The organism is Ideonella lacteola (assembly GCF_038066555.1).
GTDB classification, from domain to species: Bacteria; Pseudomonadota; Gammaproteobacteria; order Burkholderiales; family Burkholderiaceae_C; genus Ideonella; species Ideonella lacteola.
Map to the genome: position 1 here is coordinate 1 of NZ_JBBUTG010000018.1, position 57,671 is coordinate 57,671.

The window sequence follows — 57,671 nt, forward strand, 5'->3', positions numbered from 1 at the left end:
CAACTCCTGGTTTGCTACGTTCACTACCTTGGCCGTGCCATTTGTGGCTATGGCTTCCCCGCTGTTGGCCGTGCGCAGGTGCAACTTGAACTGCCCGGCATCCAGGTTATTTGGCAACACCGCTACCCGGTAGGTGCCGCTCGCAGGCAGCTTGGCAAGCGACACCACTTTGCCTGGCCGGTCACTCTCGCATTGCGTCACATCCGTCGCAATCAAGCGCGTGCCGTCAGGGTTGTACACATACAGGTACGTGCAGTTGTTCGTGCCGCTGTTGCCATCGCCAAGCGTGTTATTCGTCCACAGCAGCTGCAGGCTCTGGCCCGCCGTGCCGTTGAATGTGTAGCGCGCGTTCTGGCCAAGGCCGAGCGTCACCGGCGTGGGCTGCGCAGCGTCAACGTCGAGCGTGCCCCGCACACTCGAAACCACGCCGATGTTGACCGTACCTGTCTCCGTGCCGGTCGGCCGCAACACCATGGTGTAAGTGCCACCAGCCGTAGGTATGACGTTGGCGAAGTCATCGACATCGTCCCCGCTCGCCGCGAAGCTCTCGACCTTGGTTCCGTCTGGCCGGTAAACCTCAACAGTCACCGCACCGACGAACGTGCCGCCGCGGGCGACGAAGCTCAGGTACTGCGCTGGCGGCACATCAAAGATCACCAGAGCCTTCTTGCCCGGCGCGACAATCGAGATCGGCAGCATCGGGCCGTCGACCGTCAGCCGCACCTTCGTCTCGAAGTCCGCCGCGGTGTAGGTACCAGGCAGCGCATAGAAGTCGTTCGTGCTGATGGCTTGGCCATACTTGGTCGTGACGGCGATCTTGCCGGACGCGACACCCCCCGGCACCGGGGTCTTGAGCAGCGTCGGCGACGGACTGTCCGCGTCCACCACGGTGCTCGAATAGGCCTGGCCCAGCATGATCTTGTTGTCGGTAGCCCCAGCCTGGAAGTTCGTGCCTGTGAGACTGACCACATCACCTGTCTTGCCCGTGTCCGGCGTGAAGCTGGTGATCGTCGGTGCCGGCATGCTCAGACCCACGACGAAGTCGGTCGCGCTCGTGACGCTGCCGTTGGCATTGCTGACAGTGATCTTGCCGGTGCTCGCGCCGCTGGGCACCTTCACCGTCAACACATTAGCCGTGGCCGACTTGACCGCGGCCACCTTGCCGTTGAACTTGACTGTGTTGTCGGTCAGCTTCGTCTTGAAGCCTGAGCCGTACAGCGTGACCGTTGCGCCCACGGGCCCTGAGTTCGGCGTGAATTCAGCCAGACCGAGGGTGTCGACGCTGTTGCGTTGGACGGAAATGACATTCCCGGCGGGGTCATAGCGGTACTGCACGCTTGCACCGTCAGGTGCCACCGCGAGCACGAGGCGACCCAACTCGTCATAGGCATAGCTTACCTGCGCAGCGGCATAGAACGGGGCCGCCAACAAGCCTGCCATGATGAGAAGCCGCCACGTCCGCAGGATGGCGCGAATCCAACCCGACGTCTCACACAGCACCAGTTCTCGGCGCTTCACCATTTGTCCAGTCGCCATGCGCCCCTCCCCGTTGAGGACTTCTGATCAGAGATCGGGGAGAGAACAACTTTACGCGCCAAGACGCTGGCGAGCCCCCCCTTGTTGGCCAATACCTTCTACGGACCGTTGGCTCTATTCAGAATGCTATTGGCTACGAACGGCGATCGACAAACGCAGTTACTCTTCGTTTCTAACCCGTTTCTTGCGTGCAATCTAACGCGCAGGATCAGGCAGCTGATTTACTCCAACGCGCCATCAAATCAGCCCACTTGGTGCGCACCGCCTTCAGGTGACGCTCCTTCACGTGGCCGTAGCCGCGGATGTCTTCAGGCAGCTTGGCGATTTCGACCGCCAGGGCCAGCTTGTCTGCTGACAGGCCGGCGAGCAGTTCGTCGATCGCGGCGCGGTATTCGCCGATCAGCGCGCGTTCGGTGCGACGCTCTTCGGTGTAGCCGAACACATCCAGCGCGGTGCCGCGCAAGCCCTTCATCTTGGCCATCAAGCTGAACGCGGTGCGCATCCAGCCACCATAGGCCTTCTTCACCAACTCGCCCTTGTCGTTGCGGGCCGCGAGCAGTGGCGGCGCCAGGTGGTGAACGAGCTTGAAGTCGCCCTCGAACTGGCTGTTCAACTTGGCGATGAAGGCGGGGTCGGTGTGCAGGCGCGCCACCTCATACTCGTCTTTGTAGGCCATGAGCTTGAACAGGTACTTGGCCACGGCCTCGGTGAGGCGCGTTCCCTGGCCGAGCTTGCCTTCTGCCGCACGGACCTTCTCGACAAACGCCTTGTACTCGGCGGCATAGGCGGCGTGCTGGTAGCCCGTCAGGAACTCGACGCGCTTGCTGACCATCTCATCGAGCGACGGGCGCTTGACGAACTGGATCACCGCGGCGGCCTTGAACAGCGCCTTCACGGACGCGAGGTCATGGGCACAACGACGACCCCATTCGAAGGCGTCCTTGTTCTTCTCGATCTGCACGCCGTTGAGCTCCATCGCGCGCATCAGCGACTCACGGGTCAGCGGAATGCGCCCGTGCTGCCAGGCGAAGCCGAGCATCAGCGGGTTCGTGTAGATCGAGTCGCCCAGCAGTTGCGTGGCGGCCTCTTCAGCATCGAAGCTCGCGAAGTGATCCTTGCCCACTGCGGCAGCAATGGCCTGCTCGCACTGGCCGGAAGGGAAGGTCCATTCTGTGTCGGTGACGAAGCTGGCCGTCGGCGTGGCGTGGTTGTTCAGCGCGACGAAGGTACGCTCCGGGTGCATCGCGCTCAGCGTGGTCTTGCTGGCCGCCACGATGGCATCGCAACCGATGATCAAGTCGGCCTTCGCGGTATCGACCTTGGTGGTGTGAATGGCATCGTTGCTCTGCGCAATCTGCACATGAGACCAGGTGGCGCCGCCCTTCTGGGCCAGGCCCGCCGCATCCTGCGTGACGATGCCCTTGCCTTCGATGTGCGAGGCCATGCCGAGCAGTTGGCCGATGGTGATGACGCCCGTGCCGCCCACACCCGCCACCACGATGCCCCAGGCCGATTCACAGCTGGGCAGCACCGGGTCCGGGATGGCCGGCAGGTTGGCCAGGCTCGGGCCACTGCCCTTCTTGGGCTTCTTCAAGGTACCGCCTTCGACGGTCACGAAGCTCGGGCAGAAGCCCTTCACGCAGGAGAAATCCTTGTTGCAGGAGTTCTGGTTGATCTGGCGCTTGCGGCCGAACTCGGTCTCCAGCGGTTCCACCGAGACGCAGTTGCTCTGCACCGAGCAATCGCCGCAGCCTTCGCACACCAGCTCGTTGATGACGACGCGCTTCTCGACATCTGCCATCGTGCCGCGCTTGCGGCGGCGACGCTTCTCGGTGGCGCAGGTCTGGTCGTAGATGATGGCCGTGGTGCCCTTGATCTCGCGGAACTCGCGCTGGATCGAGTCCAGCTCGTCGCGATGGTGCACCGTCACGCCCGGCGCCAGCACCACACCTTCGTACTTGGCCGGCTCATCGGTGACGATCTTGAGCTTGGCCACGCCTTCGCTGACGAGGCTGTTCATGATCTGGATGACCGAATGCCCCTCGGGCCGCTCGCCCACGCGCTGGCCACCGGTCATCGCGACGGCGTCGTTGTAGAGCACCTTGTAGGTGATGTTCACACCCGAAGCGATCGATTGGCGGATGGCCAGGATGCCGCTGTGAAAGTAAGTGCCATCGCCCAGGTTCGAGAAGATGTGCTGCTCATTCGTGAAGGGCGCCTGGCCCACCCAGGGCACGCCTTCACCGCCCATCTGCGTGAACGTGGCCGTGCTGCGATTGGGCATCCAGCTGACCATGTAGTGGCAGCCGATGCCGGCCACGGCGCGCGAGCCTTCGGGCACGCGGGTGCTGGTGTTGTGCGGGCAGCCCGAGCAGAACCAGGGGGTGCGGTCGCCGGTCTTCACCTCCAGCGTCGACAAGGCCTGCTCTTTGGCCGTGATGACGGCGATGCGCTGGTCCATGCGGGCGGCGATGTCCGCCGGCACGCCCAGCTTCTTCAGCCGCTTGGCGATCGCCTTGGCGATGATGGCGGGCGTCAGGTCGGCCTTCGCGCGCAGCAACCAGTTTTCGCTCGGATTCGGCATCGACCATTCGCCGCCGGAGAGATCACCCTCCTGCTCCTGGAACTTGCCGATCACGTTGGGGCGCACATCCGAGCGCCAGCCGTACAGCTGCTCCTTGATCTGGTATTCGATGACCTGGCGCTTCTCCTCGACAACAAGGATTTCCTGCAGGCCGGTGGCGAAATCACGGGTGATCGTCGCCTCCAGCGGCCACACCACGTTGACCTTGTGCAGCCGCAGGCCGATCGCGCGGCAGGTGTCGTCGTCCAGACCCAGGTCGCTCAAGGCCTGGCGGGTATCGTTGAAGGCCTTGCCGCTGGCAATGATGCCGAAGCGATCACGCTGACCTTCGATGACGTTGTGGTTGAGCTTGTTGGCACGGATGTACGCCAGCGCGGCATACCACTTGTAATCCATCATCCGCGCTTCCTGCTCCAGCGGCGGATCCGGCCAACGGATGTGCAGGCCGCCCGGCGGCATCTGGAAATCCTCTGGGAGGAGGATATTCACGCGATCGGGGTCGACGCTGACACTCGACGCCGACTCGACCACCTCCTGGATGGTCTTCATGCCGCTCCACAGGCCCGAGAAGCGGCTCATCGCGAAGGCGTGCAGGCCCATGTCGAGGATGTCCTGCACGCTGCTGGGGAAGAAGGTCGGAAAGCCGCAGGCCTTGAAGACGTGGTCGCTCTGGTGCGGCGCGGTCGAGCTCTTCGAGACGTGGTCATCGCCGGCGATCGCGATCACGCCGCCATGCTTCGACGTGCCGGCCATGTTGGCGTGCTTGAACACGTCGATGCAGCGATCAACACCCGGGCCCTTGCCGTACCAGATGCCGAAGACGCCGTCGTACTTGGCCTTCTCTTTGAACAAGTCCAGCTGCTGGGTGCCCCAGACCGCCGTGGCGCCGAGTTCTTCGTTGACGCCCGGCTGGAAGACCACGTGGTTGGCCGCCAGGTGCTTCTTGGCGCTCCACAGCGCCTGGTCATACCCGCCCAGCGGCGAGCCGCGGTAGCCGCTGACGAAGCCGGCGGTGTTCAGGCCAGCGCGCGCATCGCGCGTTCGCTGCAACATCGGCAGGCGAACCAGCGCCTGCACCCCACTCATGAAGGCCCGCCCCGTTGGCAGCGCGTACTTGTCGTCGAGCGTGACCGATTCCAGGGCCTTGCGAATCGATTCGGGCAGCGGGGCGTTCATGGCGAGCTGGGCTCCTATGTGGGCGGCGGTGGCTGGCGTGGAGGTGCGCAAGGGCGCCAGGGGCTCGTGACCCGACGCGCCCTCGGCCAAAGAGGGGTGAGTGCGCAAAGTGTAGGAGCAAGAACGCGAGAAGTGCTTTCTTTCGATTGCCCGGTACGCCTCTCTTCAGCAAGAATCTTGCTCCATAGAGCCATCCGCCGAATCAACCTTGCCAAAGCCTGCCAAATCAGGGAAAACCAGTAGTAGCGAGGGTCACGCCGCCCCCGCCATCACCGCCGCATCCGGCGTCACGCTGGACCGCTACGACGTCGCCATCCTCGACGCCTTGCAGCGCGATGCTCGCCAGTCGAACGCCGATCTGGCTGCCGCCATCGGCCTGTCGGCCGCGCCCACGTGGCGACGGGTTCGGCGGCTGGAAGAACTGGGCGTCATCACCGGGTACCGGGCCGAGATCGATCGCCGCAAGATCGGCCTCGGCGTGCTCGCATTCGTGCGGATCGACACCGACCGCGACAACGCGGCATCGACCCAGGCCCTGGAGGCCGCGATCAAGAAGCTACCCGAGGTGATCTCCTGCCACTACATCTCGGGGGCAGGCACCTTCGAGCTTCAGGTGCTGGTCACCGACCTCGACGCCTACTCGCGCTGGACGATGGACACGCTGTTCAAGCTGCCGAACGTGAAGGACCTGCACACCAGCTTTTCGCTGGGGGAGGTGAAGGCCGGGGCGGCGCTGCCGTTGGGGCACCTGCGCGCGCCCTGACAACGAACCCGTACGCATGCCATCATGCTGCCCGTCATTTTTCATTCATCCAGGCATTCGACCGCCCGCCGAATCGATCCCGACAACCGCCTTCCCGGCGGTGTTCGCAGAGACGATGGCGTGTGACGATGGCCGCAGCTAGAGGGAGCCCATTCATGCTGGTCAGCACACTCGAAACCGCACCCGGGCATCGCATCGTGGCCCACCTGGGCATCGCCCAGGGCAGCACCGTGCGGGCCAAGCACGTCGGTCGGGATTTCATGGCAGGTCTCAAGAACATCGTGGGCGGGGAGCTGAAGGGCTACACCGAGCTGATGCAGGAGGCGCGTGAAGAAGCCGTCAACCGCCTGACGCAAGAGGCCCGCAGCATGGGCGCCAATGCGGTGTTGAATCTGCGCTTCGTCACCACCTCCATCACCACCGGCGCGGCAGAGATCCTGGCGTACGGTTCGGCGGTGAAGGTCGAGCCGGTCTGACGCCATGGCCTGGCTGGAATTCTTCATCAATCAAGGCCTGCCGTTGACCTTGGTCGCCGTCGGCTACTTCGTCGGCCGCGGCCTGGAAATGCGGCACTACGCATCGATCAAAGCGCGCGAGCGCGAGCTGCAGTCCATCGTGGCGCTGAACACCCGCTACGCGCCCGAAGGCGTGCAGGTGGCCGGCATGAAGGTGGTCAGCGGCAGTGTGGTGGTGTCGTCCGACTACTTCAAGACTTTTGTCGCGGGCTTTCGCAACCTGGTCGGCGGCCGCTTTCGGGGCTATGAATCACTGCTGGAACGCGCGCGTCGTGAAGCCCTGTTGCGCATGAAACAGCAGGCACAGGATCAGGGCTGCCGCCTGATCATCGGCGTGCGTTTTCTGACCACCACGGTGGCCGGGTCACAGACGCCGTCGGTCGAGGTGATGGCCTACGGCACCGCCATCCGCCAGGCATGAACGAGATTCCGCCCGCCGGCCCGCGGCTCGAAAACCGCCTGCCAGACGAGGGCATCAACAGCAGCACCGAGCACCCGCTCAAGGAGTTCGCCTGGCTCGTCGGCGCCAGCTTGGCGACCCTGCTGGTGGTCGTGCTGTTGGTCGGTTGGGCCGCCCGCTGGCTGGCCCCGCACATCCCCTTCGCCACCGAGGTCGCGCTGGCGAAGCGTCTGGTCGACCGTGAACAGAAGCCTGCCGACGCCGCCCGGTCAGCGGCCCTGCAAGCGGTGGCCCAGAAGGTGGCCGCGCAGATGGGCCTGCCCGAAGGCATGGAGCTCGTCGTGCAGTACGAAGAATCCAAGGTGGTCAATGCGTTCGCCACCATTGGGGGGCGCATCCGGGTGCACAGCGCCTTGCTGACCAAGCTTCGCAGCGAAGACGAACTGGCAGCGCTGTTGGCCCACGAGATTGCCCATGTCAAGCACCGCCATGTGGCGGCCAGCATGGGCCGCGGCATGGCCCTGGGCCTGCTGCTCGGCGTGGTTTCCACCGATGCCGGCGCGGCGGCTGCGCAATCGGCCCTCGGCCAAGCCACCGGCCTCGCGTTGATGGGCTATTCGCGAGAGCAAGAGCGCGAGGCTGACGAAGCGGCACTGAAGGCGGTGCATGCGCTGTATGGCCACGTGGGCGGTGCCATGGATCTGTTTGCGCACCTCGGCGAGGTCAACCCGGATGAACCACCCACGGCCCTCAGCACCCATCCGATGTCTGCCGAGCGCTTGAAGGCCATGCAGCAACTGGCGGCTGAAGCAGGCTGGCCCGTCACAGGTGAGCGCACCCCGTGGCCCACCGCTTTGAGCTGCGGCGCTTCCCAGCCCGCCAATCCCGGCGGCACTGCCCCGCCCTGTCAGGCCTCTTGACCATGGATCTCACGCCCGCCCGCCGAGAAATCGTCACCGACCGGCTGCTGCTGCAAGCAGGCGAGTTGCAGCTGTCCGAAGCCCTGGCCGACTTCTACCAGCGCAACCGCAGTCACTTCGCCCGATGGGATCCACCCACGGCCGAGAGCTTCTACACCGCGTCCGCGCAAGCCGAACGCCAGCGCTTGGGCCTCAAGGCCTTTTCCGAAGGCACCGCGTTTCGCTATTGGTTGTCCCCGCGGGACGACCCACAGCGCGTCATCGGCTCGGTGCATTTCAGCCAGATCGCTCGTGGCGCCTTCCACAGTTGCGTGCTGGGATACGCACTGGATCAGCAGTGCCAGGGCCGAGGCCTGATGCATGAAGCCCTGTCAGCGGCCATCGAAGAGATGTTTGCGCCGCTGGTCAACCTGCACCGCATCCAGGCGGCCTATCGCCCCGAGAACCTGCGAAGCGGTGCCGTGCTGTCACGCCTGGGCTTTCGGATCGAGGGCCTGGCGAAGGACTATCTCTTCATCGACGGCGCCTGGCGCGACCACCAACTGACAGCGCTGACCAACCCCTGCTTCACCGAGCCGCTCGACTGGTGAATCTCGGCATCCTGTCGTGCACGCGATGGGGCACGCACGCACCATGGACGGGAATGCACCGCGGCAAGACCCAGCCTGGACACGCCGGCAGCAACAGGAAAAACCCCAGTATCGGGCACGGGGTTTGCGAGGAGATCCGGGACAGAATGCCGCACCTTGCATAGCTTGCCCTCCCGGCATCCTATTGATCAATCCCCAATGCACGGCACAACCGTCCTAGGAGATGCTCGCATGAGCCGCCCCCGCTCGACCCTCTCGATCCACCGCCTGGCCACCGTGGCCCTGTTGACGTCGCTCGGCATGGCCGGCGCCCAGGCCAAGACCCTGGTCTATTGCTCTGAAGGCTCACCCGAGAACTTCACACCGGCGCTGAACACCACCGGCACCAGCTTCGACGCGGCACGCCCGATCTACGACCGCCTCGTGCACTTCGTGCGCGGCAGCACCCAGACCGAGCCCGGCCTGGCCGAGAGCTGGACGATCTCTGACGACGGCAAGGTCTACACCTTCAAGCTGCGCAAGGGCGTGAAGTTCCACAGCGTGGCCGGCTTCACGCCGACGCGCGAGTTCAACGCCGATGACGTGATCTGGTCGTTCGAGCGCCAGTGGAAGCCGGATCACCCCTACGCCAAGGTGTCGGGCGGCAAGTACGACTACTTCGCCGACATGGGCTTCAAGGACGACCTGGTGTCGATCGAGAAGATCGATCCGATGACGGTCAAGATGACCTTCAAGAAGCCCAACGTCACCATGCTGCCGAACCTGGCGATGGACTTCGCCGCCATCGGCTCGGCCGAATACGCCGATGCGCTGGCCAAGGCCAACAAGAAGGAACAGTTCGACCAGGTGCCCGTGGGCACGGGCCCGTTCAGCTTCGTCACCTACCAGAAGGACGCGGTCATTCGCTACAAGGCCCACAAGGCCTACTGGGGTGCTGAGAAGGCGATGGTCGACGATCTGGTCTATGCCATCACGCCGGATGCGACGGCCCGCTACTCCAAGCTGAAGGCTGGCGAGTGCCACCTGTCGGGCTACCCGCGCCCGGCTGACCTGCCCGAGATGCAGAAGGACCCAGCGCTCAAGGTCACCAGCCTGCCCGGCCTGAACATCGCCTACTGGTCGTTCAACACCCAGAAGCCCCCGTTCGACAAGAAGGAAGTTCGCCAGGCCTTCACGATGGCGATCGACAAGGCGGCCATCCTGAAAGAGGTGTACCTGGGTGCCGGCACCCCGGCCAAGAACCTGATGCCGCCGACACTGTGGGGCTACAACGACAAGGTGCAGGACTGGCCGCACGACCCGGCCAAGGCGAAGGAACTGCTGGCCAAGGCGGGCGTGAAGACGCCGATGGAGGTGGACCTCTGGTACATGCCCGTCCAACGCCCGTACAACCCGAATGCCAAGCGCATGGCCGAGATGATGCAGGCCGACCTGGCCAAGGTTGGCGTCAACGCGAAGCTCGTGACCTATGAATGGGGCGAGTACCGCAAGCGCCTGCAGCAAGGCGAGCACATGACCGGCATGCTGGGTTGGAACGGCGACAACGGCGATCCCGACAATTTCTTCTTCTTGCATGGTTGCGATGCCGCACGTCCGGGTGGACAGAACCTGTCGAAGTGGTGCAATAAGGCCTTCGATGAGCGCCTGGAGAAGGCACGCACCTTGACCGACAACAAGGCCCGCGCCAAGCTGTATGAGGAAATGCAGGCCATCGAGCACGAGGAAGCGCCCGACTTCAAGATCGCGCACTCGGTGGTCTACGAGGTCATGCGCAAGGAAGTGACGGGCTACAAGCAAAGCCCGTTCAATACGCATGAGTTCAAAGGTGTCGAACTGAAGTGAGGAAGAGAGCTACGCCATGACGATGTTTGCCCATACCCGTGTTGCTCTTGGCCTGCTGGTGCTGGTCGGCATGGCCGCCCTGACCGGTTGCCATCCTGGCGTACCGGACACGGTGAAGATCGGCGTGGCGCAGCCGTTGTCCGGCCCCCTGAAGGACCTGGGGCAGGACATGGTCAACGGCGCCCAGATGGCCATTGACGACATCAACAACACCGAAGGTGGCTTGAAGATCGACGGCAAGGTCGTCAAGCTGGAAATGGTGACCGCCGACGACAAGGCCGATGCCAAGGCCGGGGAAGCGGCGGCGCACTCGCTGGTCGAAGCGGGCGTGGTGGCGGTGATCGGCCACCTCAACTCGGGTGTCAGCATCGCTGCAGCCCCGATCTACGCCGAGAAGATGATTCCGCAGCTGGCGATCTCGACCAAGCCCGAGTACACCAAGCTGGGCCTGCCGACGACGCTGCGCCTGGTGGCCAGCGACGCCCTGCAATCCAAGGCCATGGGCTCGATCGCGGGCAGCCTGCCGGGTGACCATGTCTACGCGGTGGTCGACGACAACACGCCCTACGGCAAGAGCCTCGCCGAAAACGCCGCAGCTCAGTTGAAGGGCAAGACGATCGGCGTGCGCACCTCGCTGGACGACAAGACGACCGACTTCAAGGCCTTGATCCCACAGTTGGCGGAAAAGAAGGTCGACGTCTTCGTCACCACCCTGGCCGATTTCCAGATCATCGCGTTGGCCGACCAGTTGGTCGCCGCGGGCCTGAAGAACATGCAGATCGTGGGCAGCGACACGATCAAGACTGAAGGCATGCTGAAGGTCAATCCGCAGATCGGCACGATCTACGCCACCTCGCCGATCATCGGTGCCGGCGAATTCACCGGCGGCAAACCTTTCCTGGAGAAGTTCCGCTCACGTTTCAAGCACGACCCTGTCTACGCCGCGCACTACGCCTACGACGCGGTGCACGTGCTGGCCGCTGCACTGAAGAAGGCCAAATCCGCCGACGGCAAGAAGCTGGTGCCGGCGCTGAAGACGGTCGACGCCCTGGCCCCGGTGACCAGCAGCATGCGCTTCGCCGAAGACGGCGAACAGCGTTACGGCTCGGTCAGTGTCTACCAGCTCAACCACGGCTCCTGGTTCCTGCTGACACGCAGCGACGTCTGGTGACGCATTCAGGCGGCGCCCAGACGCCGCCCGGCCCGACCAGGGGCTGAATCAGAAGGAAGAGCGGCCCTCTTGACGGAGGGCCGCAGCAATTCATGCTCAAGTTTCTGTGGCGCCGACTGGCGCTGACCGTCCCGACGTTCTTTGCCCTGATGTTCGTCACCTTCGTGGCCATTCGGCTGGTGCCGGGAGACCCGGTGGAGGTGCGCGTTGGCGAGCGAGGCATCAGCCCTGAGCGGCTTGCGCACTTTCGCCATGAGCTGGGGCTCGATCAACCGGTGTGGAAGCAGTTTCTCGACTACGTCTGGCAATTGCTGCACGGGGACTTCGGCACCTCGCTGGCCACCAACCAGAAGGTGCTCAGCGAATTCGCTGCGCTGTTCCCTGCCACGCTGGAACTGTCGCTCTTCGCGATGCTGTTCGCGGCTCTGATCGGCCTGCCGGCCGGCACGATCGCGGCCGCCAAGCGTGGCAGCCTGTACGACCAGGCCATGATGGGCCTGTCGGTCACCGGCTACTCGATGCCCATCTTCTGGTGGGGCCTGCTGCTGATCATGTTCGTGGGCGAGCGCTGGGGCTTGACGCCAGTCTCGGGCCGCATCGACCTGATCAAGTACTACTTCGAGCCCGTCACAGGCTTCATGGTGATCGATGCCTGGCTGTCCGGCCAGGAGGGCGCCGTGCTGGATGCCTTGCACCACCTCGTGTTGCCGGGCATCGTGCTGGGCACCATCCCGCTGGCCGTGATCGCCCGCATGACGCGATCGGCGATGCTCGAAGTGCTCAGCGAAGACTATGTTCGCACCGCGCGGGCCAAAGGCCTGCCGATTTGGCGTGTGATCGGGGTGCATGCGCTGCGCAACGCGCTGATTCCCGTCGTCACGGTGATCGGCCTGCAGGTCGGCGCCCTGATGGCCGGCGCGGTACTCACCGAAACCATCTTCTCCTGGCCCGGCATCGGCAAGTGGCTGATCGAATCGATCGCGCGGCGAGACTACCCCGCCTTGCAAGGGGGAGTGATGCTGGTGTCCACCGTCGTGATCGGCGTGAACCTGTTGGTCGACCTGACCTACGGGCTGATCAACCCTCGCATTCGACACGCCTGAGCGCCATGTCCGAGCGTCAACCTGCCATGGCCACATCCTCCGTCCCGAACACCCCTGCCCCCAGCGCCCCAGCCACCGCATCCTCGGGTGCACCGCCTTCGCCCTGGCGCGCCTTCTGGCAGGCCTTCAGCGAAAACAAAGGCGCGGTGGCCGGCCTCATCGTGGTAGCCATCGTCGTCGTTCTGGCCCTGCTGGCCGACTGGATCGCCCCCTACTCGCCCAACGAGCAGTTCCGCGACGCCGTGCGCGCCGCCCCGGCCTGGGCAGAGGGTGGTTCATCACGCTTCCTGCTCGGCACTGACAGCCTGGGCCGCGACATGCTGTCGCGCCTGATCCACGGCGCCCGGGTGTCGCTGTTCATCGGCCTGTCGGTGATGGGGGTGTCCTTCGTGATCGGCGTGCTGCTGGGGATCGCGTGCGCGTCGTTGGGCAATGCGGTGGACGTGGCCATCACCCGGGTGATGGATCTGATCATGGCCGTGCCCAGCCTGGTGCTGGCCATCCTGGTGGTCGCGGTGCTGGGCCCCAGCCTCGCCAACACGATCATCGCCGTCACCATCGTCTACCTTCCTCGCTACGTGCGGCTGCTGCGGGCCTCGGCGCTGGCCGAGCTGAAAAAGGACTACGTCACCGCGGCGCGTGTGTCCGGGGTGAAGGGCTGGCGGCTGATGTTCGTGACCGTGCTGCCCAACTGCCTGGCACCGCTCATCGTGCAAGCTGCGCTGGGCGTGTCGGACGCCATCCTCGAAGCCGCGGCACTCGGGTTCCTGGGCCTGGGAGCCCAACCGCCCACCGCCGAATGGGGCACGATGCTGGCGGATGCCCGAGAGTTCATCCGCTCCGACCCGTGGCTCGTCACCCTGCCCGGCCTGGCCATCCTGATCACGGTGGTGTCGATCAATCTCGCGGGCGATGGCCTGCGCGACGCGCTCGACCCGAAGATGAGGAAAACCTAGTGCAGTGTTTGGTGCTGGGCGGAACTGAAGAAAACCGATGGATTGGGTCGTCTGGCGAGGCGCAAACCACAGCGATGCCCGGTGGCATCGCGAGGATTTGCAACGACGCCAGGCGGCCAAAGGCACGGTTTTATGTTCCGCATAGCGTCGAACACTGCACTAGCCCCACGCCGGAATTGTTGACCCCCGCGGGCCCTCTGGGCTCGTGCAGCGGGCCGGCGAAGCCGGTTCCGCGCACGCCACTTGAATGGCGGCAGTTCCTGCGGAGCGCCGCCGAAGGCAGGTAGACCTGATGAATCCGAGTTCGAACAAACCGCTGTTGGATATCAAAGGCCTGACGGTCAGCTTCGCGACGCGGGGCGGTGCATTCCGCGCGGTCGATGGGGTCGACCTTCAGGTCGCGCCGAACGAGGTGCTGGCCATCGTCGGCGAATCCGGCTCTGGCAAGTCGGTGGCGATGCTGGCCATCATGGGACTGCTGCCCTGGACGGCGACGGTGAAGGCCGATCGGATGATGTTCGACGGGCAGGACCTGCTGGCGATGACGCCCAGGCAGCGCCGCGCGCTGGTGGGCCGCGATGTGGCGATGGTGTTCCAAGAGCCCATGAGCTCGCTGAACCCCTGCTTCACCGTGGGCTACCAGATCGGCGAAGCGCTGGCAGAACACACCGATCTCGACCGCGACGCCCGCAAGAAGCGGGTGATCGAATTGCTCGACCAGGTCGGCATCCCCGATCCTGCCCGGCGCGCGCGTGCCTTTCCGCACCAGCTCTCTGGCGGCATGAGCCAACGCGTGATGATCGCGATGGCACTCGCCTGCAAGCCCCGGTTGCTGATTGCCGACGAGCCCACCACCGCACTGGATGTGACCATCCAGGCACAGATCCTCGATCTGCTGCAGGCCCTGCGGCGAGACACCGGCATGGCACTCGTGCTCATCACCCACGATCTCGGCGTGGTCGCCGAGGGCGCGGATCGGGTGCTGGTGCAGTACGCCGGCCGACCGGTGGAGACGCAGCGCGCCGACACGCTGTTCGTCTCGCCCCACCATCCCTACACCGCGGCACTGTTGGCCGCCCTGCCCGAGCGCGCCCGCCAGGGGGAGCGGCTGACGGCCATCGACGGCATGGTGCCCGGCCAGTTCGACCGTCCCACGGGCTGCCTCTTCGCGCCACGATGTCCGTTCGCGCAGCCCGAGTGCCACGCCCGAGCGCCCTTGCCCGCCAGCGATGCGCTCGGCCGTGCCCTGTGCATCACACCCCTGGTCGATGGCCGCCCCACGCCCGTGGCGATGGAGGCTCAAGCCGCATGAACACGAACACCACCATCTCCGCCGTTCTCGAAGCCCGCGATCTGCGCCGCAACTACGCCGTCTCGCGCGGCTGGATGAAGGGCACAGCCACCGTGCAGGCGCTGGCAGGCGTCAGCTTCTCGGTACAGGCCGGGCGCACCTTGGCCGTCGTCGGCGAATCGGGCTGCGGCAAATCCACCCTGGCTCGCCTGCTGACCATGATCGAGTCCCCGACCGCCGGGCAACTGCTCATCGATGGCAAAGACGTGGCTCATGCCGACGCGGCCCTGCGCCAGTCATTGCGCAAGCAGATCCAGATCGTCTTCCAGAACCCCTACGGCTCGTTGAACCCACGTCAGACGGTGGGCAACGCGCTCATGGAACCCCTGCTGGTCAATGGCTTGGGTGACGCGAAAGAACGCGAGGCTCAGGCGCGCGCCATGCTGCGCCAGGTGGGGCTGCGCGAAGAGCACTTCGGCCGCTACCCCCACATGTTTTCCGGCGGTCAACGCCAGCGCATCGCAATCGCCCGCGCCCTGATGCTCAAGCCCCGCGTGCTGGTGCTCGACGAACCGGTCTCGGCACTCGACGTGTCCATACGCGCCCAGGTGCTGAACCTGCTGGACGACCTGCAGCAGGCGCTGGGCGTGGCCTACATTTTCATCTCGCACGATCTCGGTGTGGTGCGGCACGTGGCCGACGACGTGATGGTGATGTACCTGGGCCGCTGTGTGGAACAAGGCGCACGCGACGCGGTCTTCGACAACCCGCAGCACCCCTACACCAAGGCCCTGCTCTCGGCCACACCCACGGTCGACCCCGCAATGCGCCGCGAACGCATCATCCTGAAGGGCGAGCTCCCCTCGCCGATCGACCGCCCCAGCGGCTGCCCCTTCCGCACGCGATGCCCGCTGGCTTTCGATCGGTGCACGAAGGAAGAGCCAGGGCTGCAGGGCCAGGATGGGCAGAGGGTGGCGTGCTGGGCGGTGACTGCACCACCTCTCAGCATCGCCGCCTGACGAGGCGCCTTGCGGCGCCGCCACCAATCTCGTCAATCCCCCAACCCTGCAGCTGGGATCGCAGAACACCCCCTATCATCAATCGCTCGACTTATGAGCTCCCAGGAGGGGATTGATGAAACAAACACGCCAATCCATGGCGGCGATTGCCCTGTTCGGCCTGACAGTCGCCACTGTTGCTGCCGAGCAACCCGAACAATGGCGCGGCCAAGGGCCCTATTTAAATGAAGCCGGCCAGCCTATCCGAGACGAAAGCGGCCGGCGCATCACCTACAAAAAGGGCCAATGGCTCCAACCGCAGGTTCGTCGTGCCGATTCCCACCAACTCACAACACATTCGCTCGCTGGTAGCCTGGTGCCGAGTTGGAGCTATGTTGCGTTCGGCTCCGACATCGGCGGCCAAGGCCTGGTGTCGGCGCTGATTCAGGGCAAGAAAGAGATACTGGCCACCGCCTCGACCAGCACCTTCGGACCCAGCACCTACTGGTACGCACTGGCGCCCGTATCCGGCGCACTGGTCGACGGATTGAAGCAAACTTTTGCCTCTCCGCCACTGGAAGGATCGATAGTCAAGCTGGCTCTGGCAACAGGATCGGCCGGTGACCTGCGCATCGTAGTCGCACTGAGCAATGACACCTTGATTCAGTACGACGCCGCGACCAAGCAGGTCAAGTCAGAGGCTCCTGGTCCCTGCGCCGAGAAGGACGGGCTGACGGCATTCACCACGGGCGACCTCAACGCAGACGGCGTCGACGAATTCATCTCAATCTGCGGCGATCGCAGCCTCGTCGTTGATGGGCCCGCCTACACGTCCTGGACTCTGCCAGAGATCGGCGGCGACGAACTGGTGCTGGGCCAAATGGATGACGACGCGGCGATCGAAATCGTCAGCAATTCAGGCCAAGTAATCGATTCGGCCAGCAAATCGATTCAATGGACCTACGAGAACGGCTTTGGTCGTCATATGGTGGCAGGCGACGTGGACGGCGACGGTCGACACGAATTGTTGGGGGCCGAGTCCTGGTACTTCGTGAACGCCTACGACGTCGAGAAGCAGTTGCCCAAATGGACCATCCAGATCGATGGCGATATTGACGCCATCCAGCTCGGCGACGTTACCGGCGATGGCATGCAAGAACTGCTCGTAGGAGAGTTGCAGGGCAGCGCCGTGCAAGTCTTCGACACGGTCAGCCAAGCCAAGCTGGGCAAGCTCGCCAATCCCGAGGGCGGGGTGACGAATCTTCTGGTCACTGACTTGAACGGTGACGGGTCAAATGAGATTCTGTGGGGCTGCGGCGAGACGAGCACGGGCCCCGATTTCCTCAAAGTGGCGAGTTGGTCGACAAGGAAGACCGACTGGCAAAGCATCGACCTGGTCGGCCCGTTCACCGCGCCAGTGATTGGCGATCTTGACGGTGACGGGATCGACGAAGTTGTCTTCGGCTCCTACAAGGCCGACTCCGGCTATAGCAGCGGACGGATCATCGTACTGGACGGCAAGACGCTAGCCGTCCGCGGCGTGTCAGCCCCCATCGTCAAGAATCAAAGCTGGGAAGGCACGAAGGACTTGGCCCTCGCTGATGTCGATGGCGATGGCAAGAAGGAAATTCTCGTTGCTGCAGATCGGCTGTATCAGGGTGCGCTGGAGATCTACCAGTTCACCAGAAAGAACACCTTCAAGAAGCTGACAACGATCATCGAACCCGATCTACCAGGCTTCACTGCAGTGACGGCCGCGGACTCGGATGGTGACGGAACCGTCGAAATGCTCGCTGGAAACTCCGGGTACCTGTACGCCTATGACCCGTTGCTCGGAACCCGAAAGTGGCGCACATCGACTTCGATGGTCTACACCCCGCGTGACATCATCGTCGGGAGTTTTGACGACGAGGTCACACCGGAAATCGCAGCGATGGGGGCCGGCGGAAATCTGTTCATTCACTCCGGCGTGACCCACGAAATCGAAGCGGTAATCGAAGTTGCCGGCGCCCGCTCGTTGTCTTCTGTCATGACGCCTAGCGGACTGCACCTGTTGGTCGGCGACTTCTACGGAAAGGTGAATGAGTACGCCTACCGTGCCGGCGCCTACACCAGAGTCAAGCGCTGGCAGGCGTCAACAGACAGCATTGACGGCGTGACGGCGACCCCCGACGGAACGCGCTGGGTCGGTAGCGCCGGAATAGTCAGGGCTTTTGGCAAGCAAGGCACACTGAAATACGAGTCTGTCAATCTGGGCTTCGAGGCCGGACGCAAAGTGGTGAGGATGAAGAAGCTCGGTCTCGACTTGACGAACGGACTCAGCGGCCTTTACGGGCTGCCTTACACGGCGCCGGCCGCGAACGCGCCCCAGTAGACACCCCTCGCCACGCAGGGTAAAGAGAACGTACGCCCGCCACGGCCTGTGGCGGGCGTCCATCAAAATCGCCTCGTCCGGCGTTTCGCCCGCCGTTGCGGGATTCGACCGCTGCATCGTTGTCAAAGGTAAGCCAAGCAGCCTGGCACTCGCGCCCAACCTCTGTTCACCCACATAGGCGCCTGTACCGTCCGCATCGCGCACAGATTCATAGACATGTTCAGGAGGGAAGCATGCAGAACCATCGTATTTACTCATTGGCTTGCGCCTTCAGTCTGATCTTTTCATTCACTGCTGGTGCCACGCCACCCGTCCGTCCAGACGACACGGCAGCAAAGCTCAACGTTCGGCAAAGAGCCGTCAAGAAAAATGCGGGGGGCGCCACGACCTCACCCACCGCGGTGCATGGGCAGGCTGCCCCACCCGGTTCGATGCTGGAACCCACTTGGACCTATCTCGCATTCGGAGCCAACATCGGCGCCCACGGTCTGGTTTCGGCCAAGGTGGCTAACTCCACCGAAATCTACGTCACCGCGGCGTCGATGGCTTCTGGCAGCCCAAACTACTGGTACGCCCTGTCGAAGACATCCGATCTGGTGGTGGATGGCCTGAAGCAGACGTTCGCAACAACGGCTTTCGAATCGCCGATCGTCAATCTATCCGTCGCGACTGCAGGTGTGGGGGACCAACGCATCGTTGTCGCACTGCAGGATGGGAACCTCATTCAGTACGACATCACTTCCAAGCAGATCAAGGAGCAAAGTGCCAGTCCTTGCAGTGGCCACGGAGGGCTTCAAGCGTTCAAGACCGGCGACTTGAACGGTGATGGAGTCGACGAATTCATTTCGATCTGCGCTGACAACATGCTGTTCGCGCATGGTTTCAACTACACCAGCTGGTCACTCGCTGGCGTCGGCGGCACGGGAATCGCGTTGGGCCAAATGGATGGCGACGCAGCCGTTGAAATCGCCTCAACCACAGGTCAAGTGATCGACAGCGCCACGCGCACGGTGCAATGGAATCACGCAGAAGGTTTCGGCATTGACCTGGTGGCAACCGATCTGAATGGCGATGGGCGGGACGAATTGGTCGCTGCTGAGCGCTGGTACAACATCAATGCGTTTGATGTCGAGAAGAGGCTGACTAAGTGGACCATTCAGGTCAGCGGCGAAATCGCAGCCATCGAACTTGGTGACGTGAACAGCGACGGCATTCAAGAGTTGCTGGTCGGTGATGCCCAGTGGGGAGCGGTCCATGCGTACGACTTGGCGACGCAGGCTGAGGTCGGCAAGATCAACAACCCTGATGGCGGCGTGAGGAGCCTGCTGGTGGCCGACACCAACGACGATGGCGTCTCCGAAGTGCTGTGGGGCGGCGGCGCAGTCGCCTTCGGCACTGCTCACCTCTTTGTGTCAACTTGGTCAACCAAGCGAATCGAATGGCGAAACACCGTACTGATTGGCCCCTTCATTGGCCCCGTTGCCGGTGATTTGGATGGCGATGGGATCGACGAAGTTGTGTTCGCATCGCGCGGCACCAACACCAATAACTACGGGGGTAGCCGGATCATTGTGCTCGACAGCCGGACTTTGGCTGTACGCAAGTTGTCGGAGCCAGTGATGAACAACGAAAGCGTGTTTGGTGTTCAGGACATTCGCCTTGGAGACGTCGACGGCGACGGCCGGCCAGAGATCTTGTTGGGCGGCGACCGCATGTACGACGGTGCGATTGAGGCCTACAAGTTCACCCGCCACAGCAAATTCATCCGCAAGGTCTCCCTTCTCGATAGCGACGCCGGCACGGTCACTTCAGTAGCAGCAGCAGACATAGACGGCGATGGGAAGATCGAAATACTGGGCGGCACCAGCGGATACGTGATCGCCTACGATCCGGCTACGGGAACGCGAAAGTGGCGCTCGGCGTTCCACATGGACGGCTTGCCGCGAGACCTGGCGGTCGGCGACCTCGACGGCGATGGTGCTCTGGAGTTCGCGTGCAGGGCTGACGATGGCAAGTCGTACGTCCATGACGGAATCACACATGCCGTCGAAGCGGTGATCGGTGGCATCAAGGGTACCGCCATGACGTCTGTCCAGCGCCCCATGGGGCTGAACTTGCTGATCGGGGATGAAGCCGGTCAGATGCACGAGATGGCTTACCAAAACGGGGTCTACGTCGAACAGAAGAGCTGGTACGCCACGGACAACGCCACTGTCGACGGCGTGGCGGTCGACCCCAGTAGCGGCGCCACCTGGATTGGCTCAAACGGCAAGCTCCGTGCCTTCAGCAAAGAAGGCAAGTTTCGCTACGAAAGTGTCCCTCTTGGCGGCCATCCTGGTCGCCAAGTGGTCCGCCTGAAGCGCCTCGGCTTGGATCTGACGACCGGCGATGCAGGTCTATATGGCCTGCCCTACGCCAAGCCTTGACCAACGACTCAGTTCGTGCCAAGCGTAACGTAGAGACTCTGCGCACCTGGCCCATTCGGCGATGCACCGACCGCCCCAGCGGCTGCCCCTTCCGCACGCGATGCCCATTGGCTTTCGATCGGTGCACGAAGGAAGAGCCAGGGCTGCAGAGCCAGGATGGGCAGAGGGTGGCGTGCTGGGCGGTGACCCCAGCGGTGATCGCCGCAGCCGCCTGAGGGCCCACCCAGAGCGCCGACCGCGAAACGCAGAGCCCTCACCTCGGGCCCGCATGGGCCTGAGGCGATCCGCCCTTGTCACCGTCCGCCGCGCAACTCCGTCGCCACCGCCTTAGCGTCGTAGATCGTTTCCAACGCATGCACGATCGCGCCGATGTGCACGGCGAGGGAACGGGCCGTGCTGTCGGTGTAGATGAACCGGCCGCCCAGTGCTTCAAGGTTGCTGTCGAACATCAGGCCGACGAGCTCGCCGCGCTGGTTGACCAGAGGTGAGCCGGAGTTGCCGCCGATGATGTCGGCGGTGGTGACGAAGTTCAGCGGCAGGCGCGGGTCGATTTGTTGGCGCCGCTTCTGGATCTGCGGCGAGAGATCGAACGGCGCCTTGCCGTCGAAGCTGTCTGCGCGCGCCAGCCAGCCGCCAAAGGTGGTCTTCCACGGCGTGGTCTGGCCGTTCGAGACATACCCAGCCACCCGGCCAAACGACAGCCGCAAGGTGCCGGTCGCATCAGGCGGCACATTGCGGCCGTGAATGGCAAAGCGGGCCTGGCCCAGGCGCTCTGCAGCCTGCTGGAGGGGTGTATCGACCTGCTCCTCCTTGAAGCGAACCAGCTCGCGATGCATGGGGTAGATCTCGCGCGCCAGCCGGATGAGCGGGTCTGTCGAAGCCTCGATGGCGGGCACCCCGCCCGACAGCAAGGCGGTGCGAACCGCCACGTTGTCAAGCTGGCTGCCCCGTACCCAGCGCTCGGCCGCGGCTTCGGGCGTGTCGCTGCCGAGCACCGCTTTCACGAAATGGTGCTCGGCGCCCAGGAACTCCCGGGCCTCCAAAAACTGCCCGCTCAGCCGGGCGATCTCCAGGTCTTTGTAGATCGGCGAATCAGCCTTGAGCTTGCGTTCAAGGTCAGGCCAGGCGGCCTCCCGGTAGTCCGGCATGCGCTGCGCCTCGGGCAGACCGCGCTCGTATGCCGCCTCAACCAGCATGCCGGCCTGCGAGAGGATGGTGCGGTAGCCATACCCCACGGCCCACAAGGCCTTGGCCTGGCTGATGTGGCGGGAGGTGGCGGCCTCGACATCGGCCCAAGGGTTGCCGCTCAATCCGCGCTCGGTGTAGGCGGCGCGAAAGCGGGCCTCGTCAGCCTCCTTCGCCTGCATCACGGCTTCGTCTTTCAACGCCGCCATCTGGCCGCGCATCGACTTCAACCAATTCTCCGTACCGAACAGCCTGTCGACAGCCTGCCGAGCGGCTTCGGGTGACCGGCTCGAATACGCATGAAGCAACTTTTGCTGCGCCTCGGCACTGGCCAGTTGCAAGGGCAGCAGCACGTCCCGATGCGCTTTCAACTGGGCGAGGGTTTGGAGCCGATCGGTGCGGCCCGGGTGGCCGGCCACGAACACCAGATCGCCCTCTGCCACCGGCTGGGCGGCCATTTTCAGGAACTGTGGTGGCTGCACCGGCCGCCCGTTCTCGTAGACCCGCATCAAGGCGAAATCCAGGGCGAATCGCGGGTACACGAAGTTGTCTGCGTCGCCTCCATAGAAGGCCGCCTGGAACTCAGGGGCGAACACCAGCCGCACGTCGTCCCATTCTTTGAACCGATAGAGGTGGAACAACGAGCCGCTGTAGAGCGACTCCACCTCGCAGCGTCGCTTCAACTTCGGGTCGGCACACTGTGCTTCGATGTCGGCAATAGCCTGTTTGCGCAACGCGTTGCGCTGCTCGTCGTTCGTGCCGGCGGACATGGCCTTTTGCACGGCAGCAGTCACATCCTCCGTCGATTGCAATACGCGAGCACGCCCGCCTGGGCAGCGCAGCTCCTGGGCGCGGTTCACCGCGGTGAACCCATGCGCCACCAAGTCACGACTCGGCGTGGACACCTGCTCGATGCAGTCCAACGCGACGTGGTGATTGGTCAGCATCAGGCCCTGGGCCGACACGAACGAGGCAGATGCCCCGTAGTTCACCGCCGCGTGCTGCAGGTGCTTGAGCAGGCTGGGCGTGATCTGCACGCCATAGCGTTGCTGGACCTGATCGATCGGCGGATTGTCGAAAGTCCACATGCCATCGTCGGCACGCGATGCGAGAGAGAACAGCGTCAGTGCGGCGGCAGCGGCAAAGCGAATGGCCCGCACCGGCCTTTCACGGTCGGTCATGGGTGAGTCCTCGGTGGCCCGTACTGGGCGTCAAGCAAGCGACAGGCCAGCCTGCCTCGGTGAGTGTAGTGGGCCCCAACACGAGATGGGTTCAGTGAGCGCCCTGGTGATCGTCTACCAGTTGTATCTGCTGGGCCACGCCGAGTACGCCGTTTGCGGCAGTTGGGCACAGCCAACCCGTTCCTCACGCGCCCGAGTGACGGGGGGCCACGTCGACGGAGGGCCGCTGGCCCACACGCGGCCGCCGGACTTGCACGCGCGCTTTGCAGCCCGAAGGCACTGAGCCGGCGCAGTCACCCTCCGCTGGCTGACGTTCATTCATGTAAAGAGCGGACGTGGACGGAAGTTGACCATACAGCCATGGCTGCCCCAAGGGGTCTTCCTAGGATCGAGTTCCCGCCGCCGGCCTGGGCCACGAGCCCGGCCCAAGCAGGCGGGGCCCGTTCGGCACCAAGCGATTCGCCAGTGCCGGCTTTTTATGTTCCTCAGGAGACTGCAAACATGCAATCACGTCCCTCGACCCTGTGGCTCGCCGCCGCCCTCGCTTTGGGCATGGTCGCCACCGCGCACGCCGCCGCTACGCGCGACCAGGCCTCGTCGGCCTCGGAAGCGGCTCAAGGCGTGCCAATGGTTCCCACCGGCAAAGGCTATGGCGCTCCCGCCGCCGGCCAATTCGCGCCCGAAGTCAAGTCGGCTCTGGCCAACGGCATTGACTACCACGGTGGTCCGGTGATGTCGGCCAAGGGTGGCCAGAACATCTACATCATCTGGTACGGTGACTGGGCCACGCAAAGCCCGACCGGCAAGGCGATCATCACCGACATGTTGAAGAACATCACCGGTACGCCTTACCACAACATCAACACCACGTATTACCAGAACAACAAGCCGGGGAAGAACGTCAAGAACAAGGTCAACCTCAAGACCCAGATCGACGACGCTGGCAAGTCGCTGGGCTCGGCCCTGTCGGACGATCAGATCAAGCAGTTGGTTCAGGGTGCTATCACCGGCGGCAAGTTCCCGTCTGACAAGAACGGCATTTACCTGGTGCTGACCACGAAGGACGTGAACGCCACCTCGGGCTTCTGCTCCCTGTACTGTGGCTGGCACGACCACGCCTCGATCTCGGGCGTGGACATCAAGTACTCGTTCGTGGGCGACGCGGCTCGCTGCCTGAGCTCTTGCGCCGAGCAATCGGCCAGCAGCCCGAACGACAACCCGGGTGTCGACGGCATGGCCAGCGTGATCATGCACGAGATCGAAGAAGCCGCCACCGACCCGGATCTGAACGCCTGGTACGAGACCTCGACCGGCATGGAAAACGCCGACAAGTGCGCCTGGACCTTCGGCGCGCAACAGACAGCCCCCAACGGCTCGAAGTACAACGTGCAATGGGGCCCGCGCAAGTTCCTGATCCAGCAGAACTGGGTCAACGCGAATGGCGGCAAGTGCGCCATGCAATATCCCTGATGATGCGTGTCGACTGCTGGGCGCTGGCCGTGGCCGGTGCTTTGCTGTTGAGCTCGGCGGCTGGGGCCGCCGAGCCGGCCGGAGATCCGCCGCCGCGGTATGGGAAACGCTGGCTCCGAGCCGCAAACGACAGGGCCGCAGGTGGGGCTGTCCGAATCGACCGCACTTCCTGTGGCCCCCCTTCTTTGGCCGCCTCTCAGCGCCAGTGAATGTGATCCATGAACGGCGGCCTGACAGGGAACTGAGGGAGCCCGGCGGGCGTACCGAACCTGATCGAATTGGGTGACGCCAGGCCGCGGCGCGCTGGTGCAATGTGCGATCGAAATAGTCTCCGGCCATCGGCGGCCTGGGCTCTGCAGGATGATTCGCGCTGGGGCGCGACCTGTCGCGAGCCCAACGGTATAAACGAGGTCATCGGCGAACATTCAAATTCGAAGCGCCACTCCCCGACTTCCTGACCGATGAGCACTTCTCACAGTTCCCCCGACGGACGTCATGGTGAGCCAGAGCACCCACCCTTCCTGCGCGGCGGCGGTCAGATGGGGAACCTGATCCGGCGACATGACTGGACATCGACACCGCTGGGAGACTTTTCGCAATGGCCGGCGGCGTTGAGAACGAGTCTGCGCATCCTGTTGACCACGAATCACCCGGTTTTCATCTTCTGGGGCCCGCAGCTCATCTGCTTCTACAACGACGCCTACAGCCGTTCGCTCGGACCGGAGAAGCACCCCGTCATGCTCGGCGAGCCGGCGCAGCGCCACTGGCAAGAGATCTGGCCGACGATTGGGCCACAGATCGAGCATGTGATGTCCGGTGGCGGGGCTACGTGGCACGAGAACCAGCTGGTGCCGATCATTCGCAACGGCGCTCTCCAGCAGGTGTACTGGACCTACAGCTATGGTCCGATCGACGACGACTCGGCACCCCATAGCGTGGGTGGCGTTCTCGTGCTTTGCACCGAGACAACCCGGCATGTTCAACAGGCCGAGCGCATCGAAGCACAAGAGCGGCGCTGGCGCGAACTGTTCAACATGGCGCCCGGCTTCATTTGCGTGCTGAAGGGGCCCGAGCACCGCTATGAGTACGTCAACGTCCGCTACATGGAGGTAGCTGCCCAACGTGCGGTGATCGGCCGTACCGTCCGGGAATGCCTGCCCGAGCTCGCCGCACAGGGCTTCGTCGCGGTCCTCGACGGGGTGTATGCAAGTGGTGAAGCCTACACGGCACGTGCCGCCAGGGTCGCGCTGCGCGACGAGACCGGCATTGAGCGGACCTGCTACCTCAGCTTCGTGTACCAGCCTATCCGCGACGAGTCTGGCAGCGTCATAGGCATCTTCGTCGAAGGTCACGACGTGACCGAAGAGGCGCGGGCCACCGCAGCGCTGACCGACACACTGGCCAGCATCACTGACGGCTTCGTGGCCCTCGACGAAGACTGGCGTTTCGTCTTTGTCAATCCGGAGGCCGAACGCCTGTTAGGCCAGTCGGGGAGCGACCTGCTCGGTCGCACGCATTGGCATGTGTTTCCGGGGATGTCGGGCAGCGTTCTCGAATCTCACTTTCGCCATGCCGCATCAGGCGAGTTTCGTGCGTTCGACTTCTTCTACGATCATTGGCAGCGTTGGTTCGAAGTGCGTTGCTACCCCCGCCGGGGCGGCGGTGTGGCCCTCTACTTTCAAGACGTGACGTCGCGGCGCCAGGCGGAGGCGTTGCGGTCAGAGGCGGAACAACGTGAACGGGAACGTGCAGAGGAACTGGAAGCGCTGATGGAGAGCGTGCCGGCCTTCATCTGGATCACGCATGACCCTCGTTGCGAGCACGTCACGGGCAACCTCAACTCGTACCGGCTGCTCGGCATGGATCCCGGAGCAAATGCGACGGCAACCCCCGGAGGCGTCGACGCGCCGCGGCGCCACTTCCGCGAATACATCGATGGCAGACCAGCCGACCCGCAGGACCTGTCACTGCAGCGCGCCGCGCGCACGGGCCGCGCCACCGTGCCAGGTGCGGTGACGATGGTCTTTGATGACGGAAGCCGACGCCATCTATGGGGCGGTGCCGCACCTCTGCACGACCGGGTTGGAAACGTGCGAGGGGCGGTTGCGGCGTTCGTCGACGTCACAGAACTTCGCGATGCCCAGCGCCTGCTCGAAATCCGCGAGCTGCAGTTGCAGACCATCACCGACAACTCGCCTGACATCCTGGCCCGATTTGACCGTGAGAGACGGCATGTGTACGTGAATCAGGCGATCGAGCGCGTGACCGGCCGCCGCCGCGACGAGTTCATTGGCAGGACGAGCGAGGAGCTCGGCTTGCCCGCCCTGCAGGTACTCGAGTGGAACTCTGCGCTTGATCGGGTCTTCCAGACCGGGCAAGCGGAGAGACTGGAGTTCTCAATGGAGGGTCCAGACGGACATCGCCGCAGCTACGTCTCTCGGCTGATCCCTGAGCCCGCACTCGATGGCGAAGTGCCGCATGTCGTTGCGATCGTGCAGGACGTCACGGAGCAACGTGAAGCGGAGCGCGCCATCCGAGATGCCGAGCGGCGCAAGGATGAGTTCATCGCCACCCTGGCGCACGAGCTTCGCAATCCTCTTGCACCGCTGCGAACCAGCCTGCACATCCTTGAGCGGAGCGATGACCCCAAGACGTTGGCTCGCGTGCTCGCCATGATGCAGCGCCAGTTGACACACATGGTGCGTCTCGTGGACGACCTGATGGACGTTTCTCGCATCTCAGCCGGCAAGATGGTCCTTCAGCGCACGATGTTGAAGTTGCAGAGCGTGATCGATGCTGTTTTGGAGAGTTCGCGCCCGTCGATCGAGTCTGCAAAGCACCGTTTGGAAGTGAGTCTGGACCCCGACCCGTTGATGGTCGAGGGCGATGCCGCCAGGCTTGCCCAAGTACTTGGCAACCTGCTCCACAACGCCGTGAAGTACACGCCAGACGGCGGGCGCATCGTGTTGCGTGCGTGGCGGGAGGGTGACACCGTGCTGGTGGCAGTAAAGGACGACGGGATTGGCATTCCACCCGAAAGGCAGGTCGATGTTTTCCGCATGTTCACCCAGATGAACACGTCCCTTGACCGTTCTCAGGGTGGCCTCGGAATCGGCTTGGCACTGGCGCGGAACATCGTAGAGCTTCACGGCGGGACGATCGCGGTCGCCAGCCAAGGGCTTGGCCGCGGCAGCGAGTTCACCGTTCGCTTGCCTTCAGCCCTCGGAGTGACCGGCTCCCCCACACCCACTCCAGCGGCGGCGGCGGCCCAACCGGTGGGCGCGAGTGCCCTCCGACTCATGTTGATCGACGACAACCGAGACGCAGCAGACAGCTTCGCCGTGTTGTTGCGACTTGGAGGTCACGAAGTGCGTGTGGCCTATGACGGGCTCGAAGGCCTGGCGATCGTGCAGCAGTGGCGCCCACACGTCGTCTTCGCGGACATTGGCATGCCAGGTATGAATGGCCACGAGATCGCCAGGCGGCTGCGCGCATGGGACCCAGAGCACCGCCTGCTGTTGGTGGCTGTGACCGGCTGGGGAACTGAGAAAGATCAGAACGAGAGCAGGGCAGCTGGCTTTGATCGACATATGACCAAGCCGGTTGACCTCGGCCAAATCGAAGAGGTGTTGTCGGCAGTTGCTGCACTCGCTACCGAGCACGGTTCAGCGGGCCCCGCCGAGGATGGCCGCGGCGCGTTGCCCAGCGGGTGATCTTTCAGACCCGCCGCCGCGGGTGAAGCGCCGGCCAGCCAGGCACGCTGATTGCCCGATGGGCGCCTACCAGTGCAACAGGCGCCATTGTCGCCATCGGAGCAGCCCCACGATCAGCCTCGCGGCAGTTGTCGGGCTGGAAAGTCATATCCGCAGTTCAAATGGACGTTCTCGTTGTCGACGACAACCCCGACTCGGCGGAGCTCATGGCGATGCTGCTCAGCATCGACGGCTACGTCGCCAGGTTCGCCATCCGGTCGGAGGAGGCGCTGGCCCTGGCCTCGGAATCACCGCCGCTTTGCGCGCTGATTGATGTTGTCATGCCAGGCCTGTCGGGCCACGAACTGGCCAGCCGCTTGCGGGACAAGTTCGGAGACAGCGTCGTCCTGATCGCTGTCTCAGGGCTCGCACCGTCCGACGCGGGGGTGTCGCCTGAGTACGCGGTGTTCGACCACTACCTTCCCAAGCCGATTTCCCAGGAGGCGCTGCGACGTTTGCTGCCCCCGCTGTAAGCATGCAGCCCGCGCTCGACACCCGCCCCTGCTGCGCACACTGACGACCATCGAATGCCCATGAAGGAACTCCTCGCGACCCAGTCCCCTGCCACGTCCGAAGATCGGATCCTCGGCGATCTGCGTTCCGCCACGAGGTCGCACCATGACCGTATCGAGCGCCTGCTGGCCCTGGATCAACCGCTGACATTGCGTCGCTACGCCGCCATCATGGTCGGGTTCAACGCCTTCCTCGGCGCATGGGAGCGCGAACTGCGCACCGCACTTCCGCCGCGCCTGAGCGATTGGTTCGACGCGCGCAGCCGGGTCCGCTTCGCGCAAGATGATCTGGCCTACCTCGGCATTCCCGGCGCTCATGCCTCGCCACCCGCGACGCGCATCGGTGTGGACGGTCTGCCCGCGGCGTTCGGCTCGATGTACGTCATCGAAGGATCCGCGCTTGGCGGGCAGGTGATTGCGCCACAGCTCAAGAGAGACCTGGGGCTCGAGGCGGGCCGAGGCGCCAGCTACTTCAATGGTTTCGGCTTGCACACCGGCGCCATGTGGCGCGACTTCCGTCAGCGCGCCGCTTCAGAGATAGGAGGCCAACCCGTCGATCTCCATGCCGCGCGTCGCGCCGCATCCAACACGTTCGAAGCCTTGATCGCCCGCTTCGAACCCCTGGTCGCATGAGCGGGACTGCGGCGGCAGGGCCACCGGCGCCTGAAGAGGGCGACGCTTGCGCCAACGAGCCGATCCGCGTGCCCGGGGCCATCCAGCCTCATGGCTGGCTGCTCACGGTGTCGGTGGATGGCCGTCAGGTGATCGCTTGGAGCGACAACTGGGCCAGCTTGCTTCAGGGCCCGCTCAAGGCCGGGGCTTTCGCAACCGTGCTTCGCGAGTGGCGCACCGATCTGCTCCGCCTGATCGACGGGGAAGGTCCGCAATCCATCGGGGTCACGGATGTGTGCGGCCAGCGGCTGCATGTCACGGCACACCGCTTGGGTCCGTGCGTTCATCTCGAGTTCGAAGTCGACGCCGTGGATCTGGGGGCACGCGCACCCATCTATCGCTTGGCCCGGCACGTTGTCCCGTTGATGCAACGGTCCGACTCGGTGGCTTCGGTCTGCCGCGTGGTGGCCAGCGAGATGAAGCGCCTGACGGGCTTCGGCCGCTGCCTGATCTATCGCTTCGACGCCGAAGGGCATGGCGAAGTGCTGGCGCAGACGCTCGACGACGGCTACGACAGCTACGACGGTCACCATTTTCCAGCGGGCGACATCCCCGCGCAGGCCCGGGCGCTGTACCGCCTCAACCATCTCCGGCTGATTCCCGATGCCCACTATCAGCCGGTGCCCGTGCGCTACGCCGATGGTCAGCACACCGCGTTGACACTCGACCTGTCACAGGCCCAGTTGCGCAGCGTCTCTCCCGTACATCTCGAATACATGCGAAACATGGGCACCGCAGCGTCGATGTCGGTGTCCATCATCGTTCGCGGCGATCTTTGGGGTTTGGTCTCCTGCCACGACCATTCGCCCCGGCATCTGCCATACCAGACCCGCATGGCCTGCGAGCACCTGGGCCAGCTGATGTCACTGCAAATCGAGGCGAAAGAAGAGAATGAGCAGGTCACCGAACAATTGCGCCTGCGGCAACTCACCCTCGCGATGGTGGGACGGATGGCCGATAGCGATGCCACGCTGCAAAGGCTCGTGGACGAGCCCGCCACGCTGCTTCGACTCGGTCGCGCCGTCGGCGCCGCGGTCATCCTCAACGACCATTGCTGGAGCGTCGGCGATACGCCTGATGCGAAGACGCTGCGGCAACTGGGCGAGTGGCTGGCCCATCGCATCGAAGAGGTGACCCATACCGACCGGCTGCCCCAAGTCGCGCCAGACTTCGTCGATCGGCTGGCAGGGTCGGCCGGGCTCTTGGCCATCTCCATCTCGAAGCTGCACCGTCACTACGTGGTGTGGTTCCGCCCGGAGATCGTTCAGACGATCACCTGGGCAGGTGATCCACGCAAAGAGGCGGTCGGCGAGACCGGCCAGCTGCATCCGCGTCGCAGCTTTGCCAGCTGGGTCGAGCACGTCCGCGGCCGCTCAGCGCCTTGGACGCCAGCGGAGGTCCACGCGGCGCTGGAATTGCGCCACGCGTTGATCGATCTCGTCCTGCGCCGTGCGGAGGAAATGGCCGAGGTCGCGGCCGAACTCGGCCGTGTCAACAAGGAACTCGAGGCGTTCTCATACACGGTTTCCCACGACCTGCGAGCGCCCATGCGGCACATCGCCGGGTTCGTCGACCTGGTTTTGGAGATGGACAGCGGCGGGCTCACCGACAGGTCCAAGCGCTATCTGAACCACGTGAAAGAGGCTTCGGCGCATGCCGGCCTGCTGGTCGATGCCTTGCTCGAGTTTTCGCGCATGGGCCGCGCCGCTTTGAAATGCGGCTGGGTGAACGCTGACCAGCTCGTGAACGACCTGATCGCAGAACAGTCAAGTGTGGATGCCGACAACGAGAGGATCGAATGGCGCGTCGCCCATCCGCTGCCGCGGCTGTGGGCCGATCCGGTGTTGATTCAGATCGCCCTGCGCAACCTCATCGGCAACGCAGTCAAGTACAGCCGCGATCGCCGGCCTGCGCGCATTGACATCGATGGCATCGACGACCACCGCGGAACCGGCCTGTCCATTGCAGACAACGGCGTCGGGTTTCAGATGAAGTACGTCGGCAAGCTTTTCGGCGTCTTCCAACGCTTGCATCGGGCGGAAGCCTTCGAGGGCACCGGCATCGGCCTGGCGAGCGTGCGGCGGATCGTGGAGCGCCACGGCGGCGCTGTCGAAGCGTTCGGCGAGCCCGATCGAGGCGCCCGGTTCTCGTTCACGCTTCCCCTTCCGGGCGAAGCGGTCCCCTCTCAGATCTCCCCATGAGTGCCAACGCCATGCTCAAGCCTATCTTGCTGGTCGAAGACGATGCGCGCGACCTTGAACTCACCCTCGTCGCCCTGGAACGCAGCCAGCTCGCGAACGAGGTGATTGTGGTCAGAGACGGCGCAGAAGCCCTCGACTACCTCAACCGCGCGGGTGCGCACACCGACCGCAGCGAAGGCAATCCCGCGGTCGTGCTGCTGGACCTGAAGCTACCCAAGGTCAACGGGCTGGAGGTGCTACGCACCGTGCGCGGCACTGCTTCGCTCAAGAGCATCCCCGTGGTGATGCTCACCTCATCGCAGGCGGAGTCCGACGTCGTGCAGAGCTACGAACTGGGCGTGAATGCGTACGTGGTCAAGCCCGTTGAGTTCAAGCAGTTCGTGGCGGCCATTGCCGACCTGGGCGTCTTCTGGGCCGTGCTGAACGAGCCGCCGCCGGGATCGCTGCGGACCAGTCGCCGCTATGAGTGAGGCCCGGCGCATGAAGGCCTCATCGACCGCGCTGCGAATCCTGCTGCTTGAAGATTCAGCGTTCGATGCCGAACTGTTGCATGCCGCGCTGGAATCGGCTTACCCCGGCACGCGCTTTTCTTGGGTGAAGGACGAATCCGGCTTCACGTCGGCGCTCGCCGACGAGTCCTTCGACCTGATACTTTCGGACTACCAACTGCCTGACTACAGCGGAGCAGAGGCGCTCGACCATGCGCGGTCCGTGGCACCGTCTACGCCATTCATCTTCGTCTCGGGCGTGATCGGAGAAGAGAACACGGTCGAGTTGCTCAAACGGGGCGCTACCGACTACGTCACCAAAGGCCGGCTGGAGCGGCTGCCGGTCGTCATCGACCGCGCACTGAACGAAATCGCCCAGCGCGAAGCCCAGCGTCGCACCCAGGCGCAGTTGCGAGAGGCCGATGCGCTGTACGCCAGGGTGGTGGATTCTCTGCAGGACTATGCGGTGCTGCTGCTTGACGACCAGGGCCTGATCCGCGACTGGAACCGCGCCGCGGGCAGCATCTTCCAGTACGAGCTGGAGGAGGTGCGCGGCCGGTCCGCCTCCATCCTGCTGCTGCCTCAAGACCGCGCGTCCGGTGTGCTTGAGCAGGAAATGCAGACCGCCGCGGCCACCGGCTCGGCCAGCGACGACCGTTGGCTGATGCGCAAGGACGGCACCCGACTGCGAGCCGAAGGCGTGCTGACCGCCCTGTACGGCGAGAGCGGCCAAGCCAGCGGGTTCTCGAAAATCGTCCGCGATGTGACGGCGTCGTACGAGGCCGCGCAGCAATTGCGCCGGGCGAAAGAGGAGGCCGAGCGCAGCAACGAACTGAAGGAGCAGTTCCTCGCCGTCCTTTCTCACGAGCTGCGGTCGCCGTTGAGTGCCATCACCGGCTGGGCCGACATCCTCGACCAACGCGCTGGCGGCGACCCCATGCTTGGCAAGGCGGCGCAGGTCATCCGCCGCAATGCCCAGCTGCAAGCCCGCATGATCAACGACCTGCTCGACATGAGCGCGGTGGCTGCTGGCAAGCTGCGGGTCGAATGCGAGACGATCGATTTGTCCGCGCTCGCCACAGAGGCCCTGATGTCGCAGGTGCAGGCCGCGCAGGCACGCGGCTTGTCCATCGAGAGCCAGTCGGACGGCCCCGTCTGGGTGTGCGGTGACGCCCAGCGCTTGTCCCAGGTGATCGGCAACCTCGTCGGCAACGCGCTGAAGTTCAGCGTGGACGGCGGACGCGTGCAACTCACCACCTCTTTGGCGGACGGCGAGGCGCTTCTGGCGGTCGACGACGATGGACAGGGCATCAGCGCCGAGTTCCTGCCCCATGTCTTCGATCGCCTGCGTCAGGAGGACGGGTCGATCACGCGCAAAGCAGGCGGCTTGGGGCTGGGGTTGGCCATCGCGCGTGCGATCGTCGAGTTGCATGGCGGTCGCATCGCGGCCTTCAGTGGCGGTCCGGGTCGGGGCGCGCGCTTCGAAGTCCGCCTGCCCACCGTGGCCGCACCCGCCGGGCTGGGCTTGCCGGCCGCGCCGAAGGCCACGGTGGCGCCGGCTGCGCTGAAAGGTGTCCGCGTCCTGTTCGTCGACGACGAGCTGGACGCGCGAGAGGTCGGCACCGCGGCCCTTGACGCCCTGGGTGCGGAAGTGGTCGCGTGTGCGAGCGCTCAGGAAACCCTCGAGCAACTCGCGGCACGGCAGTTCGATGTATTGGTCTCAGACATCGGAATGCCAGGCATGGATGGCCTCGCATTGATCCGCAGGGTGCGGCAGGACGCTCGAACGGCAGCGCTGCCAGCCGTGGCACTCACGGCCTTCGCGATGCTTCACGATCGCAAGGCCGGGCTGGCGGCGGGCTTTCAGGCCTATGTGAACAAGCCCATCGAGCTCGATGTGCTCGGCAAGGCCGTCATCGGGGCGCTGCGGGCACGCGTGCCCGACCCAGGTGCGCCCACGTAGCGCCCTTCACGGCTTCGACGACGGTGGTCACGCTCGACGCTGCGCTGCAGGATGCCACCCGCCTTGTGGCGACAACGACCGCCCACGGAGCGGTCGACCGTCGGAAACGGTGGCGCAGCCGCACCGCTACCCAGACTGGCTACCCCAGCTGGACGCCGCATGCGGATCCGCGCGGTGTCGGTCAATGTATTAACGCGTTACGTCAAGTAATTACCTAGCACTTCAATTCGTCGCTAAACGTGACGCAATGCACAAGATTCGGCGCGCCGGTCCGCACTTAGGGATACGTGCGGGAGGAATGGGTAGGCACCATGCGCCGCGGCACATCGTTGTGTCATCAATTCAGGCGTTAGACGCGCCAGCCTGTCTCGAGGCATTCGAGAAAAATCACCAAGGGGGAAAGTGATGTATTCAGCCTTTCAATCGATGCTGCGGAGCTTGCTGCCGACCGCACTGGCGCTGGCGGCGAGCTGCGCCATGGCGGCGCCCACGTACGACGTGAAGGTCATTGCGCCACCGGAGCCTCTCGGCGACGGTGTCCACGACGTCTACTGGTACAGCGCGATCGACCTCAACAACGAAGGCAAGTCGCTGACGGGCATGTATCAGTACATGAACCCCTGGTGCGGCTGCTACAAGACATTCGACAAGAACGGCAACAGCATGGGCATGCCAATGGCGCTGACGCCGCCGACCCAAGTTACCAACTTCGTCGGCCTGAACAACCTGGGAGACGTGATCGGCTCTGTGACGCACTCGAACGGGATCTGGATGGGCGTCGTTCAGAAGGACCAGGGCTACAGCGCCGCCGTGCACGGCCTGCCGGACGACATCTACGATGGCTTTTACTCCGACGCCTTTGCGTACGGTGCCAACGATGTCGGGCAGGTCGTGGGGCAGGCCACGAGCTCCAACGATGGACGCAAGCGCGCCTACGTCTGGAAAGACAAGGTGATGGTCGAGGTCGGCACCTTCGGGGGCGCCACCAGCACCGCCACTTCGATCAACAACCGCGGTGTCGCGGTGGGGTACGCCGACCTCGCTGATGGTTCGCGCCACGCCTTCGTCTATCGCAATGGCAGCCTGAAAGATCTGGGGACCTTGGGCGGGGCGAACTCGACGGCGGCGGAGATCAACAACAAAGGACAGATCATCGGTACGTCGCAGCAGGCCGATGGCGTCGAGCGGGCGTTCATCTACAGCGACAAGATCATGAAGCCCCTGCCGACGCCGGAGGGCGCCAGTTCGAGCGCACTGTCGATCAACCGCAGCGGCTACGTGATCGGCACGTACCGTCTCGATGGGCAGAACTACTCGTTCCTGTACGACGGTGAGGCCGTTCACCGGGTCAGCGATCTGGTCGACCAGACGGGGCCGTGGACGATCGAATCGGCGGTGGCTATCAATGACAAGGGCTGGATCCTCGGCAACGGCCGCAAGGCCGGCGACCTGCACTCCACGGTGCTGCTGCTCAAGCCGAAGCAGTGACCCGCACTGGCCGAATCGGCGCGAAAGCGCCAGGTTCGGTCGGGGCGTGAGGGGCGCCATGCCTTGGCGGCGCCTCTCGTCAAATCTCGACGTGACGTACTCGTAGATGAAAGCCAACGTGTCCCAAATTGGGACCACGTCCAAGGCCGAGACGATCAGGCCGGGATGACGCCGTGCTGGAGACGGCGGCGCAGCCGCGCCGCCACCAGACCCGCTACTGCGGCGTCAACTCCGCCGCGGACCGCAAGGCGATGCCTGGGGCCGCGGGGGCTTCAGGCGCTTGGGCAGTATGGTGCCCCGCCTCCCACTGCCTGGCCAGATCCACCAATCGCTCGAAGGCAGCGCCTTCGGTGAGCAGCGCCGCCTTGGATGCATCGTCCAACGGCTTCTCGATGCCCAGTTCGTCGCGCGGCATGCGGTCGTCGCGCACCGACTTCATCAGGCGCTTGATTTCAGACGCCGCGTGCATCGGTGTCTGCAACAGCACCAGGCGCTTGGAGCCATCCGGGTTGTTGGGCACATGGCAATCCATGCACTGGCTTTCTCGCATGCGCAGCGCCAGGCTCTTGTAGGCCGAATCGAGCTTTCCGATGTAGGGGTTGTCCGCGCGGAACAGGCCGTCGAACACCGTCACGGTCGGCTGGCTGCGGCCTTGCGCGTCTGTCCAGCGCCATTGCCCGTCAAAGGCAGGAGGTGTCACATGGGCGTTGGCCTGGATGGGCGGGTGGCCGCCGAACATCGTGAACTGCGCCACCTTGACTCGCTCGATCTTCGGGTCCCACCAGAGGATCAGGTCGTTCGCCTTCTCGTACATGCCCCATTTCTCGGCCTCATGCCAGAACGGGTACGGGAACTGCCCCGGCGGCAGACCGTTTCGGAAGGCCGTCTCCAGTCGGATTTGGTAGAGCTTCTCGCGTTCGACGTAGTTGACGCTGAACTGACCATTGAACATGAACAGCGGCACGTACATGCCCGCCAGCACATCAGGGCCGAACTGCGTCAGCTTGGTGTCGACCAGCTTGGCGGCAGGGTCGCGCTGGCGGCCCCAGAGTACGAAACTCTGCAGGCTGCGCTTGAAGCGCGAATCCCGAAACAGGCCGGCCCGGCACTTGTCAAAGGCGGCCTGGTCGGCCGGCCCAGCCACCGGGCACAGCCGCGACAACTCATCGGCGATCTGCGCGGCGGCCTGGATGACCTTGGTCTGGGTCGCATCGGCATCCGCCGGTGCCTGGGCCAGTACCGGCATGCAGGCGGCCACCGCCGCGGACACGAGCGCTGAGGGCTTCAACTTCTTCGTCAAGGTTCGCTCCATCGTGGTAGGGGGAAAGCTTGGCTTCACCGCCCTATCCACGGCGGCGAAGCACGGGATGGCGTGGGTGGGGCGAATCGGCTGCCCTAGCCGATGATTCGCCCGGTGCGGTCGATCGCGACCACGTCGACGAAGCGCGAGCCTTCGAGCTTCTGCGGCCCGAAGTGAACCCGGTATCCGCCCAGATCGACGTTCAGTTCTGTGAGTGCATCCTGGAATCGGGCGCGGCTGAGCGCGTTGCCCCCACCGCCCTTGGCCGCCGCCGACTTGGCCGCCTCGACGGCCACCCGCCCAGCGATGTAGCCTTCGAGGCTGGTGAAGCCCATGCGAGCGCCGCCGCCGAGCGCCACCAGATCTTCCTGGCAACGCTTGACCACGGTGGCCGACACGGTGCCCGGACGAGGCACGACCTGGCTCATGATGACGCTGCGGCCCTTGTTGGCCAGCGCATCGATCAACGACTGCCCGGCAAAGGACGACGAGAAATAGAAGCCGGGGTAGCCGCCAATCACCATGCCCGACATGATGTCGACGATCGGCTGGGCATTGGTGGTGAACAGCACGCAATCCAGGCGCCCGTCCAGCAGCTTGCGCACCTCGGCGTCGAAATTCTTCGCGTTGCGATCGAGCGGGACGCTGACGGCCATGTCCAGCCCGACGGCCTTGAGCGCCTTGGTCATTGCCGCCTGATTGGCGGCCGAGGTGTCCTTCAGGTGGACGTAGCCCAGCCGCTGCATGTTGAAGCTCTTCACGTAGCTGAGCATGCGGTGGTACTCGTCGTCGTAGCCACTGCGGACGTGGTAGGCCATCGTCCACTTGTCGTCGCGGATCCCCATGTTGCCGCTGGCGGTGCCCAGCAACACGACGCGCTGCTCTTCGACGAAGGGCAAGCAGGCTTCCGCGGCGGCGCCACTCGTCAGCCCCACCAGGGCCGTGACGCCGGATTCGACCAACTGCTTGACGTTGGCCTTGCAGCGCTCTTTGTCGCCGCCGTCGTCGAGGGTGACCAGTTCGAAGCGCGGGCCCTTGGGATCGGCCTTGTTCACCGCGTTGAACGCGGCGAGGATGCCATCGCGCACGTCCTTGCCGTACGCGGCCTGTCCGCCGGTCAGCGATGCCGACTGACCGAACTTCACCACCATTGGTTGGGCCCGCAAGGGCGAACTCCAACCTGCAGCAGCCAATGCGGCGCCGCCCACGACCAGATTTCTTCTTTTCACAACAGCCTCTACACCTAGACAGCAACCCCGGATACATCGCTGCGCCTGGCTTTTGGCCAAGGCCGATGCTCAGCGCGAAGGGCCCGCTGGCGACACGCTCGGTAGGACCTGGTGCACCGACCCATCAGCACCCCTGATGTTCGTCGGCCGTTGTGACAGCTCTGCGAGCGTCACCCACGCCCTCTGCGCGTTTCGGGGTCATTGGCAACAAGTGCGCCTCAGTCCCTGGCAGCAGAACCCTCTCACACAAAAAAAAGGGCGCTGACGGCGAGCCGCCAGCGCCTTGAAAGTCAACCAACTCTTGCCCGAAGGCTCGACGCCGGTTGTGGAGGGATTCGGTGCGTGCCCTGACTCTTCTAAGCCTTCTCAGGGTTTAGTACGCGATGCTATGCAATGGGGCCAATCGCTGTCAGGTGCCGTTGTAGGGAAAGTCTTCGGAAGAGAACTCACCCAGGCCAAACAATGCCAACAAGAACTCAAACATCGCGTACTCCTCAACAACGTTCTCGATGGAGTGAATTTCATCAAAGTCAAGCCGCCTTGCCAGCTATCCGGTCGGATAGTTTCGAGGATAGTCTTCTAACCCCGCGCCAGCCTCAGGTGCACCGCGTGTGCGCCCACTCAACCTCTAGGGAGCGATTAGCCCGAGCGAAATCGCCTTGAGCACCGCCATATGCTTCGAGGGAACCTGGAGCTTTGATAACGTTTTCTTCAAGTGGAACTTGACGGTTGGCTCACTGATGCAGAGCTTGTCTCCGACTTCCCAGGCCGTCATACCTTCCTTGGTCCAACGAAGGACCTCCAATTCTCTCTTAGAGAGAGCGGGTGCCTCTTCAACTTCAGTCAGAGGTCCAAGGAATCGGAGTGCGGCGTCTTGGCAGTGAACAGCAAGCATTTGCAGGTCGGCGAGCAGTCGCATGATCCGTTCGTCGTCCGCAGGTAAGTCGCGCTCACGGTCGAGACCTAGCAACAGTTGCTTATTGCCCGGAAGTCGAAGTGCTACCGAAATCCCGGTACGGTAGCCATAGGGTGCTGCGTGTTCCCACAACTCTGGCGCGCCTGCGTCCACGTAGAACTTCTGGTCGTATACGAACGGCACTGGACTGCGACGAAGCTGCGCCATCACTGGATCAATCTTCGCCAAGCTTTTGTCTGAAGCTGATGCAAAGTCGGGAGGCCGATTGCCGATGTACGAGAGGTACTGATGCTGATCTGCGGCGTGTTCAGCCAGCAACACGGCCCCAACGATTGGAAAGTCCATGCCGTGAGCAAAGTCGATCATCCGGCGCCGAAATGTCGCCAAGTCCGGCGCTTGACTGATGTCGAAGTAGTCCTGCAGACGCATACGCGGCCTAGATGATCCCAATTGACTTTCTTGTTCGAACTATCCCAACACTATCCGATTGGACGGCTTGTGGCGACGCCGGAGGCATTGGAGACTCAAGCCTATCGCAACAGGGAGCTTCAGCGAATGAATGCGCGCCTACCGACGATCATCGGCCTCTGGCGGCCGGTGTCCACTTGTGTCAGCCGTTGGGCCCATGACGTCCGCCAGTTTCGTCACATCGGTACCGTCCTCGCCCAGCCCACCATCGACGACGACTGCAAACGTGGTCAAGTGGTGTGGGGCGTGCCCGACACGGATTGTCCGCTTGCGCTGTGCTGGGACTGGGCAGAAGTTCGGGTCGGGGTTGTCGCCCTGGCCAACCCCATGACCGTATTCTCCAACGTCCGGCTGCTCGCCGAAGATGGCGCTCCGCTGAGCCACGGACAAACGTTGCTGGAACTGAACGGCGTGATCCACGAGCTCAACTGGCAACGCCAGTTGTGCGACGAATTGTCTTTTCGACGCTGCCGAGCGAGCAACCAGCGGCAGACGGTCAGGCAGAGCCGAGTGAACGCGGTGCGCAGTCGCTCCAGCGGGGGAGCATCGTTGGGCATGGCGGTGGCCTTGTCCTAGTGCCATGTCGTCACTTGACATGGTGGCTCGCCCATTCACGCAAACGTTTTCGTTGACTCAAACTCCTTTGCCTTGAGCCAGCGGCGCGTCTGCCGCACCACCCACTCCGGATCATCCAGGGGCAAATCGTGCCCCGCCCAGGGATGCACCTTGAGCGGCACATCCCAGGCCCGCGCCAATGCCCGAGAGCACTCGGGGTTCACCAGTCGGTCGCCAGCGGCGGCCATCAAGAGAAGCGGTACGGTCGGCGCCGCCGCCGGGGCGCGAAATCGAGCCGCGGCCAGCACTTGGCGCAAGGCATTGGCGGTCGTGACCGGAGCGTCCCGGTAGATCGAGCTCCAATGCGCCACCACATCGGGCAGGCGGTCAGGTCGCGCACTGGTCAGGCTCAAGACGGCGGCCTCGCGGGCCTCCACATCGCCCCCCGACCACAGCAGACGGCACAGTGCCGGGTAGTTGGTGGGCCTCAGTCGGCGGTAGAAGGGGCTGGATCCCGCCAGGCTGGTGTTGATCAGCACCGCGGACTCCAGCTCGCCCGGGTAGCGTGCGGCCCAGTCGACCGCCACCATGCCGCCCAGCGACATGGCCAGCAGGCGGTATGGCCCAGGCACCGTCTCGCGAACGAGGCGATCTCGCAGCGATTCGGTCATGGCCCGGACGGTGGTGGGGCTGCGCTCGTGGCAACGATCGCCGCTGCCGGGCAGGTCGAGCAAGCACAGCCGTGCCTGGGGCATGGCCCGGCGCCAGTGATCAACGAAATCGCCCCAATGGCGGCGCTCTCGCGTCAGCCCACGCAACAGCACCCAGGTCGTTGGTCGATTCATGCGGCCCCCCGGCGATACCAGCGATCCAGCGCCAGCGCTTGGTGACGCTGCCGGTCCGATTCCGGGGGGCGCCACCGCACGTGGCTGCCCACAGCCCGGCCGATGAAGTCCAGCAGGCTCAAGTGGCGGCGCAGCACCCGCTGCTGCCGGTGGCTGATCAACGGGTTGAAGATGCCGTGGCGCGAAAACACCTGGCGCGGGTTCTTCTTGATCCACAACCACGAGCCCATTTCCAGGGTCAGCGGCAGAAAGACATGCTCCGGGAAGGCCTCGCGAGCCCCCAGGTAGAGGTGGTCCCACAGATCCCCATGGGCCAGGTACTGGCGGCTTTGGGGCTCCATCACGTAGCGGTGATGCAGCAGCGCTTCATCCATCGTCTGGCTCAGGGCATGCAACTCGGGCAGGTGCTCGATGGGCCGGCTGCTGCAGGCCAGCGGAAACCACAATCGATCGTTCATGCCGAAGCCCGAATGGCAGTCCAGCGCAACGCTGAAAGGGCGTGCGCTCAGCCCGGCGCTGGCCGCCTCGCACAAGGCCAGGCTTTCGATCTCCATCGCCGCTCCCCTGGCGCCGCGATACCAGGGCAGCGCGGCGCTGATGCGCTGCCCTCCCACCAGCCACGGCACCGCCTCCCGCGCATCCTGCGGGGCATTGCGCATCAGATCCACGCCGTTCGGGTTGGCCCGTGTGCCGCGCCAGCACCCACCGGGGTTGACCAGCGGCACGAAGAGCATCGTCATCGTCTCCAGTTGCCGATGGAGCGTGTCGTCCCATCGCAGCCGCATCACCAGGCTGCGCAGATAGGCGATGACCACCTCGGCGCCAATGCGCTCCAGGCCGTGTACGCCGCCGAAGTAGCCCACTGCCGGAAATCGGCCCTCCCCGTCGTCTTCACGGCCCAATTGATAGGCATGCACCGGCAGGCGCAGGTCGTCCACCACCACTTCGCACAGCAATCGGCGACGCAGAAACGGCGCGCCCTGCTCGGCCAAGGCATCGAGCTCCGTCAATTCAGGCAATTCGAGGGGGGATCCGAAGGCAGGCCGGTCCATCGTCGTGGGGCCGCGCTGGACCGCGGCCTGGATCGAAACGCATCAGGTTAGCGGCCGCATGTGCCATCAATGTGTCATGCGGCGGCACTACGGTATCGGCCAACTCCTGCCTCGTTGGCGACACCTGTCGCCCACCCGCCGATGCACACCCTTCGCCGCTGGATCACCCACCCCGTGCTGGCCTTGGTGGCCACCTTGTTGGCGGGCGTGTTCGAGACGCTGGCGCTGGCCCGCTCGCGCGGCGCGTCGAGGCTACGCTCGCTGCGCTGAAGCCCGATACCCCTACCCCGGTCCACTCGAGCCGTCATGGCACTGGACAGGGCGCAGCCTTGCCTCCATCATCTGCAAGAAGGATCCGGCGCCCAACGGTCACTGCGCGCCCCATAAGGATTCGCAGGGAGGTTGACCATGATGCGAAGCGCGCGCCCGCATGCGTGGGGGGCGAGCCATGACGACGCGTTACGAGACTGCACTGCCCCTCTAGCGGCACGGGACGGGCGCACCGTCAGTGCAAATCGATTGCAAAAGGTTGGCCTATGGCTCGCAGCAGTGCCGGCCTGAGCCACGCCGACAGCGTCCCTGCCGTCGCCGCAGGCCGTCGCGCCCTCATGGGCGTCATCGTCATCTATGCGCTCAGCGCGGCGGTCTGGCTGCTCGGCTCGGAATGGCTGCTGCCACGTCTCACCCAAGACGCCGCCATCCAATCCCGACTCGATCAACTCACCCGAGGCCTGTTCGTGGCGGCCAGCGCGTGGGGCCTCTATCTGGGTTTGCGGACGGCACCCGAGCGCGCAGGATCTTCGGCCCAGCGCCAGGCCAAGCTGTCTCGCACACTGAGCCGTGCCCAGCGGTGGCTGTGGGCGGGCGCCGTGGCTTGTCTGGTGGCGCTGGGCACCGGGGCCGTCGCCTACAACCTGCGGCTTGGCCGCGAGCAGGCGTCGCAGCAGTTGCAGTCGCTGACCGACGTGCGCGCCGCGCAGGTGTCGGATTGGCTCGGCTGGCACGTCAGCGCCGCTCAGTACCTTCTCGACGACGCAGAGTTTCGGGACCTGGGCGACGCCTGGCAGCGACGCGGTGATGCATCGGCGCGTGACGAGCTGATGCGGCGGCTGGCCCGCTTCGCGCAGAACATGGGCGCCCGCCGCGTTCTGCTGCTGGACACCCAGGCGCGGATCGTCGCGGGCGAAAACCCGGCTGGCCCAAGCACCGCGCCGACACCGTTGCACGACGCCGCGCTGCGGGCGCTCCAACGGCGGCAGGTGGAGCGCACGTCGCTGTACTTCATCGACGAGGCCACCACCCGTGCGAGGCTGGACATCGTCGTTCCGCTGGTGGGCGATGCGGGTCAGGCGCCCACGCTGCTGGCCGTGCTGCGGATCCAGCCCCAGGACCAGCTGTATCCCATGCTGCGCTACGGCCCTGCGCCGGGGGCCGCGGCCCCCAGCCTGCTGTGGCGCCGCGAGGCTGGCGGCCAAGCCACCGGGTGGGGCGCCCCCGAAGCCGAGGTGCCGCAAAGCTGGCCGCTGCAGGACGCGGGCGGCTTGATCCCCCGGCTGCTGCGGGAAGACGTGGCCAGCGCCGGCCTGCCCGTCGAGGGCCTGGACGCCCACGGCCAAACCGCGCTGGGCGCGGCGCGTGCAGTGCACGGCACCGATTGGGTGGTCGTGACCACCCAGGCCCGTGCCGAGATCGATGCTCGCGCCTGGCGCGAGGCCTGGTGGATCGGCGGCGCCTGCCTGCTCGCCGCATTCATGGTGGGCTCGGCGTTCTACTTCCAACGGCAACGCGAAACGCTTGCGCTGATGCATCAGGAACGAAGCCTGATGGCCGAGCGGCTGCAGGCCACGGCCCTGTTGACCGCCGTCGCGGACGCCTCCAGCGACGCCATCTTCGCCAAGGATCGTGAGGGCCGCTACCTGCTGTTCAACCGTGCCGCCGAGCGCCTGACCGGACGCCAGCCCGGCCAAGCCCTGGGCCACGACGATCATCAACTGATGCCGGGCGACGTGTCGCGCCGCATCATGGCCAACGACGCCGAGGTGATGGCCCGAGGCGAGATCCTGACCTTCGAGGAGACCGTCACCACGACCAGGGGCCCGCGCATCTTCCAGTCCACCAAAGGGCCCTTGCGGAACGACACCGGCGAAGTCGTCGGCCTGTTTGGCATCTCTCGCGACGTGACCGACCAGCGCCGCGCCGAGACCGCCCTGCGCGACAGCGAGCTGCGCAACCGCACGTTGCTCGAAGCCCTGGTGGACGGCGTGTTCGTGGCGCAAGACCTGAAGTTCGTCTTCGCGAACCCGGCCTTGCCGAGGATGCTGGGCTACACGATGGACGAGTTCGTCGGCCTGCCCTTCGAAGCCGTGGTCGATCCCGAGTTCCTGCCGGTGTGGACGCAACGGTTTCTGGCACGCGTATCGGGCGGGCCCGAGCCGCCACGCGACTATGAGGTGCGGTGGCTTCGCAAGGACGGCACACCGATCTGGATGGGCCTGCGCGCCAACCGCCTGAAGTTTCAGGACAGGCCCGCCGTGCTGGGCATCATCAGCGACGTGACCGAGCGCCGGATAACGGCGCAAGCCTTGGCGGATTCGGCCGACCTGGTGCGGGCGGTGGAAGACTCGGTGCTCGATCACATGGCCGTGCTCGATGCCGACGGACGCATCGTCGCCGTCAATGCAGCCTGGCGCCAGCACGCGCAACAAGGCGGCGTGCCGCTGGCAGGGGGCCTGCAGGTGATCGCCGTGGACGACAACTACCCGGCGACGCTGGAGGGCCAGCCACGATTCAGCGGCCGCGAAGCGCACACGGCCGCCGCGGGCGTGCGCGCCATTCTGGCGGGTGACAGCGAACAGTTCAGCAGCGAATTCGCCTGCCTGGTGGGCACGGTGCCGCGCTGGTTCGCGATGCGCGCCACCCCGCTGCGGGGCCGCTCGGGCGGCGCGGTGGTGATGCATTCGGACATCAGCGAGCGCAAACGCATCGAACAAGCCATGAACGACAGCGAGCGGCTGTACCGCTCGATGGTGACCGCCCTGAGCGAAGGCGTGATGACCTTCGACACCAAGGCTCGGCTGCTGGCCAGCAACCCAGCCGCCGAACGCTTGCTGGGTGTGTCGGCCGAAGAGGCACGCGAAGGCCGCTGGCATTGGCGGCAGTTGGAACTGTCGGACGCCGATGGCCGCCCTCTGCCAGACCACGCCTTGCCGTTCGCGCAGGTACTGGCCTCCGGGCGCGGCGTGAAGGGCGTGGTGCTGGGCGCACGTCACCGCAGCGGTGCCCGGCTGTGGGTGCAGACGAACGCCGAGCCGGTGGCCAGCCCGGATGGCCTGGGCATCGCCAGCGTGGTGATCTCGTTCACCGACATCACCAGCCGCCACGCCACCGAGCAATCGCTGCGGAAACTCTCGATGGCCGTGGAGCAAAGCACCGCCAGCATCGTGATCACCGGTGTCGATGGCCAGGTGGAGTACGCGAACGAAGCCTTCTGCAGCGCCCACCGCATCGCCCGAGACGACGTGCTGTCGCACTCGCTCGATGAATTGCAGCCCCACCGCGGCCCGGCCGATCGGCTGGCCGACATGCATGCAGCGCTCGCTTCGGGGGAAGCGTGGAGCGGCGAGTTCACCGACCAGCGGCCCCACGGCGCGGTCTATGTCGAGCAAGTCCGCGCGGCCCCCATCAGGCAGGCCGATGGCCGGGTGACGCACCACCTGTTCGTCGGCGAGGACATCACCGAGCACCAGCGCCAGGGCGCCGAGCTCGAACGCTACCGCGCCCACCTGGAAGAGCTGGTCGCCGAGCGCACCCGTGCGCTCGGCCAGGCCGAGGCTTTCACTCGGCTGATCGCCGACAACATCCCCGGCTTCGTGGCTTACTGGGACAAGGACCTGTGCTGCCGCTTCGCCAACCAGGCCTTGGCCGATTTCGTCGGCCGCCGTCCGGATCAGCTCATCGACCTGCCCATGCAAGAGCTGCTGGCGCACCGCGAGTACGCGGATGTGCGACCGCATGTCGAGGCCGTTCTGGCCGGCGAGACCCAGCGTTTCGAGCGGATGATCCGCGGCGCCGGCAACCGGGCCACGATCAGCTGGGTGCACCTGGTGCCTGATCGGCGCAACGGCGAGGTACAGGGCTTCTTCGTGCTGATCACCGACATCGGCGAAATCAAGCAGGCCCAGGCCCAGCTCGAGTCGCTGAACAACGCGCTCACCGAAGCGCGAGACAAGGCCGATGCCGCCAACCGGGCCAAGAGCGCCTTCCTGGCGAACATGAGCCATGAGATACGCACGCCGATGAACGCCATCATCGGCCTGACCCACCTGCTGCAGCGCGACCTGCCCACACCGCAGGCGCAGGAGCGCCTGGGCAAGCTGGCCGGCGCCGCGCAACATCTGCTGGAGGTGATCAACGACATCCTCGACCTGTCGAAGATCGAATCAGGCAAGCTGGTGCTCGAAGAGCAGCCCGTCGCGCTGCACGACCTGCTCGGCCGTTGCTGCGACCTGGTGGCCGAGCGCGCCCGGGACAAAGGCGTGGAACTGGTCATCGCCCTGGGCCGCGTGCCCGCCGAAGTGCGAGGTGATGCCACCCGGCTGTCGCAGGCGCTGCTCAACCTGCTGAGCAACGCGGTCAAGTTCACGGATGCCGGCTCGGTGTGTCTGAGTGCCGAGCTGCTCGCTGCCGATGCCGAAGCCCTCACCGTGCGATTCGCCGTCACCGACAGCGGCGTGGGCATCCCGCCCGAGGCGCGCGACCGGCTGTTCCAGGTGTTCGAGCAGGGCGACAGCTCGACGACGCGGCGCTACGGCGGCACCGGCCTCGGCCTGGCCATCACCCGCCGGCTGGTGGAAATGATGGGCGGCGACATCGGGGTCGAGAGCGCGCCGGGGCGAGGAAGCCGATTCTGGTTCACCGCCCAATTGCGCGCCGGCCCCATGACGCGCGGCTCACTCACCGACGCAGCGCTGGAAGGGCGAAGGGTGCTGCTGGTCGACGACCTGGATCTGGCCCGCGAGGCCGTGGCCGAGATGCTCGGGCGGCAAGGCCTGGAGGTGAGCCCGTGTTCCGACGGCCCTTCGGCCTGCCAACAGGCCGCCGAGGCGCGCTCGGCCGGCATGCCGCACGATCTGTGGATCATCGATGCCGGCATGCCACCGCCGGCCGGTGCCGCGCTGTTGGCACGGTTGCGGCAGGCGCCCGGCGCGGCCGCCACACCCGCCCTGCTGCTGAGCAACGACGGCGCGGCCGCCTCGGACCTGGAGGCCGCCGCCGCCGGCTTCTCTGGGGTGCTGCCCAAGCCGGTGACGCCTGCGCGCCTGCGGCAGGCGATCACCCAAGCGCTGGGGTTGGGCGCCGCCGCACGCGCCAGCCCCAGCCCGGCACTGGCCACCGGCCCCCGCGAGCACCTGGCGGCCCGCCATCAAGGTGCTCGCATCCTGCTGGCCGAAGACAACGCGGTGAACCAAGACGTGGCGCGCCAGATTCTCGAACTGGCGGGGCTGGAGGTGGACATCGCCGAAGACGGTGCCCAGGCCCTGCGCATGCTGCAAGAGAAAGACTACGCACTGGTGCTGATGGACATGCAGATGCCGGTGATGGATGGCCTGCAGGCCACCCGGGCAATACGGCATCACCCGCGATGGGTGCGGCTGCCCGTCATTGCGATGACGGCCAACGCCCTCGGCGAAGACCGCGAGCTGTGCCTGCAGGCCGGCATGAACGACCACGTGGCCAAGCCGGTGAACCCGGACCGGCTCTACGCCACGCTGCTGCACTGGCTGGACTCGGCCGCCCTGCGCGCGCGCGAAAGCCAAGGCGCGCTGCATTGAGGCCCGTTGCCTCGATGGCCAGGCCTCGTACGCCCGCTGCGTGAACAGGCCTCAAGCAAACTCGTAGTCGGCCATGTCGCCGCGGCGCAGGCCCCGCACGTATTCGCGGGTGTAGCCCGGAAACAGCGCCACCACGCGACCGTTGCTGTCCATGCGGTACCAGCTGCGGCACTGGGCCCAGACCGAGCCGGCCAGACGCCGCTGCAGCTCATCGTTGTGCTGCCGGAAGATCGCCTCCCGCACCTGGACCCACCGGTGCCTTCCCGAGCGCACGGCCTGCATGCAGGCGATGGCGTGGTCGACGCCGGGCTCGATGAACAGCAGCGTGGAGGTGTGGCCCGTGGCCGTGTTCGGCCCCAGCATCAAGAAGAAGTTGGGAAAGCCCGGCACGGTGATGCCGCGGTAGGCCGCAGGGCCCTCGGCCCAGGCCTGGCGCAGCGTGCGCCCGCCCAGGCCGGTGACCGAGAGTGATGCCAGCAGGTGCACCGTGTCGAACCCGGTGGCGCACACCAGCGTGTCGATCGGCCGCTCGCGGCCATCGTCGGTGACGATGCCCGTTGGCGTGATGCGGCGGATGGGATCGGTGACGAGCTCGACGTTGGGCCGCGTGAGTGCCGGGTAGAAGTCGTTCGAATAGATGATGCGCTTGCAGCCCAGGGGATAAGGTGGCCGCAGCATCTCGCGCAGCCGCGGGTCGGCCACCTGCCGCTGCAGGTGGCGGGCGGCCGTGGCCAGCATGGCGCGCCGTGCGAAGGTTCCCTCGTCGAAGCCTCGGCGCCCCATTTCGAGGGCCGCGACCCAGGCCGCCCGCACCACCCGCGCCCAGACGGGCTGCCGCGCGAGCCAGCGGTCGACGCCGTTGTAGCGCCGATCCAGCCGCGGCATGACCCAATTCGCGGTGCGCTGGAACACATGAAGGCGCTCAGCCTGGCGTGCGATCGGCGCCACCAGCTGAGAGGCCGTCGAACCGGTGCCGATCACGGCCACGCGCTGGCCGGAGAGATCGGCATTCACCTCCCATCGGGCCGAGTGCAGGCGCCGCCCGGTGAAGCGATCGAGGCCGTCGATGTCAGGCCAGCGGGGTTGGCTCAGCGGGCCGGTGCTGCAGACGAAGAAGCGGGCATCCAGGCGCTCGCCCTGCTCGGTGGCGATCTGCCATCGGCCGCGGTCGGTATCGAACATGGCGTGCACCACACGCTCACCGAAGCGGATGTGTGGCAGCACGCCGAAGCGCTCGGCCACTTTCTGCATGTAGGCCTGGATCTCCGGGGCCGACGCGAAGCGGCGCTGCCAGTCCGGGTTCGGGGCGAAGGAAAACGAATAGACCGGCGCCGGCACATCCACGTGGGCCCCGGGGTAGCGGTTGTCCCACCACGTACCCCCGAGTCCGGGTTGCTTCTCCAGGATGACAAGGTCCTCGATGCCGGCCCGGCGCAGTTGGACCGCCATGCACAGGCCGGACATGCCTGCTCCGAGGATCACCACCTCGTGGCGCGTGACACCCCCGCGCGTCATCGGGCGGCGCGCTTGCGTCGAGATCGGCGGGGTGGGCGCGCCGGCTGATCAGGCATCGGCCGCATCAAGCGACGAGGGCGTAGTTTCAGTGGCCCCGGCGGGCTTCACGAGGGTGACCGGCACTGGGGAGTTGTGCACCAGCGCCTGCGACACCGAGCCCTGCAGCGCAGAGCGAAGAGCGCCACCGCCGTGCGAGCCCATCACCACCGCGTCGCAGCTTTCGCTTTCGATCAGGTCCAGTAGCGCGTGCGCCGGGTCGCCGGTGACCAGCACTTCGGTCGCGTCTATGCCCGCTTCGCGCAACAGCGCCTCGGCCGTCTGCAGGGCATGCTGACCGGCCGCCTCGGCGATCTCGCCCAACACCTTCGGATCGGGCGCGCGCATCCACTCGTAGAGATTCGCCGGTGGCTGCACATTGGCCAGGACCAACTCGGCCCGCAACCCGTTCTGGATCAGGTGAATGGCGTGGCGCAGCGCGACCAGTGAGAGCTCGGAGCCGTCGATCGGCAGCAGGATCTTCATGGCAGTCGCCTCCTCGTGCTGCCCATCGTGCCGCCAACCGCGGCCTCGCGCAAGGCCGGCACCCCGGCCCCGTGCTCAGATGTCGCGCAGGGTGGCGGAAGGCCCGCGATCAGAATCGATCAGACCGCCGCCGCGGCGAACACCTGGTCGAGCTGGCGCACCCAGGCTTGCTTCGCAGCTTCGGGCACGAAGCTGGCCTCGAAGCTGTTGTGGGCCAGTTGCCAGGCTTCGCGCGCCCCCCATTGCGGCAGCGCTGCGAAGGTCTGGACGAAGTTGTCGTTCATGTAGCCGCCGAAATAGGCCGGATCATCGGAGTTGATGGTGGCCACCAGCCCAGCCTTCAGCAGTGCGGGCAGGTTGTGGTCTGCCAAGGTCTTGAAGACGCACAGCTTGACGTTCGACAAGGGGCAGACGGTGAGAGGCATGCGTTCGGCCGCCAGGCGCCGCACCAGGGCCGGGTCTTCCACGCAGCGAACGCCGTGGTCGATGCGCTCGACCTTCAGCACATCCAGCGCGCTGCGGATGTACTCGGGCGGCCCTTCTTCGCCCGCATGGGCCACGATGCGCAGCCCCAGCTCCCTGCAGCGCGCGAACACCCGGGCGAACTTTTCAGGTGGGTGACCACGCTCCGAACTGTCGAGCCCCACCCCGATGAAGTGCTGGCGGTAGGGCAAGGCCTCTTCCAGCGTGGCCATGGCGGCGTCTTCCGACAGGTGGCGAAGGAAGCACAGGATCAGCGAGGCGCTGATGCCCATCTCGGCATGTGCGCGGCGGCAGGCGTGTTCGAGCCCGCGGATCACGGTGCCCATGGGCACCCCGCGCTCGGTGTGGGTCTGCGGGTCGAAGAACAGCTCGGCGTGGACGACGTTGTCGGCGGCCGCCTTCTCGAAGTAGGCCCAGGCCATGTCGAAGAAGTCTTGCTCCTTCAGCAGCACGCTGGCGCCGGCGTAGTAGATGTCGAGAAAGCTCTGAAGATCGGTGAAGGCGTAAGCCGCGCGCAAGGCCTCGACGCTCGGGTACGCCAGCTTCACGCCGTTGCGCTCGGCCAGCTTGAAGATCAACTCGGGCTCGAGCGAGCCCTCGATGTGGATGTGAAGCTCCGCCTTGGGCATGGCCCGCAGCAAAGCAGGCAGCCGATCGGGCCGAATGCGGTCGAAATCGATCATGCAAATCCTCCAAGACGGCGCTCCGCAGGAGCCGCCGCCTATCAAGTGGCGTGCGCGGATCCCGGCTTTGCCGGTCCGTTGCGCGAGCCCCCTCGGGGGGCAGCCCGCCGGAGCGGGCGTGGGGTCAACTGATCTGCCCGAGGAAAGCGCGGATGCGTGGGTTGTCCTGCTTGTCGAAGAAATCGGCGGGCGGCCGATCTTGCAGGATGCAACCCTTGTCGAAATAAAGCACCCGGTCGGCCACCTCGCGGGCAAATCCCATCTCGTGGGTCACGACGATCATCGTCATGCCACTGGCCGCCAGGCCCTTCATGACGTCAAGCACTTCCTTGACCGTTTCCGGGTCGAGCGCCGAGGTGGGCTCATCGAACAGCATCACCCGGGGCTGCATCGCCAGCGCCCGCGCGATCGCCACGCGCTGCTGCTGGCCGCCTGACAACTGGAACGGGTGCTTGTGCGAGTGCGCCTGCATGCCCACCTTCTCCAGCAGCGACATCGAGCGCTGGTCGGCCTCGGCAGTGCTGAGGCCCCGCACGCGCCGTGGAGCCAGCGAGACGTTCTCCAGCACGGTCAGGTGGGGGAACAGATTGAACTGCTGGAACACCATGCCGACCTCGGCATGCAGCGCCTTCAGGTGCTTGGGGTTGTCGTCGACCGGAATGCCGTCGATGACGATCGTGCCGCTGTCATGCTTCTCCAGCCGGTTCAACGTGCGCAGCAGCGTGCTCTTGCCGGAGCCGGAAGAGCCGATGATGACCGCGACCTCGCCGGCATTGAAATGCGTGCAGACGTCGCGCAGCACATGGGCCGGGCCGAAGTGCTTGTTGACCTTGTCGACGGTGATCAGCGGGGTGCTGCCCTTGCTCGATTCGCTCATGACCGGCGCCCCTCGATGTCGAAACGATGCTCGATGCCGTTGGTGATCTGGGTCAGCAGCGTGGTCATCACGAGGTACAGGATGGCGGTCGTGATCAGGATGGGGACGGGTTGGAAGGTCGACGACTGGACGCGAGCACCCACGTTGGTCAACTCGACGACGCCGATGGAATAGGCCAGCGAAGAATCCTTCAGCAAGGCGACCACGTTGTTCACCAGCGGAGGCAACGCCACCTTGAACGCCTGCGGGAAGCTCACATCGATGAGCGTGTGCCACTTCGAGAGCCCGAGAGACCGGGCCGCCTCGAACTGCCCCTTGTGCACCGCTTCGAGGCCCGCACGGAAAGCCTCGGCGTTGTACGCACCAACGTTGAGCGACAGTGCCAGCACCGCCGCCGTGAACTCGGTCATGCGTGACAGCTGGGTGAGCCATTCGCTGCCGAAGGCTTTGGCCACCTCGGGCAGCGCGAAGTAGACAAAGAAGATTTGCACCAGCAGCGGGGTGCCTCGGATGACCCAGATGTAGAAGCCCGCCAACCAGCGCAGCGGCAGGATGCGCGAGCCTTTGCCCAGCGCTGCCAGCAGGCCGAGAACGACACCAATCAACCCGGAAACGATGGTCAACTGGACCGTGACCACCATGCCTTCGGCGAAGAACTTGGCGTTGGGGCCGATCGGCGCCGGTGCCAGCGCAATGAAATTGGCCGCCACCCACAGGGCAACGACCAGGGCCACGCAGGCCGCCACGATGGTGGCCGTGCTGCGACGCTGACGCGACCAGGACGCAGGCCAACCGAGACCGGGAATACTCATGAGCAGATCTGCTGATCGATGGATCGGGCGGCCACGAACGTGCCACCGGTTTCACCGGGGAGACGAGCCCAGCCCGCATCCCCGGCGGCCCCTGTCAGGGGCTGGCCGGGCGATATGCCCGGCCGCGTTGAGAAGGCTTACTTGCAGCGCACGTCTTCGCCGAAGTACTTCATCGACAGGGCTTCATAGCCGCCGCCCTTGGCCATGAACTCGCCCAGCGCCTTGTTGTAAGCGCCAGCCAGGCCATCGTTGCCCTTTGAAACGGCGGCCGCGATCTTCTCCACAAACAGCATCCCGGTGGCGCGCAGCCCCGTGTTCTTGTTGTTCTTCAACACATCCATCACGACGAACTTGTCGGTCACCCACGCGTCGGCGCGGTCAGACATCACCGCAGCCTGGGCATCCGGATCCTTCGGGAAGTTCTTCACTTCCTTGACGCCGGGGATCTTCTGCGCCGCATCCAGGTACGAGCTGCCCGTCTGCACGGCGATCGTCTTGCCCGCGAGATCCTTGGCGGTGCGAAGCGCCGCATTCTTGGTGACGATGGCACCACCCGAGCAGTAGTGCGGGTCGGTGAAGGTCACGGCCTTGGCGCGCTCTTCGGTGATGCCGTGAGAGGCGATCACCAGATCCCAGCGGTCCTGGCCGAGGCCCGTCAGCAAGGCGTCGAAGCCGAGTGTCTTCCACTCGATCTTGACGCCCATCTTCTTGGCCACGCCTTCCATCACGTCGACTTCGAAGCCGGAGAGCTTCGAGCCTTCGAAGAAGTTGAACGGGGCGTACTGGCCTTCGGTGGCAACAATGATCGTGCCGGCCTTCTTGATGGCGTCGATGTTGCGGGCCGATGCGGCGGTGGCGCCGAACATCATCGCGACGGCGGCAGCGCCGGCAACCCAGGACAAAACACGCGTCATAGCGGAAGCTCCTCGAAATGGAATGGCCCACAACAGCTGAAAGTGGGCACGGGCTTGGTTGGTGCGCCGCATCCTACTACCGGGGATGCGCGCACCGCGGGGCACGTTGGGCGTCCCGGATCGGGATTGGCCCTAGTGTCCTGGCCCGTGCAGACGCTTTCATTCCGGGACAGGCACACGTACCCAAACGCAAGGACCGGGCCTGAGGTTGTCAGGCACTCCTGCGAGGAAGCGGCCGTCGGGTGGCGTGTCGGCCGCAGCGAAATTGGAAGGTCAATTGGGCGGTTTTTTCCTCGGTTTTCGGCTCGAGCAACGGGGTCAGGCTGCCGAAAATCCAGCCAATGCCGCCCAAAGTCGCCTGAAGGTTCTGCCATGCCAGCGTACAGTCTCAGCCACCTGTCCATCGGCCGCCGTCTGGGCCTTGGCTTCGGACTGATCCTGGCCCTGCTGGTGCTCGTGGCCGCTTTCGGCCTCTATCAAATGCGCGGCATGGCGGCGCGAATGCAGCACCTGGTCGAGCTGACCAACGCCAAGTCGACCATCGCCTCCCAAATGATGGGCGAGATCAAGCAGCAGGCCATCCACGTGCGCAACATCACGCTGCTGACCGACGAGAAAGAAATCGCCGCCGAGGCCTCAGGCCTGGCGCTGGCCAACCAGCGCTATGACGAAGCCGCCAAGCGGCTGATCGACACGATCGCGGCCGACACCGAGTCGAGGCCCGCCGAGCAAGAGCTGGCCCAGGCCATCGCCGCGGCCGCCGACCAGACGCGCCCCCTGATGAAAAGAGCCGCCGATCAGGGCGGCTCGGGGGATGTCATCAACGCCACCGAAACCCTGATGAAGAAGGCGCGCCCGCTTGAAGACGCCTGGCGCGCGAAAGTGGGCGAGCTGTTGACCCTGGAAGCACAGATCGGGCAAGAAGCCTACACCGAGGCTCAGGCGGCCCAGCGGCGGGGATGGGCGGTGGTCATCACCGCCGTGGCGGTGGCGCTTGCCGGCGGCCTGCTGGTCGGCTGGCGCATCACCCGCGGCGTGCAAAAGCCGATCAACAGCGCCATCCGGGTGGCCGAACGCATTGCACAAGGCGATCTGGGCTCGAACGTGCAGGTCGACTCGCACGACGAGATCGGCCGGTTGCTGCAAGCCCTGGCCGACATGCAGGCGACCCTGCGCCGCCTCGTCGGCGAGATCCGCTCGACCGCGGAGAGCATCCAAGTCGCCAGCGCCGAGGTGGCCACCGGGAACATGGACCTGAGCCAACGCACCGAACAGGCCGCCTCGAACCTGCAGCGCACTTCCAGTTCGATGGAGCAATTGACCCACACCGTGCAGTCCAGCGCCGACAGCGCCAGCACCGCCAACCAGTTGGCGAGCAGCTCGGCCCAGGTGGCCGCGCGCGGTGGCGAGGTGGTGTCTCAGGTCGTCAGCACCATGCAGGCCATCGATGCCAGCAGCAAGCGGATCGGCGACATCATCGGCGTCATCGACGGCATCGCCTTCCAGACCAACATCCTCGCGCTGAACGCCGCCGTGGAAGCGGCACGCGCCGGCGAACAGGGCCGCGGCTTCGCGGTGGTGGCAGGCGAAGTGCGCTCGCTCGCCCAGCGCAGCGCCAAGGCCGCCACCGAGATCAAGAGCTTGATCGGCTCCAGCACCGAGCGAGTCGAACAGGGCACCCGCCTGGTCGGCGATGCCGGCCAGACGATGGACGAGATCGTCTCGAGCGTGCGTCGCGTGTCCGACATCATTGGCGAAATCACCGCCGCCTCGGCGGAACAAAGCCACGGCATCGCCACGATCAACGCTTCGGTCACCCAACTCGATCAGGTGACCCAGCAAAACGCCGCCCTGGTGGAGCAATCCGCCGCCGCGGCCGAGAGCCTGCGCGAGCAGGCCGTTCGGCTGAATGGGTTGGTCAGCACCTTCAAGCTGGACGAAACGGCCTGATGCGCGGCTCGCGCGACGTTGAAGCCTAGGGCGGTTTCACAACGCATCGGGGCTCCTTAGTGTGAACACGCCCTAAGCGCCTTTCTTCTTCCTGCCCGCCGCAGATTGGGCCTGATGGCCCTTCTCCCATGCGGCATTGCGTTGCGACCAGGTGTCGGCCGACTCGCCCGTGGCCGAGGGCTGGTTGCGGGCCCGGCTGAGTGGGTTCGCGCCCGAGGGCTCGCCGCGGGCGGCCGATTTGGCACCCTGCCGCTGCAACTCGGCCCGCTCGGCGTCCGACAGCCCGAGATCCTCGGCGATCGACGTTGCGGCTTCGGGCGGCGGCGGCGGTGGCGGCTGCGGCTGCGGCTGCGGCTGCGGCTTGGCGGCGTCTTTCATGGCTCGGTTCCCCGGGGATGTGCGCTGTGGGCCATCGACCTTCCTGAACGAGCACTCATCGGGCGATGGTGGTGGGCACGACGCCCATTCTGCGCTGCCGGCCCGCCAGCAGGCGACATTCACGATACCGCTCAGGAAGCCGTCAGGGTCAAGAGCACATCGGCGTACCAGGCGCAATTCAAGCCCAGCGACTCATCCTGGTTCAGGTCACGCGAGCGCATGTCCATGCGTGTCGAATGAATGCCCAGCAATTGCCAGGGCGATGAAGGCGCATCGGATGGATCCTGAAGCCGACGCCGCACGACCGGCGAGCCGCTGCTGCCGCGGTGCGTTCGGGCGTCGGTCAAGAAGCAGCCCTGGCGCTGAAACCGTATCCCGTATGCCGATGCGATCGAAGCGCTTCTGGCCACGGCAAGATGGTGGACCGTGTCGTGGAAACCCAGCGGAAAGCCGGCGATCGTCAACGGGTCTCCGATGGCCACGTCTTCACCGCGGGCCTCAAGGTGGCTGTCGTCAAAGGCCTGCAGGGTGGCACCTGACGGCAGGCACGAATCGGGAACCTCGATCGCGGCCACATCCACGACGCCGCCCGTGTCGGTCGCCTCTCGCCACTGGCTGAGACCGTTGCGATAGATCGGCAGCGACACCATCGTGTACTGCGTCAAGTCGCGGGCATCGGTGTGCAGGCCGATCTCGATGCGGTCGGGGAAGTGCGAACTCGCCGCGTCCGAGAACACATGGCGGTTGCTGATGAGAAAGAGCCGCTCGCCTCGGCGAAAGAAGAATCCGCTCGCGCTGGTCAAAACGCCGGACGCAGCAAAAGTGGTGATGGGCGTCGCGGTCAACAGCAACGATTCCACCGCATCGCTCTGCGTGGGGGTGCGGCGCTGATGGCGCTGAAGCACCACCCGGTGACGGGCGACATCTCGCTCGAACGCCGCCAGCACCAGATCGGAGATGTCGGAATGGATCAACACCGTTCGCGCCGCTTCGGTGTGGGCATCGAACGATTCCATCAAGCGGGCGCGCGCCGAAGGCGACAGGCCGTCGATCATCGCGGGCAGCAAAGCGTCGAGCGCCACCATGCTGCCCTTCAACTCGCAGATGCGCTCAGTGGCCTCTTGCAGGTTCTTCAATGAAATCTCCAGGCGCAGAAATGACAAAGCGCGGCAGGGCCGCGCTTTGTACAAGGGAAGCGACCGTGAATCGGCCGCACTCCGCTGGTCACACCCGCATCATTCGACGCTGCGGATGTTGGAGGCCTGCGGCCCCTTCTGACCTTGGGTGACTTCGAACTGCACACGCTGGTTTTCACTCAGCGTCTTGTAGCCACCGCCCTGGATTTCCTTGAAGTGGGCGAAGAGGTCTTTGCCACCGCCATCGGGGGCGATGAAACCAAAGCCCTTGCCTTCGTTGAACCACTTCACGGTACCGGTTTGAGTCGTCATTTCGAATTCCTTTCGAAGTTGCCAGGCGCAAAAGCACGCTCGGCGAAGAGACGCCAAGAAAATCTACAAAAGGGGATTCGACTCGACCGCCGGCAGAACACCGGTGCGGGAAGAAAGACCAAGATCTAGACGGTCTTGTGCATATCAGCGAGCGCATCGTACACGAACGGTGCTCAGCCCGCCTGCCTTTCTTCGCCGCGCCGATCAACCCGCGCAACACCTCGGCCCAAAGTCACGCCACCCGGTCGATCTGCATGAAGGTGCTGCGCGTGGCCTGCAGCACCGTTCCCGTCACCTTGTGGCGAACCATCGCGTAGACCTTGTCTCCGGGGAAGA

Annotated in this window: 43 protein-coding genes (1 of these 43 running past the window's edge); 25 read left to right on the forward strand and 18 right to left on the reverse strand. The window is 65.0% G+C overall.

Annotation, left to right across the window (positions count from 1 at the left end):
* Together AACH06_RS22230 and AACH06_RS22235 are read right to left on the reverse strand one after the other, a co-directional pair.
* A partial coding sequence (locus AACH06_RS22230) for an IPT/TIG domain-containing protein (RefSeq protein WP_341427973.1) occupies positions 1 to 1,521 on the reverse strand: 1,521 nt, incomplete at its 3' end.
* Between the two features lie 223 nt (positions 1,522 to 1,744).
* A complete protein-coding gene (locus AACH06_RS22235; RefSeq protein ID WP_341427974.1) occupies positions 1,745 to 5,296 on the reverse strand; it encodes an indolepyruvate ferredoxin oxidoreductase family protein in 3,552 nt (1,183 codons plus the stop codon).
* A 208-nt stretch (positions 5,297 to 5,504) separates the two neighbouring features.
* On the opposite strand from AACH06_RS22235, the gene AACH06_RS22240 reads away from it, so the two are divergent.
* The 13 genes from AACH06_RS22240 (at position 5,505) to AACH06_RS22300 (ending at position 20,645) form a co-directional block, all read left to right on the forward strand.
* Entirely contained in the window at positions 5,505 to 6,059 is a 555-nt protein-coding gene (locus AACH06_RS22240; protein ID WP_341427975.1) for an Lrp/AsnC family transcriptional regulator, read from the forward strand.
* Between the two features lie 155 nt (positions 6,060 to 6,214).
* Entirely contained in the window at positions 6,215 to 6,535 is a 321-nt protein-coding gene (locus AACH06_RS22245; RefSeq protein ID WP_341427976.1) for a YbjQ family protein, read from the forward strand.
* A 4-nt stretch (positions 6,536 to 6,539) separates the two neighbouring features.
* Positions 6,540 to 6,995: a YbjQ family protein gene (locus tag AACH06_RS22250; protein ID WP_341427977.1), complete on the forward strand. Its 456-nt coding sequence runs from the start codon at positions 6,540 to 6,542 to the stop codon at positions 6,993 to 6,995.
* Positions 6,992 to 7,894: a M48 family metallopeptidase gene (locus AACH06_RS22255; protein WP_341427978.1), complete on the forward strand. Its 903-nt coding sequence runs from the start codon at positions 6,992 to 6,994 to the stop codon at positions 7,892 to 7,894. Before AACH06_RS22250 ends, AACH06_RS22255 begins: the two co-directional genes overlap by 4 nt.
* A gap of 2 nt (positions 7,895 to 7,896) precedes the next feature.
* A complete protein-coding gene (locus AACH06_RS22260; protein ID WP_341427980.1) occupies positions 7,897 to 8,484 on the forward strand; it encodes a GNAT family N-acetyltransferase in 588 nt (195 codons plus the stop codon).
* Between the two features lie 231 nt (positions 8,485 to 8,715).
* Positions 8,716 to 10,326 carry an ABC transporter substrate-binding protein gene (locus AACH06_RS22265; protein ID WP_341427981.1) on the forward strand — a complete coding sequence of 537 codons (1,611 nt, stop codon included), beginning with the start codon at positions 8,716 to 8,718 and terminating at the stop codon, positions 10,324 to 10,326.
* Positions 10,327 to 10,342: 16 nt separating this feature from the next.
* On the forward strand, positions 10,343 to 11,497 hold the full coding sequence (locus AACH06_RS22270; RefSeq protein ID WP_341427982.1) for a branched-chain amino acid ABC transporter substrate-binding protein: 1,155 nt from the start codon (positions 10,343 to 10,345) through the stop codon (positions 11,495 to 11,497).
* A gap of 92 nt (positions 11,498 to 11,589) precedes the next feature.
* Positions 11,590 to 12,600 (forward strand): ABC transporter permease subunit, encoded by a 1,011-nt coding sequence (locus AACH06_RS22275; protein WP_341427983.1) that lies wholly within the window; start codon positions 11,590 to 11,592, stop codon positions 12,598 to 12,600.
* A 26-nt stretch (positions 12,601 to 12,626) separates the two neighbouring features.
* Positions 12,627 to 13,556, forward strand: coding sequence for an ABC transporter permease subunit (locus AACH06_RS22280; protein ID WP_341427984.1), 930 nt, complete (start codon positions 12,627 to 12,629; stop codon positions 13,554 to 13,556).
* A 292-nt stretch (positions 13,557 to 13,848) separates the two neighbouring features.
* Positions 13,849 to 14,868, forward strand: coding sequence for an ABC transporter ATP-binding protein (locus tag AACH06_RS22285; protein WP_341427985.1), 1,020 nt, complete (start codon positions 13,849 to 13,851; stop codon positions 14,866 to 14,868).
* Positions 14,865 to 15,866, forward strand: a complete 1,002-nt coding sequence (locus AACH06_RS22290; protein WP_341427986.1) for a dipeptide ABC transporter ATP-binding protein — start codon at positions 14,865 to 14,867, stop codon at positions 15,864 to 15,866. The genes AACH06_RS22285 and AACH06_RS22290 overlap by 4 nt, the downstream gene beginning before the upstream one ends.
* A 115-nt stretch (positions 15,867 to 15,981) precedes the next feature.
* A complete protein-coding gene (locus AACH06_RS22295) occupies positions 15,982 to 18,219 on the forward strand; it encodes an FG-GAP-like repeat-containing protein (RefSeq protein ID WP_341427987.1) in 2,238 nt (745 codons plus the stop codon).
* A gap of 233 nt (positions 18,220 to 18,452) precedes the next feature.
* A complete protein-coding gene (locus AACH06_RS22300; protein ID WP_341427988.1) occupies positions 18,453 to 20,645 on the forward strand; it encodes an FG-GAP-like repeat-containing protein in 2,193 nt (730 codons plus the stop codon).
* Positions 20,646 to 20,938: 293 nt separating this feature from the next.
* Here AACH06_RS22300 and AACH06_RS22305 read toward each other — a convergent pair whose 3' ends face one another.
* Positions 20,939 to 23,011 (reverse strand): S46 family peptidase, encoded by a 2,073-nt coding sequence (locus tag AACH06_RS22305; protein ID WP_341427989.1) that lies wholly within the window; start codon positions 23,009 to 23,011, stop codon positions 20,939 to 20,941.
* 501 nt (positions 23,012 to 23,512) lie between these two features.
* Here AACH06_RS22305 and AACH06_RS22310 point away from each other — a divergent pair.
* The 8 genes from AACH06_RS22310 (at position 23,513) to AACH06_RS22345 (ending at position 35,557) form a co-directional block, all read left to right on the forward strand.
* On the forward strand, positions 23,513 to 24,481 hold the full coding sequence (locus tag AACH06_RS22310) for a hypothetical protein (RefSeq protein ID WP_341427990.1): 969 nt from the start codon (positions 23,513 to 23,515) through the stop codon (positions 24,479 to 24,481).
* A 461-nt stretch (positions 24,482 to 24,942) separates the two neighbouring features.
* Positions 24,943 to 28,194, forward strand: a complete 3,252-nt coding sequence (locus tag AACH06_RS22315) for a hybrid sensor histidine kinase/response regulator (protein ID WP_341427991.1) — start codon at positions 24,943 to 24,945, stop codon at positions 28,192 to 28,194.
* 161 nt (positions 28,195 to 28,355) lie between these two features.
* On the forward strand, positions 28,356 to 28,706 hold the full coding sequence (locus tag AACH06_RS22320; RefSeq protein WP_341427992.1) for a response regulator: 351 nt from the start codon (positions 28,356 to 28,358) through the stop codon (positions 28,704 to 28,706).
* A gap of 54 nt (positions 28,707 to 28,760) precedes the next feature.
* Positions 28,761 to 29,378, forward strand: coding sequence for a biliverdin-producing heme oxygenase (locus AACH06_RS22325; protein WP_341427993.1), 618 nt, complete (start codon positions 28,761 to 28,763; stop codon positions 29,376 to 29,378).
* A complete protein-coding gene (locus AACH06_RS22330) occupies positions 29,375 to 31,618 on the forward strand; it encodes an ATP-binding protein (protein WP_341427994.1) in 2,244 nt (747 codons plus the stop codon). The genes AACH06_RS22325 and AACH06_RS22330 overlap by 4 nt, the downstream gene beginning before the upstream one ends.
* A gap of 11 nt (positions 31,619 to 31,629) precedes the next feature.
* On the forward strand, positions 31,630 to 32,088 hold the full coding sequence (locus AACH06_RS22335; RefSeq protein WP_341428070.1) for a response regulator: 459 nt from the start codon (positions 31,630 to 31,632) through the stop codon (positions 32,086 to 32,088).
* A gap of 10 nt (positions 32,089 to 32,098) precedes the next feature.
* Positions 32,099 to 34,069, forward strand: a complete 1,971-nt coding sequence (locus AACH06_RS22340; protein ID WP_341427995.1) for an ATP-binding response regulator — start codon at positions 32,099 to 32,101, stop codon at positions 34,067 to 34,069.
* Between the two features lie 405 nt (positions 34,070 to 34,474).
* Positions 34,475 to 35,557 (forward strand): hypothetical protein, encoded by a 1,083-nt coding sequence (locus AACH06_RS22345; protein WP_341427996.1) that lies wholly within the window; start codon positions 34,475 to 34,477, stop codon positions 35,555 to 35,557.
* Positions 35,558 to 35,771: 214 nt separating this feature from the next.
* Here AACH06_RS22345 and AACH06_RS22350 read toward each other — a convergent pair whose 3' ends face one another.
* From AACH06_RS22350 to AACH06_RS22360, 3 genes are all read right to left on the reverse strand, one after another.
* Complete coding sequence (locus AACH06_RS22350) at positions 35,772 to 36,857, reverse strand: hypothetical protein (protein ID WP_341427997.1); 1,086 nt, start codon at positions 36,855 to 36,857, stop codon at positions 35,772 to 35,774.
* 95 nt (positions 36,858 to 36,952) lie between these two features.
* Complete coding sequence (locus AACH06_RS22355) at positions 36,953 to 38,023, reverse strand: ABC transporter substrate-binding protein (RefSeq protein WP_341427998.1); 1,071 nt, start codon at positions 38,021 to 38,023, stop codon at positions 36,953 to 36,955.
* 691 nt (positions 38,024 to 38,714) lie between these two features.
* Positions 38,715 to 39,431, reverse strand: a complete 717-nt coding sequence (locus tag AACH06_RS22360; RefSeq protein ID WP_341427999.1) for a LuxR C-terminal-related transcriptional regulator — start codon at positions 39,429 to 39,431, stop codon at positions 38,715 to 38,717.
* 30 nt (positions 39,432 to 39,461) lie between these two features.
* Here AACH06_RS22360 and AACH06_RS22365 point away from each other — a divergent pair, with 30 nt between their 5' ends.
* The gene (locus AACH06_RS22365) at positions 39,462 to 40,046 is read left to right on the forward strand and encodes a hypothetical protein (RefSeq protein ID WP_341428000.1); all 585 of its coding nucleotides are present in this window, start codon (positions 39,462 to 39,464) and stop codon (positions 40,044 to 40,046) included.
* Between the two features lie 35 nt (positions 40,047 to 40,081).
* On the opposite strand, the gene AACH06_RS22370 is transcribed toward AACH06_RS22365, so the two are convergent.
* Entirely contained in the window at positions 40,082 to 40,870 is a 789-nt protein-coding gene (locus AACH06_RS22370) for an alpha/beta fold hydrolase (protein WP_341428001.1), read from the reverse strand.
* Entirely contained in the window at positions 40,867 to 41,922 is a 1,056-nt protein-coding gene (locus AACH06_RS22375) for a M14 family zinc carboxypeptidase (RefSeq protein WP_341428002.1), read from the reverse strand. The genes AACH06_RS22370 and AACH06_RS22375 overlap by 4 nt, the downstream gene beginning before the upstream one ends.
* A 141-nt stretch (positions 41,923 to 42,063) precedes the next feature.
* Between AACH06_RS22375 and AACH06_RS22380 the strand changes: the two genes are divergently transcribed.
* Together AACH06_RS22380 and AACH06_RS22385 are read left to right on the forward strand one after the other, a co-directional pair.
* Positions 42,064 to 42,192 carry a hypothetical protein gene (locus tag AACH06_RS22380; RefSeq protein ID WP_341428003.1) on the forward strand — a complete coding sequence of 43 codons (129 nt, stop codon included), beginning with the start codon at positions 42,064 to 42,066 and terminating at the stop codon, positions 42,190 to 42,192.
* Positions 42,193 to 42,458: 266 nt separating this feature from the next.
* Positions 42,459 to 47,753, forward strand: coding sequence for a PAS domain-containing protein (locus tag AACH06_RS22385; RefSeq protein ID WP_341428004.1), 5,295 nt, complete (start codon positions 42,459 to 42,461; stop codon positions 47,751 to 47,753).
* A 51-nt stretch (positions 47,754 to 47,804) separates the two neighbouring features.
* Here AACH06_RS22385 and AACH06_RS22390 read toward each other — a convergent pair whose 3' ends face one another.
* From AACH06_RS22390 to AACH06_RS22415, 6 genes are all read right to left on the reverse strand, one after another.
* Positions 47,805 to 49,268, reverse strand: a complete 1,464-nt coding sequence (locus AACH06_RS22390; protein WP_341428005.1) for a flavin-containing monooxygenase — start codon at positions 49,266 to 49,268, stop codon at positions 47,805 to 47,807.
* Positions 49,269 to 49,316: 48 nt separating this feature from the next.
* Positions 49,317 to 49,790, reverse strand: coding sequence for a universal stress protein (locus tag AACH06_RS22395; protein WP_341428006.1), 474 nt, complete (start codon positions 49,788 to 49,790; stop codon positions 49,317 to 49,319).
* A gap of 119 nt (positions 49,791 to 49,909) precedes the next feature.
* Positions 49,910 to 50,956, reverse strand: a complete 1,047-nt coding sequence (locus AACH06_RS22400) for an adenosine deaminase (protein WP_341428007.1) — start codon at positions 50,954 to 50,956, stop codon at positions 49,910 to 49,912.
* 124 nt (positions 50,957 to 51,080) lie between these two features.
* Positions 51,081 to 51,833: an amino acid ABC transporter ATP-binding protein gene (locus AACH06_RS22405; RefSeq protein ID WP_341428008.1), complete on the reverse strand. Its 753-nt coding sequence runs from the start codon at positions 51,831 to 51,833 to the stop codon at positions 51,081 to 51,083.
* The gene (locus AACH06_RS22410) at positions 51,830 to 52,645 is read right to left on the reverse strand and encodes an amino acid ABC transporter permease (protein WP_341428009.1); all 816 of its coding nucleotides are present in this window, start codon (positions 52,643 to 52,645) and stop codon (positions 51,830 to 51,832) included. The genes AACH06_RS22405 and AACH06_RS22410 overlap by 4 nt, the downstream gene beginning before the upstream one ends.
* 137 nt (positions 52,646 to 52,782) lie before the next feature.
* Positions 52,783 to 53,559 (reverse strand): ABC transporter substrate-binding protein, encoded by a 777-nt coding sequence (locus AACH06_RS22415; RefSeq protein ID WP_423222069.1) that lies wholly within the window; start codon positions 53,557 to 53,559, stop codon positions 52,783 to 52,785.
* Positions 53,560 to 53,931: 372 nt separating this feature from the next.
* Between AACH06_RS22415 and AACH06_RS22420 the strand changes: the two genes are divergently transcribed.
* A complete protein-coding gene (locus AACH06_RS22420) occupies positions 53,932 to 55,509 on the forward strand; it encodes a methyl-accepting chemotaxis protein (protein ID WP_341428010.1) in 1,578 nt (525 codons plus the stop codon).
* Between the two features lie 72 nt (positions 55,510 to 55,581).
* Here the strand turns inward: AACH06_RS22420 and AACH06_RS22425 are convergent, their stop codons facing one another.
* The 4 genes from AACH06_RS22425 to AACH06_RS22440 form a co-directional block, all read right to left on the reverse strand.
* Positions 55,582 to 55,887, reverse strand: a complete 306-nt coding sequence (locus tag AACH06_RS22425; RefSeq protein WP_341428011.1) for a CrpP-related protein — start codon at positions 55,885 to 55,887, stop codon at positions 55,582 to 55,584.
* Between the two features lie 131 nt (positions 55,888 to 56,018).
* The gene (locus AACH06_RS22430; RefSeq protein ID WP_341428012.1) at positions 56,019 to 57,023 is read right to left on the reverse strand and encodes a trypsin-like peptidase domain-containing protein; all 1,005 of its coding nucleotides are present in this window, start codon (positions 57,021 to 57,023) and stop codon (positions 56,019 to 56,021) included.
* A 99-nt stretch (positions 57,024 to 57,122) separates the two neighbouring features.
* Positions 57,123 to 57,335, reverse strand: a complete 213-nt coding sequence (gene cspE / locus AACH06_RS22435) for a transcription antiterminator/RNA stability regulator CspE (protein ID WP_341428013.1) — start codon at positions 57,333 to 57,335, stop codon at positions 57,123 to 57,125.
* A gap of 232 nt (positions 57,336 to 57,567) precedes the next feature.
* Positions 57,568 to 57,671, reverse strand: partial view of a hypothetical protein gene (locus tag AACH06_RS22440; RefSeq protein ID WP_341428014.1) — the end only. 772 nt of this gene lie beyond the right edge of the window; only the last 104 of its 876 coding nucleotides appear in the window; its start codon lies off the right edge, out of view — the gene reads right to left on this strand; the stop codon is at positions 57,568 to 57,570.

Excerpts from the sequence above, each read along its gene's own strand:
- AACH06_RS22235 (WP_341427974.1), bottom strand. The coding sequence starts at position 5,296 with ATGAACGCCCCGCTGCCCGAATCGATTCGCAAGGCCCTGGAATCGGTC.
- AACH06_RS22395 (WP_341428006.1), bottom strand. The coding sequence starts at position 49,790 with ATGAAGATCCTGCTGCCGATCGACGGCTCCGAGCTCTCACTGGTCGCG.
- AACH06_RS22275 (WP_341427983.1), top strand. The coding sequence starts at position 11,590 with ATGCTCAAGTTTCTGTGGCGCCGACTGGCGCTGACCGTCCCGACGTTC.
- AACH06_RS22385 (WP_341428004.1), top strand. The coding sequence starts at position 42,459 with ATGGCTCGCAGCAGTGCCGGCCTGAGCCACGCCGACAGCGTCCCTGCC.
- AACH06_RS22360 (WP_341427999.1), bottom strand. The coding sequence starts at position 39,431 with ATGCGTCTGCAGGACTACTTCGACATCAGTCAAGCGCCGGACTTGGCG.
- AACH06_RS22345 (WP_341427996.1), top strand. The coding sequence starts at position 34,475 with ATGTATTCAGCCTTTCAATCGATGCTGCGGAGCTTGCTGCCGACCGCA.
- cspE (WP_341428013.1), bottom strand. The coding sequence starts at position 57,335 with ATGACGACTCAAACCGGTACCGTGAAGTGGTTCAACGAAGGCAAGGGC.
- AACH06_RS22250 (WP_341427977.1), top strand. The coding sequence starts at position 6,540 with ATGGCCTGGCTGGAATTCTTCATCAATCAAGGCCTGCCGTTGACCTTG.
- AACH06_RS22405 (WP_341428008.1), bottom strand. The coding sequence starts at position 51,833 with ATGAGCGAATCGAGCAAGGGCAGCACCCCGCTGATCACCGTCGACAAG.
- AACH06_RS22390 (WP_341428005.1), bottom strand. The coding sequence starts at position 49,268 with ATGACGCGCGGGGGTGTCACGCGCCACGAGGTGGTGATCCTCGGAGCA.
- AACH06_RS22370 (WP_341428001.1), bottom strand. The coding sequence starts at position 40,870 with ATGAATCGACCAACGACCTGGGTGCTGTTGCGTGGGCTGACGCGAGAG.
- AACH06_RS22280 (WP_341427984.1), top strand. The coding sequence starts at position 12,627 with ATGGCCACATCCTCCGTCCCGAACACCCCTGCCCCCAGCGCCCCAGCC.
- AACH06_RS22325 (WP_341427993.1), top strand. The coding sequence starts at position 28,761 with ATGCCCATGAAGGAACTCCTCGCGACCCAGTCCCCTGCCACGTCCGAA.
- AACH06_RS22245 (WP_341427976.1), top strand. The coding sequence starts at position 6,215 with ATGCTGGTCAGCACACTCGAAACCGCACCCGGGCATCGCATCGTGGCC.
- AACH06_RS22285 (WP_341427985.1), top strand. The coding sequence starts at position 13,849 with ATGAATCCGAGTTCGAACAAACCGCTGTTGGATATCAAAGGCCTGACG.
- AACH06_RS22425 (WP_341428011.1), bottom strand. The coding sequence starts at position 55,887 with ATGAAAGACGCCGCCAAGCCGCAGCCGCAGCCGCAGCCGCAGCCGCCA.
- AACH06_RS22295 (WP_341427987.1), top strand. The coding sequence starts at position 15,982 with ATGAAACAAACACGCCAATCCATGGCGGCGATTGCCCTGTTCGGCCTG.
- AACH06_RS22305 (WP_341427989.1), bottom strand. The coding sequence starts at position 23,011 with ATGACCGACCGTGAAAGGCCGGTGCGGGCCATTCGCTTTGCCGCTGCC.
- AACH06_RS22300 (WP_341427988.1), top strand. The coding sequence starts at position 18,453 with ATGCAGAACCATCGTATTTACTCATTGGCTTGCGCCTTCAGTCTGATC.
- AACH06_RS22420 (WP_341428010.1), top strand. The coding sequence starts at position 53,932 with ATGCCAGCGTACAGTCTCAGCCACCTGTCCATCGGCCGCCGTCTGGGC.
- AACH06_RS22375 (WP_341428002.1), bottom strand. The coding sequence starts at position 41,922 with ATGGACCGGCCTGCCTTCGGATCCCCCCTCGAATTGCCTGAATTGACG.
- AACH06_RS22330 (WP_341427994.1), top strand. The coding sequence starts at position 29,375 with ATGAGCGGGACTGCGGCGGCAGGGCCACCGGCGCCTGAAGAGGGCGAC.
- AACH06_RS22270 (WP_341427982.1), top strand. The coding sequence starts at position 10,343 with ATGACGATGTTTGCCCATACCCGTGTTGCTCTTGGCCTGCTGGTGCTG.
- AACH06_RS22340 (WP_341427995.1), top strand. The coding sequence starts at position 32,099 with ATGAAGGCCTCATCGACCGCGCTGCGAATCCTGCTGCTTGAAGATTCA.
- AACH06_RS22265 (WP_341427981.1), top strand. The coding sequence starts at position 8,716 with ATGAGCCGCCCCCGCTCGACCCTCTCGATCCACCGCCTGGCCACCGTG.
- AACH06_RS22335 (WP_341428070.1), top strand. The coding sequence starts at position 31,630 with ATGCTCAAGCCTATCTTGCTGGTCGAAGACGATGCGCGCGACCTTGAA.
- AACH06_RS22410 (WP_341428009.1), bottom strand. The coding sequence starts at position 52,645 with ATGAGTATTCCCGGTCTCGGTTGGCCTGCGTCCTGGTCGCGTCAGCGT.
- AACH06_RS22260 (WP_341427980.1), top strand. The coding sequence starts at position 7,897 with ATGGATCTCACGCCCGCCCGCCGAGAAATCGTCACCGACCGGCTGCTG.
- AACH06_RS22400 (WP_341428007.1), bottom strand. The coding sequence starts at position 50,956 with ATGATCGATTTCGACCGCATTCGGCCCGATCGGCTGCCTGCTTTGCTG.
- AACH06_RS22255 (WP_341427978.1), top strand. The coding sequence starts at position 6,992 with ATGAACGAGATTCCGCCCGCCGGCCCGCGGCTCGAAAACCGCCTGCCA.
- AACH06_RS22415 (WP_423222069.1), bottom strand. The coding sequence starts at position 53,559 with ATGACGCGTGTTTTGTCCTGGGTTGCCGGCGCTGCCGCCGTCGCGATG.
- AACH06_RS22315 (WP_341427991.1), top strand. The coding sequence starts at position 24,943 with ATGAGCACTTCTCACAGTTCCCCCGACGGACGTCATGGTGAGCCAGAG.
- AACH06_RS22290 (WP_341427986.1), top strand. The coding sequence starts at position 14,865 with ATGAACACGAACACCACCATCTCCGCCGTTCTCGAAGCCCGCGATCTG.
- AACH06_RS22320 (WP_341427992.1), top strand. The coding sequence starts at position 28,356 with ATGGACGTTCTCGTTGTCGACGACAACCCCGACTCGGCGGAGCTCATG.
- AACH06_RS22380 (WP_341428003.1), top strand. The coding sequence starts at position 42,064 with ATGCACACCCTTCGCCGCTGGATCACCCACCCCGTGCTGGCCTTGGTG.
- AACH06_RS22310 (WP_341427990.1), top strand. The coding sequence starts at position 23,513 with ATGCAATCACGTCCCTCGACCCTGTGGCTCGCCGCCGCCCTCGCTTTG.